Source organism: Nocardia sp. NPDC059154 (genome assembly GCF_042755705.1).
Taxonomy (GTDB): Bacteria; Actinomycetota; Actinomycetes; order Mycobacteriales; family Mycobacteriaceae; genus Nocardia.
Genome location: NZ_JBHZCS010000022.1, coordinates 62,544 through 117,113 on the forward strand (window position 1 = coordinate 62,544; position 54,570 = coordinate 117,113).

The window sequence follows — 54,570 nt, forward strand, 5'->3', positions numbered from 1 at the left end:
TTCGGCGACACTGGTGATCGGATACCGTGCGGCACTGCGTATTCTGAGTGATCCGGACCGTTTTCCCGCCGATCCGAGAGCGTGGGAGTCGAGTCTCCCGCAGAACTGTCCCGTCCTGCCGATCATGGAGTGGGGGACGATCGGTTCCGGCGCGGAGGAGGAGCACCGCACGCGCTATCGGCCCGCGTACCTCGAGACGCTGCGCGCCGTCGATCTCTTCACCTTGCGGCATGAGGTCGAGGCCGCCGCGGTGCCGTTGATCAACGAATTCTGCAGTGCGGGAAAGGCCGACCTGCTCGACCAGTTCGCGGTGCCGCTGACCGTCCGGGTGGTCAACAATCTGCTCGGCCTGTCCCCGGAGGTCGGCGAGCGGGTGTTCGACGCGATGGCCGTCCTGCGCGACGCCCCCGACGAGGAAACCTCGGACCGCTACAACCAGCGCCTGACCGGAGACCTGCTGGAGGCGGTCTCGGCCAAGCGGCGCGAACCCGGCACGGACGTGATCTCGCGGCTCATCTCGCACCCGGCCGGGCTCGACGACGCCGAGATCGTGGCGCAGCTCGCGGTCCTGTATGCCCGCGGCAGCGAACCCACCTGGAATCTGATCGTCAACACGGTGCTGTTGATGCTGACGGACAAGCAGTTCCACGATGATCTGCTCGCCGGTGCGTTGACCGTTCGGGACGCGATCGACGAGGTGCTGTTCGTCAATCCTCCGCTGGCCAACTCGTGCGCCCGCTATCCCCGTCAGCCGCAGCTGGTCGAGAATGTGTGGCTGCCGGCCGACCACCCGGTCATCATCAGCTCGACCGGATGCAATTCCGATCCGGCGGTGGCGGGCGACCGCATCGGCAACCGCTCGCATCTGGCGTGGGGCGCTGGATCACGGTCGTGCCCAGCCCAATCCGTGGCCCTGGTCATCGTGCAGGAGGCACTGGACCAACTGCTGGACGCGCTACCCGAGATCGAATTGGCCATGCCCACAGAACAACTCGAATGGCGGCCGAGCGCATTCCATCGCGCACCCGCCGCGGTCCCGGTGATCTTCCCGCCCGCCCTGCCGCTGGCCGTCCCGACCCCGTGAGCACCCCTATCGCCACAGGCGGCTGCGGCGGTAAAGGGGCTGGAACGCCACACGATTCAGGACGCCGACCGGGGCGGGCATGGCGGCCAGGAACGCGCGGCGCTCCTCGGGGGTGACGTCGTCGAGGATCCACGGGATGTAGACGGCCGCGCCGGAGGGGCCCTGACGCCGGGCCATCGCGGAGCGGAAGGCCGCCCAGTCCGCGGCCGTCAGTTCCTGCTGGATGAGTGGCAGCGCCGCAATCTCCTCGTGCCGCATGTGATTACCGAGGCCTTCGGTCAGCTCCCGGACGCCTGCACCGAGATTCGGGTCTCGGCGCGCGATGGCCTCGTCCACGCTCGCCAGCAGCGGATCCAAGTGCGCGTGCTCGGCCTCCATATCGGCGATGAGCGCGAGTTCGACGGGACGGCCGGTCACCGCGCGAAGCAGCGCGGGCCACAGCACCGCGTCCTCGACCGAATGGTGCACGTCGAGTTGGCGTTTGAAGTTCGCCCAGCCGGCCCGCACGCCGGGAGCGTCCATCCGACCGGCGTCGGCGGCCTCGCGCAAACGCCCCAGATCGCGGCGAAAAGCATTGTGGGTGGCATACATCGGCGTGAAGTCGATGAGTTCGGAATTCGACGGGGAGTCGACGGACATCGGTGGATCCCTTCAGTTCTGGAATGCGGAGGTGTTCTCGTCGGCCCACTGCGCGAAGGTGAGCGCGGGCCGGCCCAGCAATTCGGCGACGATGCCGGTGGTGGGGCCGGGGGTGCGGGCATAGTCGGCGAGCGAGCCGAGGAGCCGGTCCGGAACCTCCTCGGGCAGGCCCTGGGCCAGCAGCGCGGCCCGCACCTGGTCCGGCGCGACTTCGGCGAACGACACGTCGGCGCCGAGGGCCTTGCCCAGGATGCGCACCTTGTCGCGTTGGTCGAGTGACTCCGGGCCGGTGAGGACGTAAGCCCGTCCGCCATGGCCGGATTCGGTGAGGGCGCGAGCCGCGACGGCGGCGATATCGCGCTGGTGGATCGGTGAGGTGGCCGCGGCGGCGTACGCACCACGGACGGTTCCGGTGGCGCGAATCTGCGGGGCCCAGGCCAGCGCATTGGCGTCGAAGTCCGCGCAGCGCAAGGCCGTCCACTCCAGGCCGGAGTCCCGCGCGGCCTGTTCCGCGGCCCGGAATCCGTCGGCGAAGCGCGGTTCTCCCGCCGGGTACTGCACCGTCAGCGCGGAGATGACCACGGCGCGGCGCACGCCCGCCGCGGCGGCCGCGGCCAGCAGGTCACCGGCCGCCGCTCCGACCGCACGTGGGCTGATCAACACCGCTTCCGCGCCGTCCCACACCGGACCCAGCGAGCGCGGGTCCGAGGGATCCCCGCCGACCACACGCACATCCGCGGGCAGCGCCGCCCGTTGCGGATTCCGGCTGACGGCCGTCACCTGCTGCCCGGATTCCAGTAGGTGCTGGATGGTTTCGCGGCCGACGACGCCCGTCGCGCCGGTGATGACGATCATCGTGGACTCCAATCATTTGTACGGATTTCATATAATTCAAAGATAGATGCTATGAGTTCCGTATTACAAGGTGAGCTGGATCACTCGCTTGTCGACACAATCGCAGGTCGAGGCCAATCCAACGCCAACTACGGGTGACGTAAAGTACGAAGCTCATACGAGCCGATGGGAGACGTGGTGAGTGCGGCGGCGGATCGCGAAGAAGCCCGACTGCGGCGGCGCGTTGCCGGCGACATCAAGGGCGCGATGCGCGGGCTGCGCAGCAACCTGGCCATGCTCAACCGTCAGGTCGGGGTGCACCTGGAACTGCGCGACGTCGACGTCGACTGCCTCGACGTGATCAACAGCCAGGGCCCTATCAGCCCCACCGCCCTGGCCCGCGCCGCAGGACTGCACCCCGCCACCCTCACCGGCATCCTCGACCGGCTGGAGCGCGGCGGCTGGATCGTCCGCGAACGCGCCGCCGCCGACCGGCGCTCGGTCGTGGTCCGAACCCTCCCCGACCGCCTCGGCGAGCTCTACCACCTACTGTCGGGCATGAACAGCTCACTGGACGAGATCTGCGCCGACTACACGACCGAGCAACTCCAGCTCATCGCGGAATTCCTCCGCCGCAGCGCCATCGCAGGCCACGACTCCGGCCGCGAACTCCAATAGCCGCCGCCCGCCTTCGCCCATAACGGAATCCCAACGGCGGCAACGACACCCGGTCGCGCCCACAGCGGCCGCGCAGCCCGGGTACGATCGCCGGCGGTGGCATGACCGAGGGTCGGCGTCCATGGCGATTCCGCCGAGTTCCGTTGGGGTGGAGTGGTTTCCGTGGGATGAGGCCGAGGCTTCCTTGATGGTGCTGCCAGCAGTCCGTCCACGGAAGTCTCAGGTTCTGAAAAGTCGTCGCCACCATGGCCGTTCGGTGGGGGCGGCTGGAGGCGGGGTTGGGGTGCGGGGTGGGCGGGCGGATTTGCGTTCGGCGCGCCAGGTTTCGACGACGTCGTCGACCTTCAGGGGGCCGATCGGGACGTGGGGGCCGGTCGGCATGCGGAGGTAGTGGACTATGCGGTCGTTGAGGGAGGCCACGGTTGCGCGAACATCCTTCTCGGAGAACATGTCCCGGACGGTTTCCTGGATTCGCTCGCGTTCCCGGCGGAGGATGATCGATTCGGGGAGGAGGGCGTCTCCGCCCAGGCCCTCGCGCTTCAGATAGTTGCGGAGCCACCAGTCTTCGTCGGCGGCGCCGGGCGGGATGGGCCGGCCGGCGCCCTTCAGGTTGTCGAATTCGCCCCGCTCCGTTGCCTCGCGGACCTGTTTGTCGATCCACGATTCGAAGGAGAGCCCGGGCGGTTTGCGCTCGGTCATGTCCCGATCCTACCGATCACCGCGGAACAGCCGGGTGAGCGCGCGATCGCGAGATCCCTTCCGGCGCCGCGTCAGTTGCCGGCGCGGTAGGGGTCGAACACGGTGGTGACCAAGCGGTGGGCGGTGGCGACGGCGTGGTCGGCGTCGCCCTCGGCCAGGCCGAGCAGCGGGTCCAGGCCGGGGACGTGGGGGGCGAGGGCCAGGTGGGGCAGCATGAGCAGCAGCAGGGCGAGCAGGGCCTGGGTGTCGGCGCCGGGGCGGAGGGCGCCCTGCTCGGTCGCCACGTCGAAGAGGGGTTGCAGCACGGCCACGTAATGGCGGTTGACGGCTTCCCGGACGGCGGTGCGGGCCACGGGGTCGGGTTCGAGGTTGGCGGCGGCGGTCATCGCGCGCTCGAGCGGGTGATCGTAGAAGTAGCGGATCCAGGCTTCGAGGAGGACGTCGAGGGAGCCGAAGAAGTCACTCTCCCAGTCGAGTTCGCTCACGGTCGCCTCCATGGCCGAGCGGATCCGTTCACTGGACAGTTCCGCCAGGTAGACGTACATGTCGGCCTTGTCGGCGAAGTACTGGAACAGGCTGCCCTTGGAGACGCCGGCCTCGCGGCAGATGGTGTTGAGGCTGCCGCCGCTGAACCCGCGGGCGGCGAATTCGGCCTCGGCGGCGGCCACCACGGCGGCCCGGCGCGGCGCGGCGAGCCGGTCCCAAGTTCCTGTCGGCATCACGGATCTCCTCTGCCCACGGGCTATTGACTGTGCGACGGTTTCGATCCTACAGTGACCGGCGGTCATATGACCGCTGGTCATAAAGGAGTCCGAATCATGTCCACCAAGTCCAACGAGCCGGGAACCCGCGCCGCCGACGAGCCGAGGGTCTGCGTCATCGGCGCGGGCTCCACGGGTATCGCGGCGGTGAAGGTGCTGACCGAACGCGGCATCGACGTGCACTGCTACGAGCTGTCCGACCGGGTCGGCGGCAACTGGGTGTGGGGCAACAGCAACGGGGTGCCGGCTTCCTGGACCCGTCCGGTGACAATCGGATAGGCCTGTACCGCCGGGTCTTCCATCCGGAGGTACCGGGCCTGTACTTCGCGGGGCTGGTGCAGCCGCTGGGTGCGATCATGCCGATCGCCGAACGCCAGGCCCACCTCATCGCCGACCACCTGCAGGGCCGCTATCACCTGCCCGGACCGGCCGAGATGGAGCGGGAGATCACCGCACACCGGCGCGGCATCCAGCGTCGCTACGTGGCCTCCAAGCGCCACACCATCCAGGTCGACTTCGACGACTACATGCGCGATCTGCGGCTGGAACGCCGCCGTGGCGCGCAACGCCCGGGCGGCCGCTCCCGGGTCGATCGCCCGACCGCGAGCGTCGCTGCCCGCCGCGCCCGCGACGGCGAGGCGGTGGCGTGATGCGCGAGAACACCACGGGCGCAAGCGAACACGAGGTGTGGTTCCCGTCCGAGGACGGGAACCACTGCGCGGCGACCCTCCATCTGCCGGAAGAGCGGCCCGGGAGCCGTCCGCCGGTGATCGTCATGGCGCACGAGCTCGGCGCGATCCGCGCCATGCGGTCAACGAGTCTTGTTGCGCTCCAGAGCTTCCGCGGTTTCACGGGCATTGTCGATGGTGAGCGGGTCGTCGCCGAGCGCGGTGTGGGATTCGACGGTGTAGAAGCGCACCTCGTGGCCGTCGGGGTCGCGCAGCTCGGGGAGGATCCAGCCGATGGTGGCGAAATGGACGCCGGCATGGGATTCGCCGAGGGCGGTGAGATGCGCGGCCAGCGCCTGCATGGCGGGCCGGTCGGGTACGCCGATCGAGAAGTAGTCGAATCCGGCTGCGGCGACGGCCTTTTCGGGGTCGAGCCGCAGACCGAGCATGGGACCACCGGCCGGGTGATGCAGGGCGACACCCCTCAGGTCGCCCTGCTCACGGAATTCGACGCCGACGGTGTAGCCGAGGCGGGTGCGGTACCAGCCGATGGACCGCGCCAGATCGGACACGGGGAGTTTGAGGTGATGCACCCCGGCGAGCGTGGGGATCATCGCTGCTATCCTTTGCAGTATCAGTGTAATGATGCAGCATCGCTGTAGTGATGCAGTAAGGATGCAGCGAATGAGCCCCGGTGTCAAGAAGACGTCTCCGCTGTGGGACGCCCGCAAGGCCGAGACGGAACGGAAGATCCTCGACGCGGCGCGGCGGCTGTTCATAGCCGACGGGTACGCGGCGACCTCCCTGGCCGCGGTCGCCGAGGCCGCCGAGGTGGGCTCACGGACCGTCTACCTGCGCTTCGGGTCCAAGGCGGAACTGCTCAAACGGACGATCGACGTGGCGATCGTCGGCGACATGCAGGACATCGATGTGGCACACCGCGACTGGCACATCCGGGCCGCCACCGCACCCACCCTGGATGACCGGATCACCGCCTACGCGCGCGGCGCTCGCGAACTCATGGAACGCGCCGCCCCGGTCATCGCCGCCGCGGTTGCCGCCGAGGCCAGCGAACCGCTGATCGCCGAGGCCGCCCAGGCCGGGCGCGCCGCCACACAGCAGCACATCGCCGACATCTGGCGGCGCATGCACGCCGACGGCCTGCTGCATCCCGACGCCGATCTGGACTGGATCATCGCCACCGTCGGCCCGCTCGGCCAGGCCGACACCTACAACCTCATGGTCCGCACCCTCGGTATCGATCCGGACGGTTACGAGCGGTGGCTGTCCGGCACCTGGCTGCGCCTGGCTACCACGCCCTCGCGCCTTCGCGAATCCTGAGGCGCGGGACGATGTTCGCATCGTCGCAGGTTCGGCCGTCGCCGCGGGCACACTGAAGACATGGATCCTGTCGTCGCGTTGCGGATGATCGCGTTCTTCAAGGACCGGGCCCGGGAGGATTCCCGGCGGGTGATGGCCTATCGCAATGCCGCCGACATCGTGGAGGGGCTCGACGATGCCGAGCGGGAACGGCTGGGGCGGAGCGGCGACTGGCAGTCGCTGCCGGGGATCGGGCCGAAGACGGCGGCGGTGATCGCGCAGGCGTGGGCCGGACGGGAGCCGGACACGCTGATCCAATTGCGGACCGCCGCAAAGGATCTCGGGGGCGGCGAGTTGCGGGCCGCGCTGAAGGGCGACCTGCACGTGCATTCGAACTGGTCGGACGGATCGGCGTCGATCACGGAGATGATGGCCACCGCGCAGGCGCTGGGGCACGAATACTGCGCACTCACCGACCATTCACCTCGACTGACCGTTGCCAACGGGCTCTCACCGGATCGGCTGCGGCAGCAACTGGATGCCATCGACGAGCTGCGCGACCGGTTCGCGCCCCTGCGCATTCTCACCGGCATCGAGGTCGACATCCTCGACGACGGTGCGCTCGACCAGGAACCCGAACTGCTCGACCGCCTCGACATCGTGGTCGCCAGCGTCCATTCCAAGCTGAAGATGGACGCCGCCGCCATGACCCGCCGCATGGTGCGCGCCGTATCCTGCGGCCGGGCCACGGTCCTCGGCCACTGCACCGGCCGCCTCGTCGAAGGCAACCGCGGCACCCGCCCGGAATCGAAATTCGATGCCGAACAGGTCTTTTCCGCCTGCCTCGACCACGGCGTGGCCGTCGAGATCAACTCCCGCCCCGAACGCCGCGACCCACCCACCCGCCTCCTGAACCTGGCCCTCGACCTGGGCTGCCACTTCTCCATCGACACCGACGCCCACGCCCCCGGCCAACTCGACTTCCTGGGCTACGGCGCCCAGCGCGCCCTCGACAACGGCGTCCCCGCCGACCGCATCATCAACACCTGGCCGCTCGACAAGCTGTTGAGCTGGGCGGGTTCATAGCCCCGATCAAGATCAGGGAGCTCTCAGCGCGGGTCTGTCCGAGTCACCGCAGTGAGAACTCCCTGATCCTGTTGCCCGGGGCGTGGGACGAACTCGGCGGATCAGTGCGGGCAGGTGGACTGAAAGGGCTTGTTCGCGAACAGGTCGTCGATCCAGGACGACCACTGGGGTATGACGGTGGCGGGCGCGTCGTGGCCACCGGGGACGGTGAGGTCGTGGACCGGGGTGCCCAGGGTGCACATTTTGGAGATCGCGGCGGTGGACCAGGCGGTGTCGACCAGTTTGTCGGCGTCGCCGCGGGCTATGTAGATGGGCAGTGAGGTGGCCGAGCGGGGGAGGTTCGTTCGGGATTGGAAGTCGGTGAACGGGCGGGCTGCGGCGTCGTCGGCGAAGGATGCCTCCGCGGGGGTGGCGGCCCGGCCGAGGGCGATGTCGGCGGGGGTGAGGGTGCCGCTGCAGGCGGATTCGAGATGTGGTGCGGCGGTGAGCAGATCGCCGTGCAGGACCTGGTCGTAGCGGTAGTCGGGGGTGGTGTCGCGTACTGCGGCAACGAGATACGGGATGATCAGGAATTGGTCGGGGGCGTTGAGGGTGCCGGTGCGGACGGTGTCGACGAGCTGGAGTTCCAGGGCGGGTGACAGGAGGACGACGCCGTGGAGGTTCAGGTCCGGCGCATAGGATTTCGCGGTTTCGGCGGCCGATTCGGCGGCACGGCCGCCCTGGGAGACGCCCAGGAACACGGTGTCGGAGGACAGCGGGAGGCCGGTGGAGCGGGCGGCACGGATCGAGTCGAGGACGTCGTAGCCGGAGGATCGGGAGTCCAGGTACGGGGCGTTGCCGGGGCCGTCGAGGCCCTGATAGTTCGTCATCACCACGGCACGGTGCCCGGCCAGGAGTCCGGCCACGGTGGCGGCGGAGCCGAAGAGGGTGGGCGAATTGGTGGGTGCGCAGGCGCTGACGACTCCGGAGGTGCCGTGGGCGAAGGCGATGACGGGCCAACCGCCGGCCGGGGCGTCGCCGGTGGGGAGGAAGACCGCGCCCGATACCTCGATCGGCTTCCCTGCCGGGGAGGTGGATTGATAGCGGATATAGGTGGCCGAGGACATCGCGGCCGTCAGGGCGGAATCGAGATTGCCCAGCGATCGCTGTGAGACCAGCTTTCCGGGAGAGTCCGCCGTCGGTGCGGTCGTGTCGGAGGTGGTGCCGCAGGCGGTCAGAAGCAGGGCAGCCAGTACCGGGAAGACAATCGCTGCTCGCATGCCGCTCCTTCGGATCGGGGTTCGATGACAGCCGCCTCGATTAACTCGAATCTAGCTGTTGCGACCACCCCGGCCGGGGAAGGGCGCCAGCTGACCTTCGCAGGCGGACCAGGCGGACGGCGAGAGGTGGGAACGGACACGCGCGAAGAGCTCGTAGAGCCCCGCGCTGTATTTCGCTGCCAGTTCGGCATTGTGCGCCAGCACGTCCAGCTCGTTGGCGACCGTCAGCTCCAGAAAGGCCCGGAAATCGGGCTCGGAGGGCTCGAACTCGCCGCCGGTGAAGCGGTCCCGGAACCGCACCGGATCCGCGTCGATACGGGGATAGACCGTTCCGCGATCACAGGCGGCGTACTGATAGATCCACCCCTCGGCCCGAGCGCCGACCAACTCGACAACCATTGCACGATCGGATAATTCGACGAGCGAGACACCGAATCCGTCGGTGCCGTACACGGCGTGGGCCAGGCCGGCGAGCTGGAGGTCGCCGTCATGTCCCCACACCGCGAGCGTGTCGGCGACCCGGCCCAGGTGGGCGAGCAGCGTCCCGCCGGGATGGTCGATGGTCTCCGTGCCGCGATCCCGCAGGAACCGCTCGACGCGGTTCCTGCGGGATGCGAGGAATTCCGGCTCGTTCACCTGTTCATTGTCGCGCGGGAACCGGTTCGGCGGCAGCGGCTTTCACCCGCCGCTGCAGCCGGTACAGGACGAGCGACGCTGCGGACGCAGCCACCGAGAGGGCGGCGAGGACCCCGAAGGCGAGGTGGTAGCCGGACACCGGCGCCCAGCCGGATGACGTTGCCCGGGAGAGGATTACCGCCACCAGCGCCACCGCGACGGCGCCGCCCACCCGCTGCAGGATGTTCACGAAGGCCGTGGCGTCGGGCAGCTGCTCGTGCCGGACGGCCGCATACGCCGCCGAGACCAGCGGCATGGCACCGACACCGGTGGCCATACCCGCCGCGAAAAGCAGGAATTGGATGAGGATTCCGTTCGCGCCGACCGGCAGGAACGCGAGCGGCAGTACGGCGCAGGCGATGGCGAGGTTGCCGAGCACCGCGACCCGGCCGCCGCCGAACCGGTCGGTCAGCCGTCCGCCCAGCGGCAGCATGATGATGCCGCCCAGGCCGTAGCTGAGCAGATCGACGCCGGTGCGAATGAGCCCGGTGCCGTGCAGCACCTGGAAGTACAAGGGCAGCAACACCATCACGCCGAACATGGCGCCGCCCGCGAAGAAGCTGGCGCTGGTGGCGGCCCGGAAGGCGTGGTTGCCGAACATCCGGATGTCCAGCAGCGGCCGTTCACCGCGTAGCGCACGGGTGATGAATCCGGCCACGCCCGCGAGCCCGAGCACGACGGGCAGCCACACCGACGGCGAGGTCACCGACCCCGTGGTCCCGACCTCGGACAACCCGTACACCACCGCGGATACGCCGCCGCCCGCGAGCACCACTCCGATCACGTCGAGCGGCTGTGTCGCCACCCCGCTGGTCCGCGGCAGATACCGCAGCCCCAGCGCCAGTCCGGCCAGTCCGAACGGAATGTTGATGAGGAACAACCACTCCCAGCTCCAGTGCGCGAGCATGAGCCCGCCGATGGTCGGCCCGATGGCGGGCGCGCCCACCACCGCGATGCCGACCACACCCATGACCCGGCCCATGCGCTGCGGCCCGGCCGCCTGACCCAGGATGGTCTGCCCGGCCGGGATCATGAGTCCCGCCGCAAGTCCCTGCAGGACGCGCAGTCCGATCAGCCACCCCGCGCTCGGCGCGAAGGCGCACGCCGCCGAGGTCAGGGTGAAGGCGACCAGCGCCCCCATCCACAGCCGGGTCACGCCGACCCGCCGCGCCAGCCAGCCGCACACGGTGAGCGAAACACCGAGGGCCAGCAGGTATCCGCTCGCCACCCACTGGATCGTGGCCAGCGACGCACCCAGATCCGCGCCGATGGTGTGCAGCCCGATATTGACCAGCGAGGTGTCCAGCATGCCCATGACCGCGCCGAACACCACCACGCCGGCGGTGCGCCAGACATGCGCAGGGATCTTGTCGGAATCGGCGGGTACGGGAGCCCGGGCGGGCGCTCCCCCGGCACCGGATGTCCTGGTGTCCGAACGCATTTGCGCCATCGGACCTCTCCTTCAATAGTTGATGAGCAACTCAATTGCAGACAGTATCAATGATTGAGGCACTCAACAATAGATATAATCAGCGGGTGCCCGAAGAACCTTCCGTCCCGGCCGAGGCCCACCCGCCGAGCCTGCTGCGCCACCCGACCTACGCACTGGGCAAGCTGCACAAGGCGATGCACTCCCACCTCGGGACACCTCTGCGCGAGCACTGGGTGCTCACCTACCTCGCCGAGAGCAGTGAGATCTCCCAGCAGGAGATGGCCAACGTCCTGGAGATCGACCGCAGCGAAGTGGTGCGGCTGATCGACAGCCTCGAGAAGGCCGGTCTGGTCACCCGCACCCGCGATCCGCACGACCGCCGGAAATACCGGCTGGCTATCACCGCCGCCGGCAATCGGGTCCGCGCGGAGACCGATGCGAAGATCGCCGCCGCCACCGATGTGCTGCTCGCCCGCCTGACCCCGGCGGAAAGGGATACCCTGCACCGGCTTTCACTCAAGGCCCTGGGCTACGACACCGACGAGAGCTGACCCACACGCGGCCGGGCAACCGCCGCGAAATGGCCCACAATCGGTGACGGCTGTGAACCCGGTTACGCGTAGGGCTAGGGTTGGGTCCGTGCCTTCTCGCCCCCGCCTACCCCGTTTGCCCCAGCTCAACCCGCCGCTGGACGCCCGCCGCGGCTACTCCCAGCAGGAGATTCTCGGCGAATTGCGCCGGCTGATCCTGGAGGGAAACCTGCCGCCGGGTACCGGTTTGCCCCTGGGCGAGATCGCACGCGAATTCACCGTGAGCGCCATCCCGGTGCGCGAGTCGCTGCAGACCCTGATCGGCGAGGGCCTGGTCGAGCACCGGCCCAACTTCGGCTACCAGGTCACCATGCTGACCGCCGACGAGCTGCGCGAGCTGTACATCGTGCGCGAGCGCCTGGAGTCCGCCGCGCTGGCCGCGGCCGTGCACAATGCCACCGAGGCCGATCATCAGCTGGCCCGCGAGATCCACGCCCGCCTCGAGCAGGCGGTGCTCACCGAGAACGCGGTGGCCTATCACCGCGAGACCCGCAACTTCCACCTGGCCCTGGTGCGCCCGTCGGGCATGCCGCGCGTGGTGCACATGCTCGAATACGCCTGGAACATCACCGAACCCGTGCAGCCCATGGTGCATGTGTCGACCATGGATCGCGTGGTGCTGCACGCCGACCACAGCAAGCAGCTGCAGGCCTTCCTCGCAAGGGATGCTGAAGCGTTGCTGACGGCCACCGAGGGGCATCACGCACGCCTGAACGGCGTCCTCTCGCATCTACCCACGGACACCGGTTTGTTCGCCGAACCCGCAGGTGAAGAAGATATATAACCCCTGAGCCAGGGGCTTTCGAACATATACGGTTCAAGCAACGCCGGAGCCATTTCTGTTCGATAGCGTGGATCCATGCGGATCCGGGTCATCAATCCCAACACCACCGCCGCGATGACGGCGCTCATCGGGGACAGCGCGCGCCTGGTCGCCGCGCCCGGCACGGTGGTCGACGCCGTCAACCCCGACATGGGCCCGGCCTCCATCGAGAGCCACTACGACGAGGCGCTGGCCGTGCCCGGCCTGCTGGCCGAGATCGCGCGCGGCGAGGCCGAGGGCGTGGACGGCTACATCATCGCCTGTTTCGGCGATCCCGGCCTGGACGCCGCACGCGAGCTGGCGCGCGGCCCGGTGATCGGCATCGCCGAGGCGGCCATGCAGGCGGCCAGCCATCTGGGCCGGAAATTCAGCGTCGTCACCACCCTCGGCCGCACCGCCGGCCGGGCCTGGGAGCTGGCGGAACGCTATGGGATGGAACGGTTCTGCGCGAATGTGCACGCCTGCGAGATCCCGGTGCTCGAACTCGAGGATCCCGAGGCGCGCAAGATCATCGCCGACGCCTGCCGCGTGGCCGTGCTGGCCGACAATTCGGATGCCATCGTGCTCGGCTGCGCGGGGATGGCGGATCTGTGCGAGTACCTGACCGAGGAGATCGGGGTGCCCGTGGTGGACGGCGTCGCCGCCGCCACGCTGACTGTGCAGTCGCTGGTCACCATGAAGTTGCGTAAGTCCGGCCGCGGGGAATTCGCGGCCCCACTACCGAAGACGTATGTGGGATTGCTCGCCGATTTCGGCATCGAAGAACAGGAGGCTCAGGCGTGACGCTGCCACCGGAGACATGGAACGGGATCGAATCCCGTTTACAGGCTGTGGATTCGGAGCTGCTGCGGCTCTATCCGGGCGACCGCCCGGGCCAGCCGGTGCACACCGCGTACGCCTCCGGCGCGGACGCCTCGATCGACCTGCCGACCCAATGGGGCACGGCCGCAATGGAACTCGCCGAGAGCCAGCGGGAGCTGCTGGTCGAGCTGGCCGGTGCGGACGTCGTCGCACGGGTTTTCCGCACCCTGAGCGAGCGCCCCATCCAGGACCTGCGGCTGGACTTCGAGGACGGCTACGGCACCCGCGGCGACGAGGTCGAGGACCGCGACGCCCTGCACGCCGGCGCGGTGCTGAAAGCCCTTCCGGCCGAGGTGTCCTCGCGCGGCATCCGCATGAAGGGCCTCACCACCCTGGAGTGGGCGCGCGCCGTGCGCACCCTGGAGAAGGTCCTCGAGGGCGCGAGCGGCGTGCCCGAGGGCTTCGTGTTCACCGTGCCGAAGATCCGCCATGTCGATCAGGCCGATCTCACCGTGCAGCTGTGCGAGGCCATCGAATCGGCCCACGGACTGGCCGCCGGATCGCTGCGGTTCGAGCTGCAGATCGAGAGCCCGCAGGCCATCATCGCCGCCGACGGCACCGCCCCGGTCGCCCAGCTGATCCAGCGCTCGGCCGGACGCTGCACCGGATTGCACTACGGCACTTACGATTACAGCGCCGCCTGCGGTATCGCCCCGAAGTTCCAGTCGCTGGAGCATCCGGTCGCCGACCACGCCAAGGCGGTCATGCAGGCCGCAGCCGCCACCACCGGGGTGTGGGTGTGCGACGGCTCCACCCAGGTGCTGCCGATCGGCACCGACGCGGAGGTGCGCGCGGCGGTGTCGCGGCACTTCCGCCTGGTCACCCGCTCGCTCGAGCGGGGCTACTACCAGGGCTGGGACATGGGCGCGGGCCACCTGGTCACCCGCTGGCTGGCCACCTTCGCGTTCTTCCGCGAGGGCCTGGGCATCGCCGCCCCGCGCATCGGCCGCTACCTGGATCGCCAGGGCGGTGCGGTGATGGACGAACCGGCCACCGCGCAGGCGCTGGCGGCCGTGGTGCTGCGCGGACTGGAGTGCGGCGCCTTCGAACCCTCCGAGGTCACCGCGATCGCCCCCAAAGCCACTGTCGAGGTATTGCATCAATTGCGAGAGAGGAAGATTCCGGCGCTATGAGCGACGTTGATTTCACGCTGCTTCCCGATCTGGCCGTGCGCACCCTGGGTGGCGCCGTGCTGTGGGCGAACGACGAGTCCTTCGCCGAGAAGGAGAACCTGATCCGGCCCGAGCAGGCCACCTACTCCCCCGCCACCTTCGGCCACAAGGGCCAGGTGTACGACGGCTGGGAGACCCGCCGCCGCCGCAGCGCCGAGGGCGACCACCCGGCCGGCGACGACTGCGACACCGCGATCGTCCGCCTGGGCGTGCCCGGCGTGATCAAGGGCGTCGTGGTGGACACCGCCTGGTTCAAGGGCAACTACCCGCCCGAGGTGTCGGTGGAAGCCATTGCGGTGGAAGGCAATCCGTCGGTCGACGAGCTGGTCGCCGCCGAGGGCTGGACCACGATCGTCGAGCGCGCCAAGGTGTCCGGCGATTCGCAGAACCCGTTCGCCGTGGACTCCCCCAAGCGCTGGACCCACGTGCGGCTGCGCATGTTCCCCGACGGCGGCATCGCCCGCCTGCGCGTGCACGGCGTCGCCAAGCCCGACCTGGCCTGGCTGGAGTCCGGCCCGTTCGACCTGGCTGCGGTGGAGAACGGCGGCCTGGTCGCCGACTGCTCCAACCGCTTCTTCTCGCACCCGCAGAACGTGCTCATGCCTGGCCGCGCCCGCAGCATGGGCGACGGCTGGGAGACCGCGCGCCGCCGCGACAAGAACACCAACGACTGGGTGCTGGTGCAGCTGGCCGCCGAGGGCGTGATCACCGCCGCCGAGATCGACACCTCGTACTTCCTGTTCAACAGCCCGGGCGCGGGCGCCCTCACCGGCATTCGCGCCGACGGCACCGAGGTCGAACTGCTGGGCCGCACCCGCCTGCAGCCCGACACCCGCCACCGCTTCCTGATCGACGCGGACGCGGCGGTCGTGCAGGTGCGCCTGGACGCCTTCCCCGACGGCGGCCTGGCCCGGCTGCGGCTCTTCGGCACCCTGACCGACGAAGCTCGGGCGCGACTGCGCGCCGAGCTGGAAAATGAACTGGCATGAGCGATTTCGATCTGAACTACCCGCGGGACATGGTGGGCTACGGCCCCAACCCGCCGCACCCGCAGTGGCCGGGTGAGGCGAACATCGCGGTCAACTTCGTCCTCAACTACGAGGAGGGCGGCGAGAACAATGTCCTCGACGGCGACGAGGCCTCGGAGACGTTCCTGTCGGATATCGTTCCGGCAGCGGCGTTCCCGAACCGGCACATGTCGATGGAGACCATCTACGAGTACGGCTCCCGCGCCGGACTCTGGCGGGTGCTGCGACTGTTCGAATCCCGCGATATTCCGCTGACCATCTTCGGGGTGGCGCGGGCGCTGGAGCGCAATCCGGAGGCCGTCGCGGCGTTCAAGCGCAACGGCTACGACATCTGCTCGCACGGCCTGCGCTGGATCTCCTACCAGATGGTGGATGCCGAGACCGAGCGCGCGCACCTGGAAGAGGCGGTGCGCATCATCACCAAGCTCTTCGGTGAGGCGCCCAAGGGCTGGTACACCGGCCGCGATTCGCCGCAGACCCGCGAGCTGGTGGTGGAGCACGGCGGCTTCGTCTACGACTCCGATTCCTACGCCGACGATCTGCCCTACTGGGTGAAGGTCGCCGGCCAGGATCACCTCGTGCTGCCGTACACGCTCGAATCCAATGACATGCGCTTCTCCTCCCCCGCCGGATTCGCCAACGGCGAGGAGTTCTTCACCTATCTGAAGGACGCGTTCGACGTGCTCTACGCCGAGGGCGCGGCGGGTGCGCCGAAGATGCTGTCGGTCGGCCTGCACTGTCGCCTCATCGGCAAGCCGGCGCGGGCCAAGGCGCTGGAGCGCTTCCTGGATTACGTGCAGTCACACGAGAAGGTGTGGCTGGCGCGGCGCATCGACATCGCCGAGCACTGGCGCACGGTGCATCCCGCGTCCTGACGGCCGGGAGAACCCGAAAACCACTGTGGCCCGGGGTGATTGCGCGATCACCCCGGTACCGGGAACGCCGGTGCGGCCGGAACCGCACACCGACTCTCCACCGGGACCCGCCCGTCACGGGTGCCCGGATCTCCCTTCCGGTGTGGGGTACCGCCGGACGCATCGGCGGCACCACGAATACGGCCCGGAACCAACAGGTTCCGGGCCGTATTTGCGTGCCGGGCGATACCGTCGTTCGCTGTCTTCGGGCGAAACCGCCTCAGAGCGAGCCGCTTTCGATATCGCGCTTGATGCCCTCCTGCGTCGCCTGGTGCGCGGCCACCCCGTTGTCGGCGGTGAAGTCGATCAGGGCCGCATCGGCGACGAAGGTCAGATGCTCGTTGACGGTGGTCGTGCCGTCCCCGTTGTCGGTGAAGGTGATCAGCTGGTGGGTGGTCACATTCGGGACGTCCCAGCTGTCGGTCGTGTAGTAGTGCTCGTCCGGGTGCAGCCGCTGCTCGGCCTGGGTGTGCCCGGGGAAGGTGACCGGGCCCATCGGAATATCCTCGAGCGCGGTGAAATCCGCGATCTGCGTGTCACCGTCATCGCAGGTGCGGTGGACGATGATGTCCTTCAGGAACGAGTGGCGGCCGATACCGTTGCGGACATCGGAGTACACGTCCCACACCTTGTCCAGCGGCGCGGCGATGGTGACCGGCAGATCCACCTCGGTCACCGATCGGCCGTCGGCCGGATTCTGCTGCTCGGCCTCGTAGATCGACCAGCTGACCTGCCATTCCAGTTTGTAGTCGTTCTCCGACTCGATGCAGGACGGCGCGTCGTCCGCGCGTGCCATCGCCGACCCCACCGCAGGCGACCCCATCGTCGCGCAGGCTATTGCCAGCGCATAACCCACCTTGAACCTCACCGGGCGGACTTTACCCCGGTCGCAACCTACCGGCAGGTTTCCTGCGAAATCGCGGCTACCGTGTCCCGGGCCGGTCTCCACGCTCCAATTCCACTGCGCGCTTCATCATTTCGCGTGCGCGGGTGCGGTCGCCGGCGTAGTCGTAGGCGCGGGCGGCGCGGTAGTTGGTGCGCCAGTTCTGCGGGTCCGCCTCGAATTCCTGCTTCACCTGCTCGAAAAGCGCGTCGGCAGCAGCCTTCTCGATACGTCCGGACGGGCGGCGCGGCAGATCGGAGACATCCAGCTCGCCGCCCTCCTCGTGCATGCGGCGGGCCAGGTGCTGGTGGGCGAAGGCGGCGCGGACACTGGTCGCCACGATCCACACGCCCAGCACCGGCAGGATGAACACGCCGATGCCCAGGCCCACCGCGGCCGGCTTACCGGTGGCGATCAGGTCGAACCCGATCCGGCCCAGCAGCACGAAGTAGAACCCGAGCACCACCACCAGGGCCGCGATGAAACCGACCCGCTTGAAAACCTCGCGGCCGTTGCCGTCGGCGGGATTCGCGGCGGGCGTGCTCACAGGTCGAGCAGCGGGTCGATGCCCACGGTGAGACCGGGGCGCAGCGGCGTCTTGCGCACGCCCAGCAGCACACCGGGCACGAAGGAGGTGCGGTCGAGCGAGTCGTGGCGGATGGTCAGCGTCTCCCCCTGCGTGCCGAACAGCACCTCCTGGTGCGCGACCAGTCCGGCCAGCCGCACCGAGTGCACCCGCACGCCGTCCACGTCCGCGCCGCGCGCACCCTCCAGCTCCTGGCTGGTGGCGTCGGGGCTGCGGCCCACACCCGCCTTCTCCCGGGCCGCGGCGATGAGCGCGGCGGTCCGGAAGGCGGTGCCCGACGGCGCGTCCGCCTTGTTCGGGTGGTGCAGCTCGATGACCTCGACCGAGTCGAAGAAGCGCGCGGCCTGCTCGGCGAACCGCATGCTCAGCACGGCGCCGATGGCGAAGTTCGGCGCGATCAGCACCCCGACCTCCGGCTTGGCGGCCAGCCAGCCCTTCACCTGCTCCAGCCGCTCGGCATCGAAGCCGGTGGTGCCGACCACGGCGTGAATCCCGTTCTCCACCAGCCACTTCAGATTGGGCATCACCACATCCGGGTGCGTGAAGTCGACCACGACCTCGGTTCCGGCGGCCGTGAACGCCTCCAGCGAGTCGTCCTTGTCGACCTGCGCCACCAGCTCCAGATCCGCGGCCGCCTCGACCCCGGCACAAATGGCCTGCCCGACCTTGCCGCGCGCCCCGAGCACACCCACCCGGATCCGGTTCGTGGTCACCTGGTCTCCTTCGCTATGACCGATCAAGGAACGGGTCGAGCCTATCGGGTCGGCGAAACGCCACGCGCGCGGCCGTTTCGGACGAGTCGGCCGCCGGCTTCGAGGCACAGGTGCGGCCGGCCTGCTCCGGGTCGGCGGTCACAGCTGGTCGTAGACCCCGACGAGCCGGTCGAGGACCTCGGTGGCGGACCTCAGCACGGCGATGTCCTGATCGGCCAGTTCGTCTCGCAGGGCGTCGGTCATGGCCGTCATGCGCTCGCGGCATCGGATGCGCCCGGCCTCGGTCAGCGTGACCAGTACCGAGCGTTTGTCGCCGGGCGGGCGTTCCCTGGTGACGTATCCCGCCGCGGCCAGGCCGTTGACCAGCTGAGTGGTTGCGGCGCCGGTTGTTTCGGCCATGGCAGCGAGTTGGCCGATCGTGAGCGGCCCGCGGTCGGCCAGCGCACGCAGGGCGCGCGCATGGGTGAGCGACAGCGCCTTGGGGGATCGGGTCGCGCGCCCCCGGAGCCGGGAGTCCGCCGCGCTGAGCCGGTAGGCGGCCCGGGCCAGCAGGTCGAGGGCTGTCGCGCGGTCCGCATCGAGGTCTTCGGTCACGGTGGGTCTCCTGTCGGCGGATCGTGCGGGGTTGACAGCAGCTTAGTCTAAGTACTTAATAGATAAGTACTTAGCTTATTGAAGGAGCACCCACCATGACCACTCGATCCCTGGGCCAGAACTGGGCCCTCGACATCGCCCTCGCCCAGGGCGGATTCGACGCCCTACATCCGCAGGCGAAGGGCACCATGGAGCAACTCGGTCACGACCACACCGACTTCGACAAGGTCTTCGAACTCGTGAAGAGCGGGGCGATGCTGCCCAAGGCGTGGGTGACCATCGCCGCCCAGGCCGAGGAGCGCGCCGCCCACCATGAGCGAAACGGGTTCGCACGCACCGCCGCCGACCTCTACACCCGGGCGGCCGTGATGTGGGGCCGGGCCCAGTACTCGATCTTCGAGGCGGCCGATCCACGCAAACTCGCGTTCCGCGAGCGCGCCAACCATTGCGTCGAACGGCTGGGGGAACTGCGCGGCGGACTGGTCCGGCGGGTGGCGCTGGACTTCGAGGGCAAGCAGATCTTCGCACTGCTGCATCTGCCGGCGGGGCCCGTCCATCGGGCTCCGGCGGTGATTCTCGGCCCCGGCATGGACATGATCAAGGAGGACTACATCGCCGCGGCCGAGCGGTACTACACCTCGCGGGGCATGGTCGCGCTGTCCATCGAGGGTCCTGGGCAGGGCGAGAGCCGGGCGCGCGGCCTGACCGTCGACCTCACCAACTACGAACGCGCCGTGCGGCATTACATCGACTATCTGAGCGAACTGCCGGAAGTGGATCCGCTCCGCATCGGCATGTTCGGCATCAGCATGAGTGGGTATTGGGGATCGCGTGCGGCCGCGACGGAGCCGAGGCTGGCGGCGTTGGCGGCCTTCGAGGCGCCGACCGGCGATTTCCGGACCATCTTCGAGCAAGCGCAGCCGACCTTCAAGAACAACTACATGTACATGGCGGGCTACGACGACGAAGCGGCCTTCGACCGGGATCTGAGGGACCGGATGCCGCTGGATGATCTGGTCGGTGACATCGCGTGCCCGGTGCTGTACGGCATCGGCGAGTTCGACGAGCTGACCCCACTCGAACAGGCGCTCGCCAATTACGAACTCGTTCGCGCGCCCAAGGAGATTCGCGTCTACGAGGGCGAATTCCATCCGCTGGGAGGCGTGGCGGCCGAAGTCTTCCGATTCGGCGCCGAATGGCTGGAACGAGCCCTGGCCGGCGAGTTCACGACGCCGGGACGCGATGTGCGGCACTACGTCCACCGCGACGGACGCACCACCGACGGCACCGCCGATCCGCAATGGTGGTCGGGCGCAGTGCCGTTGGCCATCCAGCGGCTGCGCTCGGCGTGAGCACCGATCCCGAAGTCGCCTGCCGCTCAGTGCAATTGCGCGCTGAGGCCTGGTCCGAGGGCGGCACACCGTGCGCCGTTCGATATCCCGGCCGACCGGGACTCGAAAGGCCGGGTGCGCAATGGATTCCATTGCACGCCCGGCCTTTCGGGTCGGTGGGCTAGCCGGTGTAGCCGGTCAGCTTGTAGACCGTGGTGTTGCCGATCTGCTGGGGGGTGAAGGTTGCGGTCACCCAGTCCGTGATGTCGGTGTGCTGGTTGCGACCGAAGCCACCCTGGTTGCCCGGGGCGCCCTGCGCGCCCTGCTCGGGCTGGGCGCCTTGGCGGGTCGGCTGATCGGCGGGGTTCTGGCCGCCGCCCTGCTGCCGGTTGCGCTCGCCTCCGGCGGCGGGGGTGGCGGGCTCACGGTTGCCGTTTCCATTGTCGCCGTTGCCGTTTCCGTTGCCGCCACGGTCGTTGTTGTTCTGGACGATGTAGTAGCCGATCTTGCCGGCCTTCACATCGGCTTGGAACTCCGCCAGGGTCGGGGTGGGATCGCTGCCGGAGAAGCCGCCGATGGCCATGACCGCCTTGTCGGTCTGTAACTCCAGGCCCGCCGCGGCGGAGGAGCCGTTGATCGCGGCCGCCCACGTCGAGTCGGACGTCTTCAGCAGGGCCGCCAGCTGCTGGTTGGGCTGGGACTCTCCGAAGCCACCGCCCCGGCCGCCCGCGGCACTCGCCGGGCCGACGGTCGGACCGCCGCCACTGTGCGGGGTGGCGATGGTGGCGATCGAGTAGGCGGTCGCGCCGGACAGGCTCGCGAACAGGCCGAGCGCCAGTGCCGCGGCGGCGAGGCGGCGGTTGTTCCGGGCCCACGGCAGCACCAGCAGCACGGTCGCCACGACGGTCAGTGCCAGAACCGCCCAGCGCAGTTCGGGGAACCAGCCGCTGTTGCGGTGCAGCAGGACGAAACTCCACACACCGGTGGTCGCCACCAGCGCGGCCAGGCCGAAGCGGCCGAGGATGGTGTCGCGCCTGGTCCACATCTCGTGGATGCCGACCGCGAACATGCCGGCCACGGCCGGTGCGATCGACAGGCAGTAGTACGGGTGCACGGTGCCGCTCATGTAGCTGAGCACGCCGCCGTCGATGAGGATCCACAGCCCGAACAGGATCGCGGCCGCCCGCACCAGGTCGGTGCGCGGCGCCCGGCCCCGCGAGACCAGCACCAGCACCATGGCCAGCAGCGCGGCCGGCAGCAGCCAGCCGATCTCGAAGCCGAATTCACCGGTGAACAGGCGTCCCACGCCGCGGACCTGCCCGCCGAAGCCACCGAAGCCGCCGCCGTGTCCGCCCGGACCGGCCTGCGCGGCCGTGTCCGCCGCGGCGGCCGGATCGGGTGCCGCGGTGGTCAGGTCGGGTGCCGCGGTGGTCGGGTCGTGCGGCGCGCCGCCGCCCGGAGCACCGCGGTGGTTGCGCCCGAGCACGCGGGCGAAGCCGTTGTAGCCCAGCACCAGATTCATGAAGTTGTTGTCGGTCGAGCCGGCCAGATACGGGTGGCTCGACGCCGGCCACAGCAGCGTGACCAGCACGTACCATCCGCTCGACACCACCAGCGCGACGAGCGCCCCGACCAGCTGCACGATGCGGGCGCGGATCGGATTCGGCGCGGCGACGAGATAGACCAGCCCCAGTGCGGGCAGCACCATCAGACCCTCGAGCATCTTCGCCAGGAACGCGAACCCCAGCGCCACACCGGCCAGCAGAATCCACGTGGTCGAGGCGCGTTCGAGAGCGCGGACCGTGGCGTACGCGCCGGCCATCATCAGCAACACCATGACCGCGTCCGGGTTGTTGAACCGGAACATCAACGCCGCGACCGGCGTCAACGCCAGCGCGGCTCCGGCGAGCAGCCCGGTGTAATGGCTACCCGTCAGCCGCCGCACCGCGCCGTACAGCAGCCCCACCGCGGCCACCGCCATCAGGGCTTGCGGAATCAGCATGCTGGCACTGGAGAATCCGAAGATCTGCCCCGACAGCCCCATCACCCACTGCGACACCGGCGGCTTGTCGACGGTGATGAAGTTCGCGGGATCCAGTGAACCGAACAGGAGCGCTTCCCAGTTCTTCGACCCGGCCCACGCGGCCCCGGCGTAGAACTGATTGCCCATCCCATTGATGGTGATGTTCCACAGATACATCACCGCCGTCGCGATAAGTAGCGCGGCCAGACCGGCACGTTCGACGGTCTTGCTGTCGAACCGTCCGGTCTCACGGAGCGCCGCGGGCGGCGGCGGAACCACTGGCGGGTTGTCCTGGAGTGATGTGGTCACGCTGACCATTCAGCGCCCCGGAGTCCAATGAACCCTGTGAGCCCGCCGGGAGCTTCCGGTGAGCCGCGGCCGCAGCTGCGTCCTGCCGGAGTCGGGGTGTGCGGAGGTGGGTGGGGCTGTGGCCGGTGTGGTGGCGGAACCATCGGGAGAAGGCGCTGAGTTCGGAGAAGCCGAGTTCGGTGGCGATGGCGGTGAGGGTGCGGTCGTGGTGGGTGAGGTAGCGGTGGGCGAGGTCGAGGCGGGTGGCGTTGAGGAGGGTGGTGAAGGTTTCTCCGCTGCGGGCCAGGTATCGGTGCAGAGTTCGACGGTCGATGCCGAGGCGGGCGGCGACGGTGGCGGCCGAGCACTGATGGGTGGGCAGCAGTGTTTCGATGATGGCGCGCGCTTGCTCGGCGGTGGATTCGCCGACCGGGGTCAGGGATCGCAGGTATTCACGGGCATAGGGGCGGAGCAGGGGGTCGGCGAGCGGGTTGGCGGTGTCGAGGTCGCGGGTGTAGCACACGATGCCGTTGAAGCTCTGCTCGAATTCGATTGTGGGCCCGAGGATCCGGTGGGCATCGCCGCGCTGTTCGGGTGCGCCGTGGGTGAAGCAGACCGACAGCGGATGCCAGGACTGGCCGAGGAGCTCTCGCAGGATGCGGCAGGTGGCACCGACGGTGAGCTCGGTGGCCTGCCGACCGAGCGAGGCTCCGGGTGCGGCCTGGACGTGAATGGTGGTCAGACTGTCGGCCTGGGTGAGGCGGGTGCGCAGCGCCTCATTGTGCAGGGAGATATAGCGGAGCACGATCTGCAGGGCACTGCGAATATCGGGTTCCTCGCGGGCGACGAGCGCGACCGGCCCGAGGTTGGCCAAGCTGCGACGCTCGGCCAGGTGTAGGCCGAATTCCTCGCAGTTCGCTTCGCGCGCAGTGCGTTCCAACAGCAGATCCACCGCGGGGGCGGGCAGCCAGGTATCGCTGGCGCTGACCGCTGCGGCGCCGATGCCCGCCGATCGCAACATCAGCATCGGGTCGATTCCCAATGACAGGGTCAAATCGACATAGCCGGACAGGACGGCGCTTCGGACCATCGGAGCCATCGGCATCCTTCCTTCGTGCTGTCCCAGATTGTCAAGCTTTCGGTCCCGCTCAGTCAAACATGATGACTCGCGCACGCATACCGTGACGGCGATCACGTTCATCGCATCACAGGAGCTGCCCGTGACCACCGAGCCCGCGCCCACGCCCGCCGTCGACGCCATGCGCGCCCAAGGAGCATGGAATCCGTTGTGGGACAAGCTGTTCGACTGGGACCCGGAGTGGACCGAGCAATTCATGTCCATGGGTACGCTGCCGGTCCGCCGTGGCGTGCTGTCCCCGCAGTTCGTGGAGTTGCTGAGCATCGCGGTCGACGCCGCGTGCACCCACATGTACTCGCCGGGCGTGCGCCGCCACATTCGCGCCGCCCTGGAGCTCGGTGTGTCCCGCGAGGAGATCCTCGCCGTCCTCGAGCTGACCAGTGTGCTGGGCATTCACGCGTGCAACATCGGGGTCCCAGTGCTCGCCGAAGAACTCGACGCCTTCGAGCGTCGCCGCGCGCAACAGCGGTGAATCCGCTGCCGCAACGCGCAACTCACCAGAATCAGGAAGGACGATCATGCACTATCTCGACGATTCGCTACTACCGGAGAACCAGGAGAAACTGGTCATCCAGGTAGCGCCTTACGGCCCGGAATTCCTGCCAGGAGATTCCGACGACATTCCGGTGACGATGGACGAGCAGATCCAGAAGGCGGTGGACTGCTACAACGCGGGCGCACAGGTGCTGCACGTCCACGTGCGGGAAGCCGATGGACACGGGTCGAAGCGGCTCGAACTGTTCAACGAGATGCTGGGCCGCCTGCGCGAAGCGGTACCGGAGATGATTCTCCAGGTCGGCGGTTCGATTTCGTTCGCGCCACCGGAAGGCGGCGACCAGGCGAAATGGCTGGATTACGACACCCGCCACCTGCTGGCAGAGCTGGATCCGAAACCGGATCAGGTCACCATTGCCATCAACACCAGCCAGATGAACGTCATGGAGTTGCTGAGCGACGACGATATCGCGGGCACCTCGCTGCAGAACCCGATGCTGGCCAGGGCGTATCGCGACATGGTGGTCGAGGCTGGGCCGGAGTTCTATCTCGAGCATCTGCGCCGACTGACCGCGGCGGGTATCCAGCCGCATTTCATGCTCGGCTCGGTGCATCAGCTCGAGACCGTCGAGCGGTTGATCCGGCGCGGCCTCTACACCGGCCCGCTGGTGCTGAATTACGTGGCGATCGGCGGTGGCGCGGCGGGCCTGCATCCGGCGGACCTGTTCGAGTTCATTCGCCGCACTCCGGACGGCGCGGTGCTGACCATCGAAACGATCATGCGCAATGTCACCCCGATGTGCACCATCGCGATCGCGCTGGGCCAGCACGTCCGAGTCGGCATCGAGGACAACCTGTGGGGCCGCAAGGGCGAACGACGTACCTCGGTCGAACAGATCGAGCAGATGGTCCGCATTGCCGACGAGCTCGGCCGCGGCGTGGCCTCCTGCAAGGAGGCGCGCGACATCTACCTGTTCGACCAGGTCTACGCCGACACCGACGAGGCGCTGGCCAAGATCGGATACCCGCCCAACCGGCAGCCCGGCCAGGTCGGATTCCTGTACCACGCTTGAGTTTTCGCGCGAGGGCGCCGGCCGCGCACGGCGGTCCGCCCATCGCGTATCTGTTCGTCGATGGGACCGGCTCCGCCGAGCCGGTCCCATCGGTTCCACCAGGCTCGAGGAAGCGCCATGGACATCTGCACCACCCCCACCGACCCGTCGACGACGGCCACGAGAGCATCGAGAACCCGCTCGCGGATCTTTCCGTGGATCGTGTTCGGACTGACCTTCGGATTACTGCTGTCGGACTACATGTCCCGCCAGGTACTCGCGGCAGTCTTCCCGATGTTGAAATCCGAATGGGGGCTGACGGATTCGCAGCTGGGATCGTTGAGCAGCATCGTGGCCCTGATGGTGGGACTGTTGGCGTTCCCGCTATCGCTGGCGGCGGACCGCTGGGGCCGGGTGCGCAGCCTGCTGGTCATGGCGACCATCTGGAGTCTGGCCACCCTGCTGTGCGCACTCGCGGGCAGCTACGGACAGATGCTGGGCGCGCGGTTCCTGCTCGGGGTCGGGGAGGCCGCCTACGGCAGCGTCGGAGCCGCCGTGATGCTCGCGGTGTTCGCCCCGCATCTGCGGGCCTCGCTGAGCGGGGCCTTTCTCGCCGGTGGCTCGTTCGGATCCGTCCTGGGTGTCGCGCTGGGCGGCATCGTCTCCTCCCACATCGGCTGGCGCTGGACCTTCGCCCTCATGGCCGGGGTGGGGTTGCTGCTGGTCGGCGCCTTCCGAATCCTGGTGACCGAATCCGCGTTGCGGACGCATACGGTCACCGAATCCGCGTCGACACACCCCATCGGCACAGCTGCGGGTGGGATGGCGCGAGCGCCATTGTCGAGCTTGTTCTCCTCGGTATCGCTGTGGTGCGCCTATCTCGGTGGTGGCCTGCAGTTGTTCGTCGCAGCGGTACTGATGGCCTGGCTGCCGAGTTTCTTCAACCGCTCCTATGCCATGCCCTCCGACCGCGCCGGATTCGTGGCCTCGGCGTATGTCCTGCTCATCGGGACCGGAATGATCGGGTGCGGCATCCTTACCGATCGCCTCGGACGCCGGCATCCGGTCCGCCAATGGAACAGCGCACTGGCCTACTGCACGATCTCACTAGTTCTGCTGACCACCGCCTTCAGCCTCGGCACGGGTCCGATGCAGTTGACGATCCTGGCGCTGGGCGCACTGACCGCGGCCGGATCGGCGGGAGCCACGGCGTCGATGGTCACCAGCCTCACCCACCCGAGCCTGAGGGCGACCGCCCTCGCGACGGTCACCTTGGCGAACAACATCTTCGGGCTCGCACTCGGGCCACTGGTCGTGGGCGTGCTCGCCGACCGATATGGACTCGCCGCCGCGCTCCGGCTGGTGCCCCTCGCCTACCTCGGCGCGATCGCGGTCCTCGCGCTCGGCCGCCGTGCCTATCCGGCCGGGCTGCGTCGCCTCGCCGAATTGACCTCACCCACAACGAATTCCACCACCACAACACCCCGATGAACCGAGTTAGGAACCGATGAGGAAAACCACCACCACCGCCGTGCTCGCGACGGCTGCACTCGCACTCGCCACCGCGACGGCGACCGCGCAACCCACCGACGACACCACCGCGGTGCACTACGAAGTCACCCGCCGAGGCGAGGCCGCGGTCTTGACCATCAGCGGAGGCGAACTCCAGCTGGCCGCAGACCAACTCGTCCTCACCACCCGCGACAAGCAGCCGGTCGCCGCGATCCCGCTCACCTACCGCATCGACAATACCGCCTACCCGATCGCCGCCCGAATCGACGGCGGCACAGCAACACTCACCCCCGACAAGACCGCCGGACAACCCGTGCCGGCCGCGCAGGCCGTCACCCCCGACCAGACCATCACCGCCGATCGGGCCGCCACCCAGGTCGCCGAATCCTTCACCCCCCGTGACACCCAAGCCCTCGGCGTGTTCGCCCAGCGCGCAGCCATCGGCGCCGCCGTCAGCGCGGTCCTGGGCGCCGTACTCGGCGCGGGCGTCGGGTGTCTGGTCGGTGCGGCCGCCGGTGCCGTGCTCACCAGTCCCGTCATGGCACTGCTCGTCCCCTTCGTCGGCGCCACCATCGCGGGCTGTGTCCTGGGTGCCGCCACCCTCGGTGCCGTCGGAACGATGGCCGGACTCGTCGTCGCCGGCGGGCCCATCACACTGTTCTCCGCGATCCAATACTTCTCCACGATCCTCGCCCCCTGCCCGCCCGAAACCGCCTACTGCAAAGATCCCGCGCAAGCGCCCGCGCCGAGCAGGTAGAGAATCCGCGGCCGAACCGCCTGTCGTCGACCGTTGTCTGCACGGCGACCGATGACAGGCGGCGCGCGCCGCACAAGTCACGCGCACGAGGGGAAGTACCCCCGCTCCCCGCCGGCGCGAATCACCGAGGGCGAGCAACGAGATGCTTATCAGCACAACAGCACTGGCCATCGGTGTCGCGTCGCTCGCCGCGGTCGCCGTGTCCGCGGCGGCGGTTCCGGCTGCCGCGGACACCGGCTCGGATTCGGCAGTGGCGGGCGACCGTCGCTGCCGAATCCGTGATCACCACCATCGACATCGGCGGTTTCGTACTGTCGCCCGATAGCCCGTCGGTGACGGTCCAGGACTGCACCGGCCGTCAGATGGCCGATCTGCCACTGACATTCGACATGGACGGTCGCGAATATACGATCGGCCACGAGATCTCGGCGGACGGACACCGACCGACGCTCACCCCCGATCCGGCGGTCCGGGCCGCGGCCCAGCCGGTGGCCTCCCCGCGGAATCGGCAGTGCTGTGATAAGGCTCCGCGATGACGGCAACTCCGCTGCGCCAAGGGGTGCGGACCAATATCGAGCGTCGTGTTTGGGTGCACATGCCGGCAGCGGTCGATCCAGCGGTCCCGGAAATCTACTGTGACACCGGGATTTTCGAGCCCGGCGGCAAATAGGTCACTGCGCGAGCACGGCTCCGGCCAGAGCGATGCTGGAAACCCATACCGTGGACAGGGTAGCGAGGATCAGCGGCCGCGGGCCGACCCGGCGCAGGGCGGCGATGTGGACACCGGTGCCGAGGGCGAACATGGCGGCGGTGAGTAGGGCGGTCTGTGCCAGTTTGATCGGGCCGAGCATGCCGGCCGGGAGGATGCCGGTGGTGCGGACCGCAGCGCAGAGCAGGAAGGCGACAACGAACAGCGGGATCAGCGGAACCGTGCGAGCGTTGGCCCGATCGCGGTTGCGCCGACGCACCTGCCAGCCCAGCACCGCCAGCACCGGGGCCAGTAGCACCACGCGGGCCAGCTTCACGATCACCGCCACGGTCAGCGCGGCCCCGCCCAGTGCTCCACCGGTCGCCACGACCTGCGCGACCTCGTGCACCGCACCCCCCGCCCACATGCCGCTGGTCTCGGCACTCAGCCCCATCGCGTGCGACAGCAATGGGATCACGCCGATCAGGATGGTGCCGAAGACCACGACCAGCGCAATTGCGGTCACCAGTTCTTCGTCCTCGGCATCGACCACGCCGTCGGCGGCGGCCGCCGCCGCGGCGCCGCAGATGGAGAATCCGCAGGCGATCAGCAGCCGCTGGGTCCAGCTCAATCCCAGCATCCGGCCCATCAGCATGGTGCCGCCGATGCCGAGGGTGACGATCGCGACGACCACCGCGATCGCCGCGGGCCCGAGCCCGAGGATGTCGCTGAAAGTCAGCTGTATACCGAGCAGCGCCACGCCCACCCGCAGCAGGCGCTTCGACGAGAACTGCAGTCCCGGCTTCAACCGCGGCGGTAGCGCGACGACATTGGCCAGCACCGCGCCGATCACGATCGCGATCAGTAGCGGGCTCACGGTCGGCAGCCACCGAGAGATCAGCAGCACGAATGCCACGACCACGGACGTCAGCGCCAGCCCCGGCCAGCATTCGACCAACTCGCTGAGCAATCTCGACCGCGGGGATGGCTCGGCGGCAGACGCCGGCACCACGGCCGGGGATTCCACTCCGGGTGCGTCTGCCCTACCTGCGGTACCAGCTGACACCGGGTCGTTCGTATCGCGCGTGCCGACGGGGCCGCGGAACTGTGCGTGTCGTGGGTCTGGTGGCGGATCGAGGCGCGTCATGGTTCCCAGGCTGACGGGATGCGTCCGGGCACAGTAGTCGCGAATATGACATCATCACATATCAAGATGATATGGGTTTTGGTGATCCTATATGATTTCGCCATGTCCACCGATAGACTTGACCTGGGACTTCTCGAAGTGCTGGTCGCGATCGACGATCACGGCAGTCTCGGAGCAGCAGCGCGCGTGGTAGGGATGGCGCAGCCGAATGCCAGCCGGGCAGTCCGGGAATGGGAGCGGAAGCTGGGGTTGGCGTTGATCGAGCGCAGCCCGCGCGGGTCGACATTGACCGCGGCGGGGACGGTGGTGGTGCACTGGGCGCGCGAAGTACTGGCGGACGTGGATCGGCTGCTGGATGCGGCGGCCGCGTTGCGTACCGACCAGGAGGCCGAACTCACCATCGCGGCGAGCATGACGGTGGCCGAGTGCCTGCTGCCGGTCTGGCTCGGCGAATTCCGCCGTTTCCATCCCAACGTGAAAGTCCATCTGCAGGTGCAGAATTCGCGGCAGGTATTCGACCGATTGGCGGCGGGCGAATGCGACCTCGGCTTCGTCGAGAGTCCCTCGGTCCCGGACCGGCTGCACAGCGTCACCGTCGCCGCTGACCGCCTCGTCGCGGTGGTGGATCCGGCACATCCGTGGGCGCGCCGCCGCCGTCCGCTCACCGTCGCCGAACTGGCCGCCACCCCGCTGGTGACCCGCGAACCTGGTTCCGGGACCCGCAGCACCCTCGACATCGCTCTCGCCGAATACCCTCGCGCCGAACCTCTGCTCGAACTCGGCAGCGCTGCGGCCATCCGCACCAGCGTCCTGGGTGGCGTCGGCCCCGCCGTCGTCAGCACCCTCGCCGTCGAGGACCAACTCGCCCGTGGCGGCCTGCGCGCTATCCCCATCGAGGGCCTCGAGCTGCATCGCACGCTGCGCGCCGTCTGGCGTCCACCGCGCAAATTGTCTGGCCCAGCAGGCGAATTGGTCGCCGGGATCGTGCACGCTCGGCGCACATCTGTGCCGCAGCGCCGGGCTTGACGGGCGCACTCGGGCTGCAAAGCCATTTGCCTCAATCGAATAGCGCGGCAAACGGCCACCTGAGAGTCGTGGTGACATGGACGACCCGATCGATAACAATGCAGCCCCATGATGGTGCCCGGGTCGTCGCCAGGATCACACCACCGGTCCGGGGGAGCTGCCGTCCGGAGAGCACGAATGTGCCTTCGCGATAGTGCCGTTCCCACTTTGCGTCAGTAGTGTTGCCTGCCGGGCGTTGGCGAGCGCGAACGGCGTGCGGCGAACGGACCAGTCGGGATATTGTGGCGGGTGCCCGGTGGGGAGATCACGAGTGGCCGATGGTCGAGAGAGATCTGTTCATGACGCAGCGTGATGTCGATGTCGTCACGGAGTTGCGTGCTGCGGGTTTCGAGGAGGCCGAGGAGATCGGGCGGGGCGGTTTCGGGGCGGTGTTCCGCTGCACCCAGCCGGCTGCGGGTCGCACGGTCGCGGTGAAGGTGCTGACCGGCGAGCTGGACGAGAATCGGGAGCGCTTCTTTCGCGAGCAACGCGCAATGGGGCGGCTGACCGGGCACCCGAACATCGTCGACATGCTCGAGGTCGGTGAGACCGCACGTGGTCACCCCTACCTGGTCATGCCCTATCACGCTCGCGGGTCCCTGGATACGCGTCTGCGCCGCGACGGTCCGTTGTCGCTGGCAGAGGTGCTGCACCTGGGGGTGAAGATCGCCGGGGCGCTGGAAACCGCGCACCGAGCCGAGGTGCTGCACCGCGATATCAAGCCGGGAAACATCCTGCTCACCGACTACGGTGAGCCCGCGTTGACCGATTTCGGGATCGCCCACATCACCGGTGGATTCGAAACCGCGACCGGCACGATCACCGGATCACCGGCGTTCACCGCACCGGAGGTCCTCGGTGGTGACCCCCCGAGCCGGGCCTCGGATGTATACGGGCTGGGCGCCACACTGTTCTGTGCGCTGACCGGGCATGCGCCTTTCGAACGCCGCAGCGGCGAGGAGGTCGTCGCGCAGTTTCTGCGAATCACCCAGCAACCAGTACCGGATCTGCGTGAGCAAGGAATTCCCGACGACGTCTCCGCGGTGATCGCGGCGGCCATGTCCCGTGAACCACGCGGCCGCCCCACCGCCGCGGAGTTGGGCGAGCAACTGCGTCAGGTAGAGCGCGATCACGGTTTCCGGGTCGATGCGATGACGCTGCCGCCCGAACCAGCAGCCGAGCACGCATCGGTTGTCACGTCGGTGCCCGCGGCGGAAAGTCGTACCGGGAACCTGCCGCTCGAGCTGAGCAGCTTTGTCGACCGGCGGATCCAGCTGACCGAAATCAAGAACCTGCTGGCGGGATCACGTCTGGTGACGCTGACCGGTATGGGCGGGGTCGGCAAGTCACGGCTCGCGCTGCACGTCGCCGACAAGGTGCAGCGAAATTTCACCGCCGGTGTGCAATTGGTCGAGTTGAGTGATCTGCACGATGAAACACTTTTGGTCGACGTCGTGGCCACCGCTCTCGGTCTGCGAAACCAGAGTGCCCGGCCGACGCTCGAGGTGCTTTTGGAGTTCTTGTCCGAGCGCAATCTGCTGCTGGTACTGGACAACTGCGAGCACGTGATCGAAGCGGTCGCGGGGCTGACCGAATCGCTGCTCCGGACCTGCCCGCAAGTGCGGATTCTGGCGACCAGTCGAGAGGCACTCGGCGTCGGCGGGGAATCGGTGTTCGCGGTGCCGCCATTGGGGATTCCCGATATGGCGAGCAAACCCGGGCTGCGCGTGGTGACCCGCCACGACGCGGTGACATTGTTCGCCGAGCGAGCCGCCGCGGCCGTGCCGGGCTTCGAGGTAACCGATGACTCCATGCTCAGCGTGGCCGGGATCTGCGCTCGACTCGACGGGCTACCGTTGGCGATCGAGCTGGCCGCGGCCCGGCTGCGCACGATGTCGCCCGAGCAGATCCTGACCCGGCTCGACGACCGCTATGCGCTCTTGACTCGCGGGAGTCGTGGTGCCCCGATGCGGCAGCAGACCCTGCGGTGGTGCATCGACTGGAGCTATGACCTGTGCACACCGGCCGAGCGGCGCTTGTGGGACCAGCTGTCGGTGTTCGCAGGCACTTTCGAGCTCGATGCGGCCGAGCAGGTATGCGGCACCGAACTGACCGAGACCCAATTGCTCGACACCTTGTCCGCGCTGGTGGACAAATCGATCCTGATCCGCGAGGAAACCGGGGGCACGGTCCGCTTCCGGATGCTCGAAACCGTTCAAGAATACGGCCGGGAACAAGCCGAGGACAGCGGGAGGTACCCGGAATACGTTCGGCAGCATCGGGATTGGTGTGTGCAGTTGGCACTCCAGGTGGAAGCGGAATGGATCGGCCCGCACCAGCTGCAGTGGATTGCCCGCTTGGAGCGGGAACTGCCGAATCTGCGAAACGCGCTGGAATTCAGTCTGTCCGAGTCGGGCGAAACCGCGCTGCGGATCGTCACCGCCCTGTACATGTTCTGGACCTTGCGTGGGCGGCTCAGCGAGGGACGTCGCTGGTACGAGCGCGCGCTGGCCCAATCGACCGATGCACCGCCGCTGGGTCGGGCCAAGGCTTGCTGCGGGGCCGCCACGATGGCCGTCCTGCAGGGTGACCTACCGGCCGCCGCCGAGCACGTGGCGCAGCTCGAGGCCCTGGCCGACCAGACGGCGGACCCACTGGTCACGGCCCTGCTCGCCCACGCCAAAGGAAACTATTTCCTCACGGGCGGTGCTGACAATCCGGCTGGTGCGGGTACCGCCCTGCTGGCCGATGCCATCGACATCTACGAGGCATCCGGTGACCTCAAATCGCAGCTGGACGCCCGGATTTCGCTCGGCTGGGCCTACGCGCAACAGGGCGACATCCCGCGGGCTCTCGCGGGCCTCGAGAAGGCGCTCGCGATCACCGAATCCGCCGGTGAGACGGTGTATCGGTCGTGGGTGCTGTGGGCAATGGGATTCGCCGTGTGGCGAACGGGTGAGCCCGATCGCGCCACCTCTCTGTTGCAGGAGGGAATTCGAGCGGCCCGGCTGGTGTCCGATCCGGTCGTCGCCACCATCTGTTTGGAGGCGCTGGCCTGGATCGCGACCGAGCAGCGCGATGCCCGCCGCGCCGCTACCCTGCTGGGCGCCGCCGATACGCTGAGCCGCATCGGTGGCAGCTCCATCTCGATGTTGCCCAATATGCTCGTCTACCACGAGGAATTCACCCGCCGCAGTCGCGAGATACTCGGCGCGCGTGCCTTCGAGGCGGCCCATCAGGAAGGCGCCGCACTGAGTTTCGATGCCGCAGCGGGCTTCGCGCTCGGCGAGCAAGCCGAAGCGGCCGCGCCGCCCCTCCACTCCGGAGGAAAACTGACCAAGCGTGAGCGCCAGGTCGCCGATCTCGTTGCGGACGGCCTGACCAACCGGGCGATCGCGGCCCGGCTGGCGATTTCGCCACGCACCGCCAATGCACACGTGGAACATATCCTGACCAAACTGGGATTCACCTCGCGCACACAGATTGCGGCATGGGCCGCCGAACAGGCCGAACTCTGAACTGCGCCGGGATCGGGCGGGTCAGTCGAAGAGAATCACCTGGCGGAGGGCGTGGCCGGCGGCCAGTTCGTCCATGCCCTGGTTGATGTCTTCGAGGCGGATGTGGGAGGAGACGAGGCGTTCGACGGGGAGGCTGCCCGCGCGCCACATGCGGACGAATTCGGGGATGTCGCGGGCGGGGACGGCGGAGCCGAGGTAGCTGCCGATGATGGCGCGGCCCTGGGCTACCAGGGCGAGGGGGGAGATGGAGGCGCGGGCGTCGGGGGCGGGGAGGCCCACGGTGACGGTGACGCCGCCGGGAGCTGTTGCGGCTACGGCGGTTTCGAAGGCTCGGATATTGCCCGCGGCTTCGATGACCACCTCGGCCTGGATGTTGTCGGCGGCGATTTCCTGGGGGGTGTAGGCGGCGGTGGCGCCGAGTTCCAGGGCGGTCTTCAGTTTGTCGGAGACGGTGTCGACGGCGATGACCTCGCGGTCGGTGCCGGCGCGGAGGGCGGCGGCGACCAGGACGGCAGCCATGCCGACGCCGCCGAGGCCGACAACCATGATGCGATCCGCGGGACCGGGTTTGGCCGAATTCAGCAGGGCGCCACCGCCGGTGAGGACGGCGCAGCCGAGGACGGCGGCCACCTCGGGCGGGACATCGTCGTCGACCGGGACCACCGAGCGGCGGTCCACGACTGCGTGCGTGGCGAAGGCCGAAACACCCAGGTGGTGATGGACTTCCGCGCCATCACGCAGCAATCGCCTTCCGCCGGCGAGCAATTCGCCCGCGTTGTTGGCGAGGCTGCCGGGTTCGCAGGGGGTGCGGCCGTCGGTGGCGCAGCCGGCGCACTCGCCGCAGCGGGGCAGGAAGGTCATGACGACCCGCTGGCCGACGCGCAGGTCGCTCTCGCCGGGGCCGGCCGCCTCGATGCGGCCGGATGCCTCGTGGCCCAGCAGCATCGGCACCGGCCGCACCCGGTTGCCGTCGACCACGGACAGATCCGAGTGGCACAGCCCGGCCGCCTCGATCTTGACGAGCAGTTCGCCGGGTCCGGGTTCGCCCAGCTCCAGCTCGCTGATGGTGATCGGCTTCGAGTCAGCGAAGGGCGTCTGGGCCCCGATGCGTTCCAGGACGGCACCACGAATCCTCATGCGCCCGACGCTACTCCATCGCACCTTCCCAGACAGTGCGAAATCTGCTTCCATGGAGGCCGGACAGGAGCATCCATGAGCACATCGCTGACCACCGGTAATCGAGCCTGCAATCATGTGGTGACGCAGTTCTTCGGCAACGTCGCCCGCGCCTACGACACCGCTGCCCTGCAGCAGGTCGTCTACCGCCCGCCGCAGGATCAGGTCCTCGCCGAACTCCGCACCGCCGGATCGCGCCGCATCGCCGACATCGGCTGCGGCACCGGCATTCTCACCGCCCGCATCCAGCGCGAACTGCGCCCCGAGGCCGTCTACGGCGTGGACGCCTCGCCGGGCATGCTGACCCAGGCCCGCGCCCGCTCCGCGGCCGTGCAGTGGCGGCAGGCCGCGGCCGAGCATCTGCCCTTCGCCGCGGGCGAACTGGACGCGGTCGTGAGCACCAGCGCCTTCCACTTCTTCGATCATCCGGTCGCGCTGCGCGAATTCCATCGGGTGCTGGCCCCCGGCGGGCTCGTCGCCATCGCGACCATGCATCCCTCCGGCCCGACCTCCCGGCCCATTCAGCGGCTCACCCGCAGCCCGCGCTTCCCGGCCCACGCGCCCTCACCGCGCGAAACCCGGAAACTGCTGCAGGACGCCGGATTCGAGGTCGTCGACCAGCGCAAGATCACCCGGCCGCTGCCGTCGTGGCTGATCCCCGACCTCATCACCGTCGGACGGCGCGAGCGGTAATCGCGGTCACTTCCCCGGGTCGTCGCCGCCGCGGAAGCACACGGTGAGCTCGAGTTTGTTCCAGACCACCCAGACCGCGCCACGGCCGTCGCGCGGACAGCCCGCACCCGAGGTGGTGCCCTCGAGTACCGCGGTCGCCTGGACGATGTGGTCACCCGGAGTCCCGCAGGCGACCTTGGACGGGACGTCCATATCGGCGGTGTCGTAGCAGACTCCGGTTCGCCAGTCGAAGGTCAGGCACAGGTGGTAGCGGGCCTTGCCGGTCTTGTCCTTGGGCGCGGATTCCAGCGTGTACAGCGGGCCCGAGCAGGGGTCCGGGCCGATCTGCAGCACCCGGTAGTTCGCGTCCACCGAGTTGCAGTCCGACGGCTCCGGCGAGCCGGCCTTCCAACTCGGAGCGCCGGTGGCGTCCTTGGCCTGCTGGATGGGCACCTCGACGCAGTCCCCCGCCTTCAGCGCGGCCATGGGATCGGGGGCGTCGGGCTTGGCGGAGGTGGTCGGCAGCCCGGCCTGCACGAGTTCCGGTGGCGCGGCAATCGCCTTGCCCGCGACGGTGTCCCGGGGCAGCGGCGAGATCACGGCGGTCATCGCGCCGAACACCAGCACCCAGCCGACCAGGGCCGAGCCCGCTGCCACCGCGCGCGTCCCGCGGCTCGCCCGATGCGGTGTCCGCCGCGCCCGGCTCGCGACCATCGCCGCGAGGCAGAGCAGCAGCACCGCCACACCGGCAACCCAGCCGACGCCGTGGCTCCCCACCACACAATCCCCTGTCTCAACTCAACTCGTCTGCAAGCTATCCCACCGGTGAGCTTCGGGCAAAACCGGCGAACAGCCCGCGACGGGCTCAGGAGGCGAGTTCGGGGGTGGACTCGGCGACCGTGGGCGGCCAGGGCGTCGGGGTGATATTGGCCGGTTTGGTGGCGGGGCTGGCGTCCCAGTCGAAGTGGACGCCGACCCACGCCCGGGGCTGTTCGAAGGTGATGGCGCGCGCGTCGAAGGAGACGCGGCGGAAGGAGATGTCGCCGAAGAAGTCGCCACCCGCGAAGATCACCGACCGCCCCGCGAACACGGCATCGGCGAAGGAGACCTTCCCGTGGTACTCGGCCCGGGCGAAGGACACCTCCCGGGTGCGACCGGTGCGCCACCGCACCTGCGCGCCCAGCCGGGTGCCGTCGAAGGAACAGGACTCGGAGTAGAAGCGGGAACCGGCGAAAGTAACCCGCGCGCCGGTGAATTCGGCACCGGTGAAGCTGACCCGGTCGCCGTCGAACACGGCGCGTTCGAAGGTGGTCAGGGCTGCGCCGAAGCCGGCCTCGGCGAAGACGGCGGGCTCGCCCGCGAAGGTGACGCGGTCGAATGCCGTTCGCGCGCCGCGGAATTGCGCACCCTCGAAACTCACACCGCCACCGAAAGTGGCCTCGGTGAAGGTGGCTCCGGCATTCTCGCGGTCGGTCCGGTCGACCTCGGTGTGCGCGAAGACCGCCCGGTCGAAGACGGCCATGCTGCGGAAGATGGCCCCGCGGAAGGTGACCCGCTCCCCCAGGAACCGCGTCTGCTCGAAGGACACGGTGCGGCCGCTGAGGAACATGGCGTTGGTGAAGCGGGTATTGCGGCCCGCGAAGACGGCGTGCCGGAAGTCGGCGTCCTCGAACACGGCGTCGGAGAAGTCGAAATCACAGCCACACCATGGTGTTTCGGCAGCGGGCCGCAGATGCTCGGCGATCACCCGCACGATGGTGTCGCGGACCTGCCGATCGTTCTGGCGATAGGTGTACACCCGTTCCACGGCCGTGCCGTGATCCTCGATGCGCTGCGACTTGGAGACCAGGTGGCTGGCCCCCTCCTCCGGTTGATACGGCAGCCGCAGGTACCCGCACAGCACGTCCACGCACTGCTGCCGCCGCCAGCGGGCGGAGAATTCGTCGGCCACCCCGGCCATGGCGTAGACCCCGGCGATGCGCACCGCCACATCGGGATCCCCGAGCTGGCGGGCCGCGGCCCCGAAGACATCGGCGAAGCGCCCGCGCTCGGCATCACGCTGCCGCCGGTAGGCCACCACCAGGGCGATCGCTCCGAAGACACCCGCCGTCACGGCGAGCGAAATCTTGCTCAGATCCAGCTGATTCGGCGTCTCGGCCCGCGCACCCAGGAAGTGCCACAGCACCCACCAGGTGACGCCCGCGACGGCGAGCCCGCCGAGCACGGCCACCACCGCCGACACCATCAGACCCGACCGGTGTACCGTCCGGCTCACCACCCCACCGAACCTCCACCGCCGCATAGCCGAACAATAGCGACCCCGGCCCGGTCACGCATCGGATGCGACAATTCCACCGCGACTTCGCGCACCCGAAAATCGCGACACACCAAACCGTTTCACCGAGAATGTGGTGTGCCTGCGCGGCAGCAGCACAGAGTCGACCCGGCGCCGGCACCGCATCCGACCGGCAGCAGCGCCGTATCCGCCTGGCGCCGAATGCGGCGTCCGCCCGGCGACACAGGGTCACCGGGCGGACGCAGGCACAGCCATTCGGGAAATCAGGCGGCCGTCGCTGCCTGCACGGGCTCCTCCACCTCCGCGGCCTCTGCATTGCGGCGCAGCCCGATACCGGCGGCACCCAGGCACGCCAGCGCCACCACGACCACGAACCACGGGAACACCGTGCTCAGCCCCCAGGTGGTGGCCGCCCAGCCCGCCACCACGGTCGGCACCGCCATGGCCGAGTAGGCCAGCAGGTAGTAGGCCGACATGGTCTCGCCTCGCTTGTGCTGCGGGACAACGTTGGACAGGTGCCGCAGCGATCCGCCGAAGCCGAGCCCGAAGGTGCCGCCGAGGGCGAATCCGGCCAGCAGCACCAGCACCCAGTTGTGGGTGTTCAGTGCCGGAATCGTGATCACCAGCGCGATCGCCATGCCGATATCGCCGGCGATGGCCGCGCGCCGGGCCGGAATCCCGCCTGCGATGGCCTGCGCGATCGCACCCGCGGTCGCTGTCGAGGCCACCACCGCGCCGCCGAAGACCAGATTGTGGATGCCCGTCTTGGCCGAGGCCAGCGACGGATACAGCGACAGCAGCACGCCCAGCACCGACCAGGCCGCCATCACGCCCAGCGCCGAGAACCAGAAGTCACCGCGGATCTCCTGCGGCACAGCCGGTTTGGCAATGGTGATGCGCTGCTTCTGCCGCGCCCCGTGCGGCTCCCGCAGCGCCAGCACGCCCGCCGCGATGAGCACGCACACCAGCGTGATCACCACATACGGCGTGCGCAGCGGATGCGGCGCGTACTGGGCCAGCACCGCCGAACCCAGAATCGCCACGGCCATTCCGACATTGAAGGCCACCCCGGACAGCTGCCCGGACCGCGCGCCCTGCTGCGGCCGCAGATCCAGCAGGGCCGCCGCGCCCGCCACTACAGTCGCGCCGACCGCGGCCCCGTGCACCGCCCGGGCCAGCAGCAGCATGGCCACATTGTCGGCGAGCAGGAACACCACCAGGCCCACGATCATGAGCGCGAACGCGCCCAGCAGGACCGGCTTGCGGCCCACCACGTCCGAGATCCGCCCCGACACCAGGACCGCGCCCAGCGCCGCGACCGCGTAGGCGGCGAAGACGAAGGTCGTGGTGAGCGGGGAGAAATGCCAGCTCTGCTGATAGATCCCGTACAGCGGGGCCGGTGCGCCCGAAACGCCCAGTGCCACACCGCTGGCCGCGAGCACGAGGGCGTAGGCCCAGGTCTGGCTGCCCTGTTCGGCTCGAGTCTCGACCACCGTTGCCGATGCCATCGAACCCTCCATCAGGTAAGTTTGATTGTGATCGAACCAAACCCTACGCGGGGTTCGACGATTATCAAACTAGGTATCCGAGTGAGGTAGCTCATGCCCGACACCGAAGCGCTGCCCGCGGTGGCCCCGCTGCCCGCGGTGCTCGGCGCACTACAGGACCCGATCCGCCTGGAGATCGTCCGGCGCCTGGCCAATGCCGGCACCCCGCTGCGCTGCAGCCTGACCTACGACGGCATCAGCAAATCGACCGCCGCCCACCACTTCAAGATCCTGCGTGAGGCCGGCGTCACCGCCCGCGTCACCCTCGACGGCAACACCCACCTGCGCCTGCGCTCCGCCGACCTGGATACCGCCCTCCCCGGCCTGCTCGCCGCGGTACTGGCCGCCGCGAATCGTGAACGCGATGACACTCCGGCCGACGCGGACATCCCGGCCGGCGCGGGAAAGCGATTCGTGACCCGAGAGCAGTTCGTCGCCGCGTCAGGCGACGCGCCGACAGTTGATCTCGCGGCATTCCGGGCCGATCAGGACTCCGCCTCGGACCACGCGGGGCCGGGTCACCACTGACCGGCGGGACGATCTGGCCCGCACCGCATCATCCTGCGGTGACCTGGGCAGCGGCCAATTGCGCGCGCAGCGACTCGTTTTCGCGGCGCAGATCCTCGATCTCCGCGGTCAGCCGCTGTTGTTCGGCGGCGGCGTAGCGACGTTCCAGGGCGATGGCCTCGTCGAGGCGTTCCTTGGTGAAGCGGGGGCGGATGTATTTGACGCAGTTCCAGTTGTAGGCCTCGACGGTGATGACGATCGCCCGCTCGGCGATCTTCTGGATCGCGCCGGTGTATGCCCCCGATACCCGGTCGACCAGCTCGGGATCCTCGGTGCGCTCGACCATGCGGGCACGGCCGTAGACCTTCAGCCGCTCGCGCACCGGGTAGTCGATGAATAACAGGGCGACACGGTCGTTCTCGGTGAGGTTGCCCACGGTGACGTACTGGCGGTTGCCCGACAGGTCGGCGAAGGCGAGAGTGCGCTCGTCGAGGACCTGGACGAAACCCTTGGGGCCGCCGCGATGCTGGATATACGGCCAGCCGTCCGGGGTGGCGGTGCCGAGGAAGAAGGAGTCGGCCGCGCGGATGAATCCCATCTCACGCAGCTCGAGCGGTTGCGGCTCGTCGCGCCCGCTCTCGAGCTGGGCGCCGTAGTCCCGGTAGCTCCCCGCGATCTTCTGACGTTCCCGCGCCGCTGCCGAGAAGGCGATCCGCGCGTACCGATTCGACATGACGCGTCCTTCCGCTGTCCCGTTGTCGAACCTAGCAGTACGTTCCAGCTGGTCCGAGGCCCGCGCGGTGTGGCGCTCGTCGCCATCGATCAGGATCGGGTGAGCGGCAGGGACTTCCACCAGTCGACCACACCGCTGGGCGTGGCCGGATTGCCCCGGGTGTACAGCAGGAACTTCTCCCGCGCGGGATCGTCGAAGAAGGTGGTGGCGAAGGCGGTGGAGGGCACGTCCGGAACGGAATCGAAGCGCAGATTGGTGTATTGCTTTGCGCCGCAGTACTCCTTGAAGGAGAGGTTCTCGAAGGTGCTGCCCGCCGGGCGGATTCGATTCGCCACCGCGCGGGCCGCGGCGCCCGAACCGTAGGCGAACAGGACGTACTCGCGGACATCGTGGTCGGCCGAGTACTGGCAGTCCCAGGCCGCCGACCACCCTTCGAAGGCCCACGGCGGCAGGAAATCCTTGGTGTCGTGATCCACCACCCGGCAACTCGCGGCGCGATAACCCGCGCCGAGCTCGGGCGGCCGGGGAACCAGTCCCGGGAATTGCGCACTGATCTCGCCGATCTCGGCGACGGGTTCCTTCGGCTTCTCCGACTTGCCCAACGGTGTGAACAGGAAGACCGCCAGCCCCAGCGCGGCCGTCAGGCAGGTGCCGAGCAGCACCACTGTCCGCACCCCGACCGGCCAGCGGCGCACCGACCGCGGCGAAGTCGCCTCCGCCGGTGGCGCTTTCAGATGCCGGCCGGTGGGCGGCTCGAACAGGTCCGGGATGTCGACCAGCCGTCCCGAGCGCAATGCGACCGAGGACTGTGGCACCCGCCGCTGCCCCGTGGTCTCCGCCGGCGCCGCCCGGCGCGCGACCGGCGCCGATCGAACCGCGCCCGGATTCCCCCGGCGGACGGCCGGTGAATTCGCCCGGCGGGCAGGGGTTTCCGGGCCCCGCGCCCGCGTGGGGGCTTGCCCCGGGCCCGCCGCGACCCCGGCCGCCAGCGCCCGCTGCGCCGCCGCCGCGAACTCCGAACACGAGGGGTATCGCTCTTCCGGATTCTTCGCCAGCGCCCGCGCCAGCACCGGATCCAGCGCCGTGGGCAGCCCGGGCCGCAGGCTCGCGACCGATGGCGGCCTGTCGTACAGGTGCGACTTGACGATGGCCCCGAGATCGGCGGCCGGGAACAACGGCACCCCGGTCAGCAGCCGAAACAGCGTGCAGGCCAACGAGTATTGGTCCGACCGGTGGTCGACCGGGTGATTCTGCAGCTGCTCCGGAGCGGCGTAGGCCAGCGTCGCCATCACCGAGCCGGAACCGGTGAGGCGCCCGGTGTCCTCCTGCAGCCGCGCGATCCCGAAGTCGGTGAGCAGCACCCCCGCCTGCTGTTCCCGGGTCTCCCGGGCCAGCAGGATATTGGCGGGCTTCACATCTCGGTGCAGCACGCCCACCCGGTGCGCGTAGTCGAGGGCGTCGGCGGTGGCGGTGACGATCTCCACCGCCCGCTCGGGCGACATATCGGTCACCGCCTCGGCCTCGGTGCCGTCGACATACTGCATGGCGATCCACAGCCGCCCGTGCTCCACACCGCGGTCGTACACGGTGACCACGCCGGGGTGATTGAGCCGCGCGGCGAGGTCGGCCTCGCGTTCGAAGCGGGTGTGAGTCGCGGTGTCGCCGTGGTACTCCGAGTTCAGCACCTTCAGCGCGATCCACCGGGGCAGCCGCGGATGCCGGGCCAGGTACACGGCCCCCATGCCGCCGCGCCCCAGCTCTCGCTCGATCACGTACCCGGCGAAGTTCTCACCTGGAGAAAGCACAACCCCTCCCATTCCGGCGAGGTGATCATAGCCACAAACGGGCATACCTCACCGGGCCAGGCGGGACTACTGCCGAGTAGCGATCTCAGTCCACGAGATGACGCACGGCGGCGGGCAGGTCGCGGGTGCGGCGGTAGGGTCCGGCCACCGCGACGCCGAAGGGGCGGGCGAGCAGGGCAGCCGCGATCCGGGAGACCTCGTCGGTGGTGACTTCGTCTATGCGAGCGAGGGTTTCGGACACGCTGCGGTGGTTGCCGTAGCTGAGTTCCGAGCGGCCGATCCGGTTCATGCGCGAGCCGGAATCCTCCAGCCCCAGCACCAGACCGCCCCGCAGCGAACCCTTGGCGCGGGCGCATTCGGCGTCGGTGATGCCGTCGGCGGCCACCTCCTCGAGCACCCCGCGCGCCAAACTCGCTACGCGGCCCAGGTTTTCGGGCTGGCAGCCGATGTAGACCGAGAACGCGCCGGTGTCGGCGAAGGTGTCGACGCTGGAGTACACCGAGTACGCCAGCCCGCGCTCCTCCCGAATGCGCTGGAACAGCCGCGAACTCAGCCCGCCGCCCAGCACCGTGTTGAGCACCGACAGCGGCCAGCGCTTCTCGCCCTCGTGCCGGCCGAAGGCGCGGGTGCCGAACACCAGATGCGCCTGCTCGCTGTCGCGCTGGACGCGCAGCAACTCCGGATTGCCGCGCGGCCGGAACCGGCCCTCGCGCCGCGGCGCGGGTTCCAGCCCGGATTCGAGCCGATTCCCGAAGGCGCGGTACACCAGTTCGACGGTGTGCTCGTGCTCGATATTGCCGGCCACCGCCACCACCATCCGGTCGGGCCGGTAGCGACGCTGGTGGAACGAGCGCAGCTGCTGGGCCTGCATGGCCTCGACGGTCTCGACACTGCCGATCACCGGGCGGCCGATCGGATGATCACCGAACAGCGCGGTGAGGAAGGTGTCGCCGACGATGTCCTCGGGATCGTCGTCGCGCATGGAGATCTCCTCCAGCACGACCTGCCGTTCCACCGATACGTCCTCGGCGCGGCACAGCCCGTTCATCACCACGTCGGTGACCAGGTCCACCGCCAGCGGCAGATCCTCGTCGAGCACGTGCGCGTAGTAGCAGGTCTGCTCCTTGGCGGTGAAGGCGTTCAGCTCACCGCCGACCGCGTCCATGGCCTGCGCGATATCCAGCGCCGAGCGCGAGGGCGTGGCCTTGAACAGCAGATGCTCGAGGAAGTGCGCGGCGCCGGCCACCGTCGGGCCCTCGTCGCGCGAGCCGACCCCGACCCACACGCCGACCGACGCCGAGCGCACGCCCGGCACATGCTCGGTGACCACCCGTAGACCACCGGGCAGCACGGTGCGGCGCACGCCGATATCCGTTGCGGGCGCTTGATTCTGGGCAACCACCAGTGAAGAGCCCCCCTGCTCCAGATTCCGGAGCAAGGGGGCCGTGTCTGTCGCGGCGCGCGCGGAACCCGCGCGCACCGCGGACTGCTTCTTCGTCACAGAGAAATAATTACTCTGCGTTCGCGTCGGCCGCAGCAGAGGCTTCGGAGTTGTCCGAATCCTCGTCGATCGGCACCAGCGAGATCTTGCCGCGGTTGTCGATGTCGGCGATCTCCACGCGAATCTTGTCACCCACGTTGACCACGTCCTCGACCTTGGCGACGCGCTTGCCGTTGCCCAGCTTCGAGATGTGGACCAGACCGTCGCGGCCCGGCAGCAGCGAGACGAACGCGCCGAAGGCAGTGGTCTTGACGACCGTGCCCAGGAAGCGCTCGCCGACCTTCGGCAGCTGCGGGTTGGCGATGGCGTTGATCGCGTCGATCGCGGCCTGCGCCGACGGGCCGTCGGTCGCGCCGACGAACACGGTGCCGTCGTCCTCGATGGAGATGTTGGCGCCGGTGTCCTCGGTGATCTGGTTGATGACCTTGCCCTTGGGTCCGATCACCTCGCCGATCTTGTCCACCGGGATCTTGATGGCGGTGACGCGCGGTGCGTAGGGGCTCATCTCGTCCGGGGTGGCGATGGCCTCGGCCATCACGTCCAGGATGGTGTGGCGCGCGTCCTTGGCCTGGTTCAGCGCACCGGCCAGCACCTTCGACGGGATGCCGTCGAGCTTGGTGTCCAGCTGCAGGGCGGTGACGAACTCGCGGGTACCGGCGACCTTGAAGTCCATGTCGCCGAAGGCATCCTCGGCGCCCAGGATGTCGGTGAGGGCCACGTAGCGGACCTCGTCCTCACCCTTGTCGTTCTTCACGGTGTCCGACACCAGGCCCATGGCGATACCGGCGACCGGGGCCTTCAGCGGCACACCGGCGTTCAGCAGCGACAGGGTCGAGGCGCAGACCGAACCCATCGAGGTGGAACCGTTGGAGCCCAGCGCCTCCGACACCTGACGGATGGCGTAGGGGAACTCCTCCTGCGACGGCAGCACCGGCACCAGCGCACGCTCGGCGAGCGCACCGTGGCCGATCTCGCGGCGCTTGGGCGAGCCCACGCGACCGGTCTCACCGGTGGAGAACGGCGGGAAGTTGTAGTGGTGCATGTAGCGCTTGGAGGTCTCCGGGCCGAGCGAGTCGACCTGCTGCGCCATCTTCACCATGTCCAGGGTGGTGACACCCAGGATCTGGGTCTCGCCACGCTCGAACAGCGCCGAACCGTGGGCGCGCGGCACCACGGCGACCTCGGCGGACAGCGCGCGGATGTCGGCCAGGCCGCGGCCGTCGATGCGGAAGCTGTCGGTCAGGATGCGCTGGCGCACAAGCTTCTTGGTGACCGAGCGGAAGGCGGCGCCCAGTTCCTTCTCGCGGCCCTCGAAGGACTCGGCGAGCTCGGAGAGCACGGAGAGCTTGATCTCGTCGATCTTCTCCTCGCGCTCCTGCTTGCCCGCGATGGACAGCGCCTCGTTCAGCTCGCGCTTGGCGGTGCCCTCGACAGCCTCGTAGGCGTCGGGCTGGTACGGCAGGAAGATCGGGAACTCTTCGGTCGGCTTGGCCGCCAGGGCGGCCAGGTCCGACTGCGCCTTGCACAGGCGGGCGATGAACGGCTTGGCGGCCTCGAGGCCCTCGGCCACAACGGTTTCCGTCGGCGCGGAGGCGCCGTCGGCGATCAGCGCGAGCACATTGTCGGTGGCCTCGGCCTCGACCATCATGATGGCGACGTCACCGTCGACCACGCGGCCCGCGACGACCATGTCGAACACGGCGCCCTCGAGCTGCTCCACGGTCGGGAAGGCGACCCACTGGCCCTCGATCAGCGCGACGCGCACGCCGCCGACCGGACCGGAGAACGGCAGGCCCGCGATCTGGGTGGACGCCGAGGCGGCGTTGATCGCGACCACGTCGTACAGATCCTTCGGATCCAGCGACATGACGGTGACGACGACCTGGATCTCGTTGCGCAGGCCGTCGACGAAGGACGGACGCAGCGGCCGGTCGATCAGGCGGCAGGTCAGGATGGCGTCGGTCGAGGGCCGCCCCTCACGACGGAAGAACGAGCCGGGGATACGGCCCGCGGCGTACATGCGCTCCTCGACGTCCACCGTCAGCGGGAAGAAGTCGAACTGGTCCTTGGGCTGCTTGGAGGCCGTGGTGGCCGACAGCAGCATGGTCTCGTCGTCGAGGTAGGCGACGACGGAACCGGCGGCCTGCTTGGCCAGGCGGCCGGTCTCGAAACGAATGGTGCGAGTGCCGTAGCTGGCGTTGTCGATCAGGGCGACGGCCTCGAAAACGCCGGGCTCGACCTCGGCGGCGGAACTGGTCTGGGTGTCGGACATCTTTGTTATCTCAACCTCTCGTCTTCGCCGGATCCAGCACGCATCGATCACGTGCGACCCGGCTCATGAGCCGTACCCGGCATGGGCGCGCCGCAGCCCTCATGGCCACAGCGCGCACACCCGGCCCTATCCCCTTGGATACGGCGACGCGGAGGCGGTCATCGATCGAAGCCCTCCGGGCGCGCATGGTTCATCTCACTTCGCGCCCCGAAAAGCCACTACCGAAGACCGACGCCACGCGACGGGTGCATACGGCTCGTGTTGGCGTATACCCGGCCGATCCTCCCCCTCGTGGGGATCCACGACCACATATACGAAAGGCCAACGAGGAGATTCTATGCCTCCTCGTTGGCCGGTTCGTCAACTACCTCTGCCGACGAGGTGTGTCACCTCGCCGCGCCGAGGGTCCGCGGCTTGGGTCAGCGACGCAGGCCGAGACGCTCGATCAGCGAACGGTAACGCTCGATGTCCTTGTCCTGCAGGTACTTCGAGAGCCGCTTGCGACGACCGATCAGCGCCATCAGGCCGTGGCGGGTGTGGTGGTCGTGCTTGTGCTTCTTGAGGTGCTCGGTGATGTCGGCGATCCGCTTGGACAGCAGCGCGATCTGCGCCTCCGGGGAACCGGTGTCCTTCTCGTGCACGCCGTACTCGGCGAGAATCGCCGACTTCTGCTCAGTGGTGAGAGCCACAGATACTCCTTGTTTCAGTCCGCGCTCGAGGGACCGGACGAATCCGGTTGGGCGCCGCCGCGGACCGCAGCAAACCCGACGGGACAGCTTACCGGAGCGCCCGTGGTAGCGGAAATCGGCCCCGGGGAGCCCTATTCGCCGGTCTCGTCGTCGAGGACCTTGCGGGCCTGGTCGACGTCCTTGCCGATGGCCTCGACCAGCTCCTCGATGGACCCGAACTTCCGCATGCCGCGCAGCTGCTCGACGAAGTCCACGGCCACGTGCTTGCCGTAGAGGTCGGCGTCGAAGTCGAGGATATGGGGCTCGACGGTCCGGTTGCGGCCGTCGAAGGTCGGGTTGGTGCCGACCGAGATGGCGGCCATGTGGCGCTCGCCGGCCAGCGGGTCGCCAGGTTCGAGGACGGCGAACCAGCCCGCGTACACCCCGTCGGCGGGGATGGCGGCATGCATGGTCGGCGCCACGTTGGCGGTCGGGAAGCCCAGGCCCTTGCCGCGGCCGTCGCCGTGCACGACCACACCCTCGACGCGATGCGGGCGGCCCAGCGCCTCCGCGGCCGCGCCCACATTGCCCTCGGCCAGGCAGCCGCGAATGTAGGTGGAGGAGAAGGTGACGGCGTGCTCGCCGAGCAGCTGCACGCCGTCGACGTCGAAGCCGTAGCGGCTGCCGAGCTCGCGCATGGTGTCGACGGTGCCGGCGGCCTGCTTGCCGAAGGTGAAGTTGTCGCCCACCACGACCTCGGCCACGTGCAGCCGGTCCACGAGCAGTTCCTCGACGTACTCCTCGGGGGTGAGCTTCATGAAGTCACGGGTGAAGGGCATCACCACGAACACGTCGATGCCGAGTTCCTCGACCAGCTCCGCGCGCCGGTCCAGGGTGGACAGCTGCGCCGGATGCGCACCGGGCCGCACCACGTCGACCGGGTGCGGGTCGAACGTCATGAGCACCGACGGAACGCCCCGCACCGCAGCGGATTTCACCGCACGGCTGATGAGCTGGGCGTGACCGCGATGCACGCCGTCGAACACCCCGATGGTGAGGACACACCGGCCCCAGTCCGCGGGCATCTCCTCGAGACTTCGCCATCTCTGCACACGGGAAGCCTACGCAAAGCGCGTCACAGACAATATTCGGCGGTGCGGATCTTCACGGCCGGAAGCATGTCCGTCACCTTGCGTTCACCACTCCGGACCGCCCGCCGGTCCGCCGGCCGGCGTGGCCCACCCGGAGATGAACCAGTGCTGGCGGCCGGTATCGGGTTCGTACCATCGGCGTGGAAGTGTGCCGACGTCGGCTCCATAAACATGGATGCCGACGCAAGGGACCTCGCTCCCGCAGTCGACTCGATGGACATCGTCGTCGGCGGTGCAGCAGATCGTCACCTGCCCGCGGTGCCAGTCGTGTTCCACCGTTGCCACGAGCGGGATACCCGGCGCCGCGGGTTTGACGTAGCGGGTCTCGTGTTCTACACCGGCATAGATCCCGACCACGCCCCAGGTCTCGTGTCCATGGACGGGCGTGGTCTGACCGACGTCCCACACCGCAGACACGATGCTGAACGATCCATCGGTCGCGACATGGAGCGGGTACACCACGTAGTGGTCGGTATGCGGCCGAATGAATTCAGGCGGGAGGGTGACCTCCGAGGCCAAGAGCGCCCGAAGCCGGTCGGCCACCAGAGCCGTGAGCCGGTGTTCGTCGCTGTTGTCATGGACCAGGGCATCGACGTCGCTGGCGAACCGGGTCAGGCCGGCGGCACAGTGACCGGTATGGATGCGGGTCATCGAGACTCCTCTCCGGCTACCTGCCGTCGTCTTCGGCGGAGGTCACTGCGATGGGATCTCCACCACCAAGTAGAGCCCCGCCGCAACGGCCGGACATGAGGAATTTGTCCCATTTTCGGCAGTGACCGTGTACAGCGTCGGCGTAGCGTGAATAGGCGCGACGACAGGAGACGATCGTGGCGCCGTTTGTTTCCCGAAGAGAGGTTCTGGCGGCACTTTCGATTGCGATCGATCTGGGCTTGGGCCAGCCGATGGAGCACATGCTGCGGTCCGCCGTCATCGGGACCCGGCTTGCCGATCGGCTGTGCCTCACCGAGGAGGAGCGGTCGGCCGTCTTTCATACGTCGCTGCTGATGTGGATCGGATGCCATGCCGATTCGCACGAGTACGCGCACTGGTTCGGCGACGACATCACGGTTCGGCACAACAGCTACTCGGTTGATTGGTCCGGATTGCCGTATCTCCGGTTCTTGCTGCGCAATGTCGGACGCGGGTTGCCGTTGGGCAAGCGGGCGCAGATCGGCGCGACGTTGATCAAGGACGCCAGGGGCAACCTCGGCAAACTGGTGCGCTCGCACTGTGCTTCCGCATCGCTGCTGGCCGAGCAGTTCGGCCTGGGCGAGGAGGTCGCTTCCGCGCTGCGATTCGCCTTCGAACGGTGGGATGGTCGTGGACTGCCGAATGGAGTTGCGGGCGATGACATTCCGATCGTGATGCGAGTCGTCCAGCTCGCCGATGTCGTCGAGGTGCCCCATCGCGCCAACGGCGTCGAAGCGGCCATCGCGGTAGCCGACAGCCGCAGCGGTGGACAGCTCGACCCGCAGTTGGTGTCCGTCCTCGTCGGCTCGGCACGGGACATGCTCGGCCGGCCGGACGACGCGTGGTCGGCTGCCACAGCATCATTGCCCGATCCGGATCGGATTGTCACCGGTGCGGAACTCGATATGCTGCTGCAGGCACTCGGCGACTTCGTCGACCTGAAATGTCCATTCACCCTTGGCCATTCGCGTGGGGTAGCCGACCTGGCGCATGCCGCGGCGACCTGCGCGGGACTGGGCGCGGCGGATGCGGACCTGATGCGCCGGGCGGGGTACGTCCACGACCTCGGCCGGATCGGCGTGTCCAACCACATCTGGGAGAAGCCGGGCCCGCTCACCGCATCCGAAACTGAACGCGCACAGATGCACCCGTACCTCACCGGCCGGATCTTGAGTCGCGTAGGCGGTCTCGAAGCGGTCAAGGCCGTCGCGGAGCGGCATCATGAACACCTGGATGGCTCGGGGTACCCGAACGGTCTCACCGGCGGCGTTCTCTCCGTGAACGATCGGCTGCTGGCAGCCGCAGTGAAGTACCACAGCTCGCGGGAACCGCGGCCGTATCGTGTGGCCCTCGATCCCGATCAGGCGGCACGCCGACTGCGCCGCGGCGCAGCTGCCGGGCACCTCGAACCAACCGCGGTCGAGGCAGTACTCGAAGCCGCCGGCCACCGGCGGTCCAGACGACCCGCACGCCCGTCCGGTCTGACCCCCAGGGAAGCCGAGATCCTGATCAACGTGGCCTGGGGTCGATCGAATCGCGAGATCGCGAAGGCCCTCGGCGTTTCCGAGAAGACGGTCCGCAACCACGTCGAGCACATCTATAGCAAGATCGGCGTCAAAAACCGGGTCGGAGCGAGCCTGTTCGCCACACAGCACGGCATGGTCACACCTATGTCGATGTGAACCAGAAAGATGTGAACGAGAAAACGGGGCGAATGCCTCATGACCACCCGGGCCGTCCCGGCGACGATCGTTCCATGACGACCATCAAGAACCCCAGAACCGCGGCGCAGGCGACGATCGACCGACCGGCGCTCTGGCCTGGCACGGACGAACGGTTCGCCGGTTACGGCGTGATGGGTATGCCGTTCGAAACCGGGGACTACCTGGCACTGCGGCATTTCGCCGCCACGTCGATCGGTTCGGGCTATCGCGCTGTGTGGCACCGGAACCCGGCAGGCAAATGGACCTTCTACTCCGACGTGGCGCCGGAACTCAGCTGTGCCCGGTACTTCTCCGACGGCGGCTCGGCCACCACGGTCCGCACCCCGATCGATATCGAGTGGGTCGGCCCGTACTCCTTGGAGACCCGGATTCCCGGCATTCTCGAGTGGCGGATCGACCTGGAAGCCACCGGCCGTACCCGCCTGCTGAGTGCCGTGGGACGCCACACCCCGACCGCAGTATGGCGCAGCGACCGCTGTCATCGGATCATGGCCAAGGGCGTGGGCCCGATGCTGCAGGTCGGGCATATCCGCATGAGCGGCACTGCTCCGAACGGGCAGCACTTCGCGGCCGGACCGATGCTGATGTGGCTCGTCTCCGCCGGCCGGGCGCGGTTGCGCGGGGCCGATCTCGGCGCACCCGCTCCGCTGCCGGAGCAGCAGCAGCTCGGCGATTTCTGGTTGCCGCAACGCGGCGTGTTCGTCGTCGCGAAAGCCGCGTTCGAATCGTTCGACCCGGCCAGGCACCTGGCCCCCGCCGCCGCGGCGTGATCGCGGGCAACGCCGTCGGTCATCGATGTTCGAAGGCCGCAATTTCGACATCAGGATCGTTCCGGCGCCGGTAGGTTAGGGTCTGCGGGAAGTGAAACCAAAGGTCAGGAGTGCGCCTCGATGACCTGGACTACCGGCCCGGTCATACCCTGGATCAGCCCTCGGTCGGCCCACCGACAAGCCGTAGCGGCGGGTCTGGTCGTGATGTGCCGCGACCCGCTCAATGCCGAGACGCCCGTTTCCGAGTTGGGGGGCGGCGTCACTCCGAACGCGCGGTTCTACAAGCGGAATCATTTCCGGATTCCGGATCTCGACCCGGCCGACTGGCGGCTTCGGGTCACCGGCCGTGTCACACATCCGTCGACGTGGACTCTGCCGGACCTGCGCCGAATGTCGTCGCAGACACGGATTGTCACCCTCGAGTGCGCCGGCAACGGCCGATCGGCCCTGGACCCACCGACGCCGGGAGAGCAGTGGGGACTCGGCGCGGTCGGCACCGCGGAATGGACCGGAGTGCCCCTGTTCGAGGTGCTCGCGCAGGCGGGTCCCGCTCCCGGAGCGCGCGAGGTGGTGTTCCGCGGTGCGGACAGCGGGCCTGTCGACCGGCATTCGGGAACGATCCGCTTCGAGCGCAGCCTCGACCTGACCGATGCCCGGCACAGCGGGGCGTTGCTCGCCTACGCCATGAACGGTGAGCCGCTATCGGCCCTCCACGGCCGTCCGCTCCGGCTGGTCGTTCCGGGCTGGTACGGGGTGGCATCGGTGAAGTGGCTCACCGACATCGAGGTCCTCGACCATCGGTTCGCCGGGTTCTTCCAGACCGAGAAGTACTGCTACGAGTGGGAGCGCGGAGGGCAGGTCGTCACCGAGCCGGTGCGCCTGCAAGAGATACGGTCCGTGATCACGGTTCCTGCGTCGAACGCCGTTGTGCGCCCCGGACCGCTCACCATCCAGGGTGTCGCCTGGTCCGGGCTCGCCCCGATCACCGGCGTGGAGGTATCGATCGGCGGCGGGAGCTGGCAGCAGGCTCGATTGCCGGGGAAGCAACTGCCGGACAGCTGGCGCGAATGGGATCTCGTCACCTCTGTCGATGCCCCAGGACCGACGACCGTGCGGGTGCGGGCGACGGATGCGGCCGGCCACACCCAGCCCGACGAGCCCGCATGGAATCGGTTGGGGTACGGGGCAAACGCGGTCCACTGTGTGCCGATCCACGTCACGCGATAGCGGACCCTCCCGCCGAACCGTGCTCCCTACCAGCGAGCGCGCCGATGTGTGAAACCGCGCGAGGTGTGCCTAAGCTCGGGTACGTGCCCGGAAAACGAGACATCGCCACCCGCCGTGAGCTGGCCGATCCGTCCGCACCTTCCGAACCCCACAGCAAGACCGCGACCGTCGCCCCGGTGCTGTCCTCGGTCGCCCAGGACTACCTGAAAGTGATCTGGACGGCGCAGGAGTGGTCGCAGGAGAAGGTGTCGACCAAGCTGCTCGCCGAGAAGATCGGCGTCTCCGCCTCCACGGTGTCCGAGGCCGTCCGCAAGCTCGCCGACCAGGGGCTGGTCGAACACGCCCGCTACGGGGCCATCACACTCACCGAGGACGGCCGCCGCGCCGCGATCGCCATGGTGCGCCGGCACCGGCTCATCGAGACCTTCCTGGTCAATGAACTCGGCTACGGCTGGGACGAGGTGCACGACGAGGCCGAGGTGCTCGAGCACGCCGTCTCGGAGACGCTCATGGATCGCATCGACGCCAAACTCGGCCACCCCGACCGGGATCCGCACGGTGATCCGATTCCCTCGGTGGACGGCGCGGTGCCCACTCCCCCGGCGCGCCAGCTCAGTGATTTCGACGCCGGCGAATCCGGCCGGGTGGCACGGATTTCCGACTCCGATCCGGCCATGCTGCGTTACTTCGATTCGCTCGGCATCGCGCTGGACACACCCATCGCCGTGGTGGAGCGGCGCGATTTCGCGGGCACCATCGCGGTGCAGGTCGACGAACGCACGATCGACCTCGGAAGCATTGCGGCCGAAGCGATCTGGCTCAGCGAAGCGCACTGAACGGGCGGCCGGCAACTCCGTCGCGATCAGGCGGGCGCGGCCGGAGTCGCCCGGGAGGTGAGGGCCGCGAGCAGCGAGGAGACCTCGGCGGGCACGTACGGCTGACTCCATCGATACGTCCGAGTCCGGGTTCCGTCGCTGACGGTGAGCTCGTAGCTGAACCCATCGGGAACACCCGTCCCGGCCGATCCGGCGGGGTCGCCGGTGAGCAGCCCCGCCGCGATCGTGGCATCGCCGGGCGGCAGGTCGGCGGCATCGACCTCGGCGGTCAAGTCCAGACCGGCCAGCCCACCCGACCGTCGATATGCGATGCGTATCGGCGACATACGAACGAGCGTAGTCCCGATGCGATCACTGCACCGGAACCTTCACCGCGTCCCAGCCGGCCCGCACCGCACCCGCTTCGGTACTCGTGGCACCGAAGCGGGTGCGCGCGTTCTTCAACGTGAGGGTCGCGAAGCCGGCGAAGGTGCTGTTCGGCTTGAGCCTCGGGTCGTTGAGGGTTTCGTACCAGATCGTGCCCGGCGCCTGCCATGCCGGTCCGCCGATCGTGAGGGCGGTGACGGCGAACGCGCGGTTGGGGATTCCGGAGTTGATGTGGACACCCCCGTTGTCCGATGTGGTCTGCACGAAGTGGGCCATGTCCGCCGGCTGATTGTCATGCTTGTTGGCGGTGCCCGGT

General features: G+C 68.5%; 53 protein-coding genes (1 of these 53 cut by a window edge). 25 read left to right on the forward strand and 28 right to left on the reverse strand.

Features of this window, described 5'->3' with window-relative positions; translation table 11 throughout:
* On the forward strand, window positions 1–1,084 hold the 3' portion of the coding sequence (locus ACFXN1_RS20305; protein ID WP_379443030.1) for a cytochrome P450. It extends 104 nt beyond the left edge of the window; the window shows 1,084 of its 1,188 coding nt (coding positions 105–1,188); its start codon lies off the left edge, out of view; the stop codon is at window positions 1,082–1,084.
* A gap of 6 nt (window positions 1,085–1,090) precedes the next feature.
* Here the strand turns inward: ACFXN1_RS20305 and ACFXN1_RS20310 are convergent, their stop codons facing one another.
* Both ACFXN1_RS20310 and ACFXN1_RS20315 read right to left on the reverse strand, forming a co-directional pair.
* Window positions 1,091–1,723: a hemerythrin domain-containing protein gene (locus tag ACFXN1_RS20310; protein ID WP_379443031.1), complete on the reverse strand. Its 633-nt coding sequence runs from the start codon at window positions 1,721–1,723 to the stop codon at window positions 1,091–1,093.
* Window positions 1,724–1,735: 12 nt separating this feature from the next.
* On the reverse strand, window positions 1,736–2,578 hold the full coding sequence (locus ACFXN1_RS20315) for an NAD(P)H-binding protein (protein ID WP_379443032.1): 843 nt from the start codon (window positions 2,576–2,578) through the stop codon (window positions 1,736–1,738).
* Window positions 2,579–2,755: 177 nt separating this feature from the next.
* Between ACFXN1_RS20315 and ACFXN1_RS20320 the strand changes: the two genes are divergently transcribed.
* On the forward strand, window positions 2,756–3,235 hold the full coding sequence (locus tag ACFXN1_RS20320; RefSeq protein ID WP_379443034.1) for a MarR family transcriptional regulator: 480 nt from the start codon (window positions 2,756–2,758) through the stop codon (window positions 3,233–3,235).
* A gap of 219 nt (window positions 3,236–3,454) precedes the next feature.
* On the opposite strand, the gene ACFXN1_RS20325 is transcribed toward ACFXN1_RS20320, so the two are convergent.
* Both ACFXN1_RS20325 and ACFXN1_RS20330 read right to left on the reverse strand, forming a co-directional pair.
* Window positions 3,455–3,934, reverse strand: coding sequence for a DUF1992 domain-containing protein (locus tag ACFXN1_RS20325; RefSeq protein ID WP_379443035.1), 480 nt, complete (start codon window positions 3,932–3,934; stop codon window positions 3,455–3,457).
* 71 nt (window positions 3,935–4,005) lie between these two features.
* Entirely contained in the window at window positions 4,006–4,653 is a 648-nt protein-coding gene (locus ACFXN1_RS20330; protein WP_379443036.1) for a TetR/AcrR family transcriptional regulator, read from the reverse strand.
* 99 nt (window positions 4,654–4,752) lie between these two features.
* Between ACFXN1_RS20330 and ACFXN1_RS20335 the strand changes: the two genes are divergently transcribed.
* Together ACFXN1_RS20335 and ACFXN1_RS20340 are read left to right on the forward strand one after the other, a co-directional pair.
* A complete protein-coding gene (locus ACFXN1_RS20335; RefSeq protein ID WP_379443038.1) occupies window positions 4,753–4,974 on the forward strand; it encodes an NAD(P)-binding protein in 222 nt (73 codons plus the stop codon).
* Window positions 4,917–5,345: a hypothetical protein gene (locus ACFXN1_RS20340; protein ID WP_379443039.1), complete on the forward strand. Its 429-nt coding sequence runs from the start codon at window positions 4,917–4,919 to the stop codon at window positions 5,343–5,345. The genes ACFXN1_RS20335 and ACFXN1_RS20340 overlap by 58 nt, the downstream gene beginning before the upstream one ends.
* A 161-nt stretch (window positions 5,346–5,506) precedes the next feature.
* Here ACFXN1_RS20340 and ACFXN1_RS20345 read toward each other — a convergent pair whose 3' ends face one another.
* On the reverse strand, window positions 5,507–5,977 hold the full coding sequence (locus ACFXN1_RS20345; protein ID WP_379443040.1) for a VOC family protein: 471 nt from the start codon (window positions 5,975–5,977) through the stop codon (window positions 5,507–5,509).
* A 70-nt stretch (window positions 5,978–6,047) separates the two neighbouring features.
* Between ACFXN1_RS20345 and ACFXN1_RS20350 the strand changes: the two genes are divergently transcribed.
* Together ACFXN1_RS20350 and ACFXN1_RS20355 are read left to right on the forward strand one after the other, a co-directional pair.
* On the forward strand, window positions 6,048–6,704 hold the full coding sequence (locus tag ACFXN1_RS20350) for a TetR/AcrR family transcriptional regulator (RefSeq protein ID WP_379443042.1): 657 nt from the start codon (window positions 6,048–6,050) through the stop codon (window positions 6,702–6,704).
* Between the two features lie 60 nt (window positions 6,705–6,764).
* Window positions 6,765–7,769, forward strand: a complete 1,005-nt coding sequence (locus ACFXN1_RS20355) for a PHP domain-containing protein (RefSeq protein ID WP_379443043.1) — start codon at window positions 6,765–6,767, stop codon at window positions 7,767–7,769.
* A gap of 101 nt (window positions 7,770–7,870) precedes the next feature.
* Here the strand turns inward: ACFXN1_RS20355 and ACFXN1_RS20360 are convergent, their stop codons facing one another.
* From ACFXN1_RS20360 to ACFXN1_RS20370, 3 genes are read right to left on the reverse strand one after another with little or no spacing between them, the layout of a single operon-like run.
* Entirely contained in the window at window positions 7,871–9,028 is a 1,158-nt protein-coding gene (locus tag ACFXN1_RS20360) for a lipase family protein (protein ID WP_379443044.1), read from the reverse strand.
* A gap of 51 nt (window positions 9,029–9,079) precedes the next feature.
* On the reverse strand, window positions 9,080–9,664 hold the full coding sequence (locus tag ACFXN1_RS20365; protein WP_379443046.1) for a DUF6817 domain-containing protein: 585 nt from the start codon (window positions 9,662–9,664) through the stop codon (window positions 9,080–9,082).
* A gap of 4 nt (window positions 9,665–9,668) precedes the next feature.
* Window positions 9,669–11,153, reverse strand: a complete 1,485-nt coding sequence (locus ACFXN1_RS20370) for a DHA2 family efflux MFS transporter permease subunit (RefSeq protein ID WP_379443047.1) — start codon at window positions 11,151–11,153, stop codon at window positions 9,669–9,671.
* An 86-nt stretch (window positions 11,154–11,239) separates the two neighbouring features.
* Here ACFXN1_RS20370 and ACFXN1_RS20375 point away from each other — a divergent pair, with 86 nt between their 5' ends.
* The 6 genes from ACFXN1_RS20375 to puuE all read left to right on the forward strand — a co-directional run bounded on the left by ACFXN1_RS20375 (window position 11,240) and on the right by puuE (window position 16,484).
* Entirely contained in the window at window positions 11,240–11,686 is a 447-nt protein-coding gene (locus tag ACFXN1_RS20375; RefSeq protein ID WP_379443048.1) for a MarR family winged helix-turn-helix transcriptional regulator, read from the forward strand.
* Window positions 11,687–11,774: 88 nt separating this feature from the next.
* The gene (locus ACFXN1_RS20380; RefSeq protein ID WP_379398450.1) at window positions 11,775–12,509 is read left to right on the forward strand and encodes a GntR family transcriptional regulator; all 735 of its coding nucleotides are present in this window, start codon (window positions 11,775–11,777) and stop codon (window positions 12,507–12,509) included.
* A gap of 75 nt (window positions 12,510–12,584) precedes the next feature.
* Entirely contained in the window at window positions 12,585–13,331 is a 747-nt protein-coding gene (locus tag ACFXN1_RS20385; RefSeq protein WP_379443050.1) for an aspartate/glutamate racemase family protein, read from the forward strand.
* A complete protein-coding gene (locus tag ACFXN1_RS20390; protein WP_379443051.1) occupies window positions 13,328–14,542 on the forward strand; it encodes a DUF6986 family protein in 1,215 nt (404 codons plus the stop codon). Before ACFXN1_RS20385 ends, ACFXN1_RS20390 begins: the two co-directional genes overlap by 4 nt.
* Window positions 14,539–15,570, forward strand: coding sequence for an allantoicase (alc, locus tag ACFXN1_RS20395; RefSeq protein WP_379443052.1), 1,032 nt, complete (start codon window positions 14,539–14,541; stop codon window positions 15,568–15,570). Before ACFXN1_RS20390 ends, alc begins: the two co-directional genes overlap by 4 nt.
* Window positions 15,567–16,484, forward strand: coding sequence for an allantoinase PuuE (puuE, locus tag ACFXN1_RS20400; protein ID WP_379398442.1), 918 nt, complete (start codon window positions 15,567–15,569; stop codon window positions 16,482–16,484). The genes alc and puuE overlap by 4 nt, the downstream gene beginning before the upstream one ends.
* A gap of 259 nt (window positions 16,485–16,743) precedes the next feature.
* Here puuE and ACFXN1_RS20405 read toward each other — a convergent pair whose 3' ends face one another.
* From ACFXN1_RS20405 to ACFXN1_RS20420, 4 genes are all read right to left on the reverse strand, one after another.
* On the reverse strand, window positions 16,744–17,391 hold the full coding sequence (locus ACFXN1_RS20405; RefSeq protein WP_379443054.1) for a hypothetical protein: 648 nt from the start codon (window positions 17,389–17,391) through the stop codon (window positions 16,744–16,746).
* 55 nt (window positions 17,392–17,446) lie between these two features.
* Entirely contained in the window at window positions 17,447–17,953 is a 507-nt protein-coding gene (locus tag ACFXN1_RS20410) for a hypothetical protein (protein WP_379443055.1), read from the reverse strand.
* On the reverse strand, window positions 17,950–18,705 hold the full coding sequence (dapB, locus tag ACFXN1_RS20415; protein WP_379398437.1) for a 4-hydroxy-tetrahydrodipicolinate reductase: 756 nt from the start codon (window positions 18,703–18,705) through the stop codon (window positions 17,950–17,952). The genes ACFXN1_RS20410 and dapB overlap by 4 nt, the downstream gene beginning before the upstream one ends.
* A 138-nt stretch (window positions 18,706–18,843) precedes the next feature.
* Window positions 18,844–19,299: a MarR family winged helix-turn-helix transcriptional regulator gene (locus ACFXN1_RS20420; RefSeq protein ID WP_379383684.1), complete on the reverse strand. Its 456-nt coding sequence runs from the start codon at window positions 19,297–19,299 to the stop codon at window positions 18,844–18,846.
* 95 nt (window positions 19,300–19,394) lie between these two features.
* On the opposite strand from ACFXN1_RS20420, the gene ACFXN1_RS20425 reads away from it, so the two are divergent.
* Window positions 19,395–20,651: an alpha/beta hydrolase gene (locus tag ACFXN1_RS20425; protein ID WP_379443056.1), complete on the forward strand. Its 1,257-nt coding sequence runs from the start codon at window positions 19,395–19,397 to the stop codon at window positions 20,649–20,651.
* 160 nt (window positions 20,652–20,811) lie between these two features.
* Here the strand turns inward: ACFXN1_RS20425 and ACFXN1_RS20430 are convergent, their stop codons facing one another.
* A complete protein-coding gene (locus ACFXN1_RS20430; RefSeq protein WP_379443057.1) occupies window positions 20,812–22,971 on the reverse strand; it encodes an ArnT family glycosyltransferase in 2,160 nt (719 codons plus the stop codon).
* Window positions 22,901–24,040, reverse strand: a complete 1,140-nt coding sequence (locus ACFXN1_RS20435; RefSeq protein ID WP_379443059.1) for an AraC family transcriptional regulator — start codon at window positions 24,038–24,040, stop codon at window positions 22,901–22,903. Before ACFXN1_RS20435 ends, ACFXN1_RS20430 begins: the two co-directional genes overlap by 71 nt.
* A gap of 121 nt (window positions 24,041–24,161) precedes the next feature.
* Between ACFXN1_RS20435 and ACFXN1_RS20440 the strand changes: the two genes are divergently transcribed.
* The 4 genes from ACFXN1_RS20440 to ACFXN1_RS20455 all read left to right on the forward strand — a co-directional run bounded on the left by ACFXN1_RS20440 (window position 24,162) and on the right by ACFXN1_RS20455 (window position 27,895).
* Window positions 24,162–24,551 carry a carboxymuconolactone decarboxylase family protein gene (locus tag ACFXN1_RS20440; RefSeq protein ID WP_379443060.1) on the forward strand — a complete coding sequence of 130 codons (390 nt, stop codon included), beginning with the start codon at window positions 24,162–24,164 and terminating at the stop codon, window positions 24,549–24,551.
* Window positions 24,552–24,597: 46 nt separating this feature from the next.
* A complete protein-coding gene (locus ACFXN1_RS20445) occupies window positions 24,598–25,647 on the forward strand; it encodes a 3-keto-5-aminohexanoate cleavage protein (RefSeq protein WP_379443061.1) in 1,050 nt (349 codons plus the stop codon).
* A gap of 117 nt (window positions 25,648–25,764) precedes the next feature.
* Entirely contained in the window at window positions 25,765–27,117 is a 1,353-nt protein-coding gene (locus ACFXN1_RS20450; protein WP_379443063.1) for an MFS transporter, read from the forward strand.
* Between the two features lie 16 nt (window positions 27,118–27,133).
* On the forward strand, window positions 27,134–27,895 hold the full coding sequence (locus tag ACFXN1_RS20455) for a hypothetical protein (RefSeq protein WP_379443064.1): 762 nt from the start codon (window positions 27,134–27,136) through the stop codon (window positions 27,893–27,895).
* A gap of 671 nt (window positions 27,896–28,566) precedes the next feature.
* Here ACFXN1_RS20455 and ACFXN1_RS20460 read toward each other — a convergent pair.
* Window positions 28,567–29,649 carry a YeiH family protein gene (locus ACFXN1_RS20460; protein WP_379443067.1) on the reverse strand — a complete coding sequence of 361 codons (1,083 nt, stop codon included), beginning with the start codon at window positions 29,647–29,649 and terminating at the stop codon, window positions 28,567–28,569.
* 183 nt (window positions 29,650–29,832) lie between these two features.
* On the opposite strand from ACFXN1_RS20460, the gene ACFXN1_RS20465 reads away from it, so the two are divergent.
* Together ACFXN1_RS20465 and ACFXN1_RS20470 are read left to right on the forward strand one after the other, a co-directional pair.
* Window positions 29,833–30,756 carry a LysR family transcriptional regulator gene (locus ACFXN1_RS20465; RefSeq protein ID WP_379443068.1) on the forward strand — a complete coding sequence of 308 codons (924 nt, stop codon included), beginning with the start codon at window positions 29,833–29,835 and terminating at the stop codon, window positions 30,754–30,756.
* A 317-nt stretch (window positions 30,757–31,073) separates the two neighbouring features.
* Window positions 31,074–34,313: a protein kinase gene (locus ACFXN1_RS20470; protein ID WP_379443070.1), complete on the forward strand. Its 3,240-nt coding sequence runs from the start codon at window positions 31,074–31,076 to the stop codon at window positions 34,311–34,313.
* Between the two features lie 21 nt (window positions 34,314–34,334).
* Here ACFXN1_RS20470 and ACFXN1_RS20475 read toward each other — a convergent pair whose 3' ends face one another.
* Complete coding sequence (locus ACFXN1_RS20475) at window positions 34,335–35,450, reverse strand: alcohol dehydrogenase catalytic domain-containing protein (RefSeq protein ID WP_379443071.1); 1,116 nt, start codon at window positions 35,448–35,450, stop codon at window positions 34,335–34,337.
* A 75-nt stretch (window positions 35,451–35,525) separates the two neighbouring features.
* Between ACFXN1_RS20475 and ACFXN1_RS20480 the strand changes: the two genes are divergently transcribed.
* Entirely contained in the window at window positions 35,526–36,182 is a 657-nt protein-coding gene (locus tag ACFXN1_RS20480; protein ID WP_379443072.1) for a class I SAM-dependent methyltransferase, read from the forward strand.
* 6 nt (window positions 36,183–36,188) lie between these two features.
* On the opposite strand, the gene ACFXN1_RS20485 is transcribed toward ACFXN1_RS20480, so the two are convergent.
* The 3 genes from ACFXN1_RS20485 to ACFXN1_RS20495 all read right to left on the reverse strand — a co-directional run bounded on the left by ACFXN1_RS20485 (window position 36,189) and on the right by ACFXN1_RS20495 (window position 39,965).
* Window positions 36,189–36,938 (reverse strand): hypothetical protein, encoded by a 750-nt coding sequence (locus tag ACFXN1_RS20485; protein WP_379443074.1) that lies wholly within the window; start codon window positions 36,936–36,938, stop codon window positions 36,189–36,191.
* Window positions 36,939–37,026: 88 nt separating this feature from the next.
* A complete protein-coding gene (locus ACFXN1_RS20490; RefSeq protein ID WP_379463645.1) occupies window positions 37,027–38,463 on the reverse strand; it encodes a pentapeptide repeat-containing protein in 1,437 nt (478 codons plus the stop codon).
* Window positions 38,464–38,720: 257 nt separating this feature from the next.
* The gene (locus tag ACFXN1_RS20495; RefSeq protein WP_379421334.1) at window positions 38,721–39,965 is read right to left on the reverse strand and encodes an MFS transporter; all 1,245 of its coding nucleotides are present in this window, start codon (window positions 39,963–39,965) and stop codon (window positions 38,721–38,723) included.
* 93 nt (window positions 39,966–40,058) lie between these two features.
* Between ACFXN1_RS20495 and ACFXN1_RS20500 the strand changes: the two genes are divergently transcribed.
* On the forward strand, window positions 40,059–40,532 hold the full coding sequence (locus tag ACFXN1_RS20500; RefSeq protein ID WP_379440317.1) for an ArsR/SmtB family transcription factor: 474 nt from the start codon (window positions 40,059–40,061) through the stop codon (window positions 40,530–40,532).
* Window positions 40,533–40,560: 28 nt separating this feature from the next.
* Here the strand turns inward: ACFXN1_RS20500 and ACFXN1_RS20505 are convergent, their stop codons facing one another.
* The 7 genes from ACFXN1_RS20505 to ACFXN1_RS20535 form a co-directional block, all read right to left on the reverse strand.
* Window positions 40,561–41,244: a pyridoxamine 5'-phosphate oxidase family protein gene (locus tag ACFXN1_RS20505; RefSeq protein WP_379440316.1), complete on the reverse strand. Its 684-nt coding sequence runs from the start codon at window positions 41,242–41,244 to the stop codon at window positions 40,561–40,563.
* Between the two features lie 89 nt (window positions 41,245–41,333).
* The gene (locus ACFXN1_RS20510) at window positions 41,334–43,049 is read right to left on the reverse strand and encodes a protein kinase (RefSeq protein WP_379440314.1); all 1,716 of its coding nucleotides are present in this window, start codon (window positions 43,047–43,049) and stop codon (window positions 41,334–41,336) included.
* Between the two features lie 85 nt (window positions 43,050–43,134).
* Complete coding sequence (locus ACFXN1_RS20515; RefSeq protein WP_379440326.1) at window positions 43,135–44,475, reverse strand: M16 family metallopeptidase; 1,341 nt, start codon at window positions 44,473–44,475, stop codon at window positions 43,135–43,137.
* An 85-nt stretch (window positions 44,476–44,560) separates the two neighbouring features.
* Window positions 44,561–46,822, reverse strand: coding sequence for a polyribonucleotide nucleotidyltransferase (locus tag ACFXN1_RS20520; protein ID WP_379440312.1), 2,262 nt, complete (start codon window positions 46,820–46,822; stop codon window positions 44,561–44,563).
* Between the two features lie 419 nt (window positions 46,823–47,241).
* Complete coding sequence (rpsO, locus tag ACFXN1_RS20525) at window positions 47,242–47,511, reverse strand: 30S ribosomal protein S15 (RefSeq protein ID WP_040859570.1); 270 nt, start codon at window positions 47,509–47,511, stop codon at window positions 47,242–47,244.
* A 131-nt stretch (window positions 47,512–47,642) separates the two neighbouring features.
* Entirely contained in the window at window positions 47,643–48,602 is a 960-nt protein-coding gene (locus ACFXN1_RS20530; RefSeq protein WP_379398393.1) for a bifunctional riboflavin kinase/FAD synthetase, read from the reverse strand.
* Window positions 48,603–48,686: 84 nt separating this feature from the next.
* Window positions 48,687–49,292 (reverse strand): hypothetical protein, encoded by a 606-nt coding sequence (locus ACFXN1_RS20535; RefSeq protein ID WP_379440311.1) that lies wholly within the window; start codon window positions 49,290–49,292, stop codon window positions 48,687–48,689.
* 176 nt (window positions 49,293–49,468) lie between these two features.
* Here ACFXN1_RS20535 and ACFXN1_RS20540 point away from each other — a divergent pair, with 176 nt between their 5' ends.
* The 4 genes from ACFXN1_RS20540 (at window position 49,469) to ACFXN1_RS20555 (ending at window position 53,888) form a co-directional block, all read left to right on the forward strand.
* Entirely contained in the window at window positions 49,469–51,013 is a 1,545-nt protein-coding gene (locus ACFXN1_RS20540; RefSeq protein WP_379440309.1) for an HD domain-containing phosphohydrolase, read from the forward strand.
* A 74-nt stretch (window positions 51,014–51,087) separates the two neighbouring features.
* Window positions 51,088–51,825, forward strand: a complete 738-nt coding sequence (locus ACFXN1_RS20545) for a hypothetical protein (RefSeq protein WP_379440307.1) — start codon at window positions 51,088–51,090, stop codon at window positions 51,823–51,825.
* Between the two features lie 120 nt (window positions 51,826–51,945).
* Window positions 51,946–53,052, forward strand: a complete 1,107-nt coding sequence (locus ACFXN1_RS20550) for a sulfite oxidase (RefSeq protein ID WP_379440306.1) — start codon at window positions 51,946–51,948, stop codon at window positions 53,050–53,052.
* 83 nt (window positions 53,053–53,135) lie between these two features.
* Window positions 53,136–53,888, forward strand: coding sequence for a metal-dependent transcriptional regulator (locus tag ACFXN1_RS20555; RefSeq protein WP_379398381.1), 753 nt, complete (start codon window positions 53,136–53,138; stop codon window positions 53,886–53,888).
* 26 nt (window positions 53,889–53,914) lie between these two features.
* Here ACFXN1_RS20555 and ACFXN1_RS20560 read toward each other — a convergent pair whose 3' ends face one another.
* Entirely contained in the window at window positions 53,915–54,214 is a 300-nt protein-coding gene (locus tag ACFXN1_RS20560) for a protealysin inhibitor emfourin (protein ID WP_379398379.1), read from the reverse strand.
* Window positions 54,215–54,239: 25 nt separating this feature from the next.
* Window positions 54,240–54,570: M4 family metallopeptidase (locus tag ACFXN1_RS20565; RefSeq protein WP_379463646.1), on the reverse strand; the 331-nt coding region annotated here is incomplete at its 5' end.

Coding starts and splice junctions, on each gene's coding strand:
- ACFXN1_RS20535 (WP_379440311.1), bottom strand. CDS start 49,292: ATGACCCGCATCCATACCGGTCACTGTGCCGCCGGCCTGACCCGGTTC.
- ACFXN1_RS20330 (WP_379443036.1), bottom strand. CDS start 4,653: ATGCCGACAGGAACTTGGGACCGGCTCGCCGCGCCGCGCCGGGCCGCC.
- ACFXN1_RS20345 (WP_379443040.1), bottom strand. CDS start 5,977: ATGATCCCCACGCTCGCCGGGGTGCATCACCTCAAACTCCCCGTGTCC.
- ACFXN1_RS20470 (WP_379443070.1), top strand. CDS start 31,074: ATGGTCGAGAGAGATCTGTTCATGACGCAGCGTGATGTCGATGTCGTC.
- ACFXN1_RS20360 (WP_379443044.1), bottom strand. CDS start 9,028: ATGCGAGCAGCGATTGTCTTCCCGGTACTGGCTGCCCTGCTTCTGACC.
- ACFXN1_RS20505 (WP_379440316.1), bottom strand. CDS start 41,244: ATGTCGAATCGGTACGCGCGGATCGCCTTCTCGGCAGCGGCGCGGGAA.
- ACFXN1_RS20545 (WP_379440307.1), top strand. CDS start 51,088: ATGACGACCATCAAGAACCCCAGAACCGCGGCGCAGGCGACGATCGAC.
- ACFXN1_RS20430 (WP_379443057.1), bottom strand. CDS start 22,971: ATGGTCAGCGTGACCACATCACTCCAGGACAACCCGCCAGTGGTTCCG.
- ACFXN1_RS20445 (WP_379443061.1), top strand. CDS start 24,598: ATGCACTATCTCGACGATTCGCTACTACCGGAGAACCAGGAGAAACTG.
- ACFXN1_RS20490 (WP_379463645.1), bottom strand. CDS start 38,463: ATGCGGCGGTGGAGGTTCGGTGGGGTGGTGAGCCGGACGGTACACCGG.
- ACFXN1_RS20500 (WP_379440317.1), top strand. CDS start 40,059: ATGCCCGACACCGAAGCGCTGCCCGCGGTGGCCCCGCTGCCCGCGGTG.
- ACFXN1_RS20560 (WP_379398379.1), bottom strand. CDS start 54,214: ATGTCGCCGATACGCATCGCATATCGACGGTCGGGTGGGCTGGCCGGT.
- ACFXN1_RS20450 (WP_379443063.1), top strand. CDS start 25,765: ATGGACATCTGCACCACCCCCACCGACCCGTCGACGACGGCCACGAGA.
- ACFXN1_RS20520 (WP_379440312.1), bottom strand. CDS start 46,822: ATGTCCGACACCCAGACCAGTTCCGCCGCCGAGGTCGAGCCCGGCGTT.
- ACFXN1_RS20335 (WP_379443038.1), top strand. CDS start 4,753: ATGTCCACCAAGTCCAACGAGCCGGGAACCCGCGCCGCCGACGAGCCG.
- ACFXN1_RS20310 (WP_379443031.1), bottom strand. CDS start 1,723: ATGTCCGTCGACTCCCCGTCGAATTCCGAACTCATCGACTTCACGCCG.
- ACFXN1_RS20425 (WP_379443056.1), top strand. CDS start 19,395: ATGACCACTCGATCCCTGGGCCAGAACTGGGCCCTCGACATCGCCCTC.
- ACFXN1_RS20355 (WP_379443043.1), top strand. CDS start 6,765: ATGGATCCTGTCGTCGCGTTGCGGATGATCGCGTTCTTCAAGGACCGG.
- ACFXN1_RS20550 (WP_379440306.1), top strand. CDS start 51,946: ATGACCTGGACTACCGGCCCGGTCATACCCTGGATCAGCCCTCGGTCG.
- ACFXN1_RS20465 (WP_379443068.1), top strand. CDS start 29,833: ATGTCCACCGATAGACTTGACCTGGGACTTCTCGAAGTGCTGGTCGCG.
- ACFXN1_RS20435 (WP_379443059.1), bottom strand. CDS start 24,040: ATGGCTCCGATGGTCCGAAGCGCCGTCCTGTCCGGCTATGTCGATTTG.
- ACFXN1_RS20455 (WP_379443064.1), top strand. CDS start 27,134: ATGAGGAAAACCACCACCACCGCCGTGCTCGCGACGGCTGCACTCGCA.
- puuE (WP_379398442.1), top strand. CDS start 15,567: ATGAGCGATTTCGATCTGAACTACCCGCGGGACATGGTGGGCTACGGC.
- ACFXN1_RS20480 (WP_379443072.1), top strand. CDS start 35,526: ATGAGCACATCGCTGACCACCGGTAATCGAGCCTGCAATCATGTGGTG.
- ACFXN1_RS20315 (WP_379443032.1), bottom strand. CDS start 2,578: ATGATCGTCATCACCGGCGCGACGGGCGTCGTCGGCCGCGAAACCATC.
- alc (WP_379443052.1), top strand. CDS start 14,539: ATGAGCGACGTTGATTTCACGCTGCTTCCCGATCTGGCCGTGCGCACC.
- ACFXN1_RS20325 (WP_379443035.1), bottom strand. CDS start 3,934: ATGACCGAGCGCAAACCGCCCGGGCTCTCCTTCGAATCGTGGATCGAC.
- ACFXN1_RS20495 (WP_379421334.1), bottom strand. CDS start 39,965: ATGGCATCGGCAACGGTGGTCGAGACTCGAGCCGAACAGGGCAGCCAG.
- ACFXN1_RS20475 (WP_379443071.1), bottom strand. CDS start 35,450: ATGAGGATTCGTGGTGCCGTCCTGGAACGCATCGGGGCCCAGACGCCC.
- ACFXN1_RS20370 (WP_379443047.1), bottom strand. CDS start 11,153: ATGGCGCAAATGCGTTCGGACACCAGGACATCCGGTGCCGGGGGAGCG.
- ACFXN1_RS20385 (WP_379443050.1), top strand. CDS start 12,585: ATGCGGATCCGGGTCATCAATCCCAACACCACCGCCGCGATGACGGCG.
- ACFXN1_RS20350 (WP_379443042.1), top strand. CDS start 6,048: ATGAGCCCCGGTGTCAAGAAGACGTCTCCGCTGTGGGACGCCCGCAAG.